Annotated in this window: 38 protein-coding genes and 1 rRNA gene (1 of these 39 cut by a window edge); 4 read left to right on the top strand and 35 right to left on the bottom strand. The window is 42.7% G+C overall.

From position 1 onward, the window contains the following. Window positions 1–115: 115 nt before the first annotated feature. Window positions 116–231 (top strand): 5S ribosomal RNA (rrf, locus tag OO184_RS06305). A 1,218-nt stretch (window positions 232–1,449) separates the two neighbouring features. Here the strand turns inward: rrf and pssA are convergent. Both pssA and OO184_RS06295 read right to left on the bottom strand, forming a co-directional pair. Continuing rightward, window positions 1,450–2,805, bottom strand: coding sequence for a CDP-diacylglycerol--serine O-phosphatidyltransferase (gene pssA, locus OO184_RS06300; protein WP_265378439.1), 1,356 nt, complete (start codon window positions 2,803–2,805; stop codon window positions 1,450–1,452). Between the two features lie 163 nt (window positions 2,806–2,968). After that, window positions 2,969–5,611 carry a bifunctional acetate--CoA ligase family protein/GNAT family N-acetyltransferase gene (locus tag OO184_RS06295; protein WP_265378431.1) on the bottom strand — a complete coding sequence of 881 codons (2,643 nt, stop codon included), beginning with the start codon at window positions 5,609–5,611 and terminating at the stop codon, window positions 2,969–2,971. A gap of 320 nt (window positions 5,612–5,931) precedes the next feature. On the opposite strand from OO184_RS06295, the gene OO184_RS06290 reads away from it, so the two are divergent. Continuing rightward, complete coding sequence (locus OO184_RS06290) at window positions 5,932–6,948, top strand: tRNA/rRNA methyltransferase (RefSeq protein WP_265378430.1); 1,017 nt, start codon at window positions 5,932–5,934, stop codon at window positions 6,946–6,948. Between the two features lie 46 nt (window positions 6,949–6,994). On the opposite strand, the gene emrB is transcribed toward OO184_RS06290, so the two are convergent. From emrB to nrdH, 13 genes are all read right to left on the bottom strand, one after another. Continuing rightward, window positions 6,995–8,536, bottom strand: a complete 1,542-nt coding sequence (emrB, locus tag OO184_RS06285; protein WP_265378429.1) for a multidrug efflux MFS transporter permease subunit EmrB — start codon at window positions 8,534–8,536, stop codon at window positions 6,995–6,997. A gap of 14 nt (window positions 8,537–8,550) precedes the next feature. Next, complete coding sequence (gene emrA, locus OO184_RS06280; RefSeq protein WP_265378428.1) at window positions 8,551–9,741, bottom strand: multidrug efflux MFS transporter periplasmic adaptor subunit EmrA; 1,191 nt, start codon at window positions 9,739–9,741, stop codon at window positions 8,551–8,553. A gap of 236 nt (window positions 9,742–9,977) precedes the next feature. After that, the gene (mprA, locus tag OO184_RS06275) at window positions 9,978–10,505 is read right to left on the bottom strand and encodes a transcriptional repressor MprA (RefSeq protein ID WP_011145601.1); all 528 of its coding nucleotides are present in this window, start codon (window positions 10,503–10,505) and stop codon (window positions 9,978–9,980) included. Between the two features lie 129 nt (window positions 10,506–10,634). After that, complete coding sequence (ygaH, locus tag OO184_RS06270) at window positions 10,635–10,973, bottom strand: L-valine transporter subunit YgaH (RefSeq protein WP_283256233.1); 339 nt, start codon at window positions 10,971–10,973, stop codon at window positions 10,635–10,637. Further along, a complete protein-coding gene (locus OO184_RS06265) occupies window positions 10,970–11,728 on the bottom strand; it encodes an AzlC family ABC transporter permease (RefSeq protein WP_265378427.1) in 759 nt (252 codons plus the stop codon). The genes ygaH and OO184_RS06265 overlap by 4 nt, the downstream gene beginning before the upstream one ends. An 80-nt stretch (window positions 11,729–11,808) precedes the next feature. Further along, a complete protein-coding gene (locus OO184_RS06260) occupies window positions 11,809–13,044 on the bottom strand; it encodes an MFS transporter (RefSeq protein WP_265378426.1) in 1,236 nt (411 codons plus the stop codon). A 500-nt stretch (window positions 13,045–13,544) separates the two neighbouring features. Continuing rightward, the gene (proX, locus tag OO184_RS06255; RefSeq protein ID WP_265378425.1) at window positions 13,545–14,543 is read right to left on the bottom strand and encodes a glycine betaine/L-proline ABC transporter substrate-binding protein ProX; all 999 of its coding nucleotides are present in this window, start codon (window positions 14,541–14,543) and stop codon (window positions 13,545–13,547) included. Window positions 14,544–14,613: 70 nt separating this feature from the next. Beyond that, window positions 14,614–15,699 carry a glycine betaine/L-proline ABC transporter permease ProW gene (gene proW / locus OO184_RS06250; protein WP_265378424.1) on the bottom strand — a complete coding sequence of 362 codons (1,086 nt, stop codon included), beginning with the start codon at window positions 15,697–15,699 and terminating at the stop codon, window positions 14,614–14,616. Beyond that, window positions 15,692–16,891 (bottom strand): glycine betaine/L-proline ABC transporter ATP-binding protein ProV, encoded by a 1,200-nt coding sequence (proV, locus tag OO184_RS06245; RefSeq protein WP_265378423.1) that lies wholly within the window; start codon window positions 16,889–16,891, stop codon window positions 15,692–15,694. Before proV ends, proW begins: the two co-directional genes overlap by 8 nt. A gap of 564 nt (window positions 16,892–17,455) precedes the next feature. Beyond that, window positions 17,456–18,415 (bottom strand): class 1b ribonucleoside-diphosphate reductase subunit beta, encoded by a 960-nt coding sequence (nrdF, locus tag OO184_RS06240; protein ID WP_265378422.1) that lies wholly within the window; start codon window positions 18,413–18,415, stop codon window positions 17,456–17,458. A gap of 20 nt (window positions 18,416–18,435) precedes the next feature. Next, window positions 18,436–20,565, bottom strand: a complete 2,130-nt coding sequence (nrdE, locus tag OO184_RS06235; protein WP_265378421.1) for a class 1b ribonucleoside-diphosphate reductase subunit alpha — start codon at window positions 20,563–20,565, stop codon at window positions 18,436–18,438. A gap of 2 nt (window positions 20,566–20,567) precedes the next feature. Next, complete coding sequence (gene nrdI / locus OO184_RS06230) at window positions 20,568–20,984, bottom strand: class Ib ribonucleoside-diphosphate reductase assembly flavoprotein NrdI (protein ID WP_265378437.1); 417 nt, start codon at window positions 20,982–20,984, stop codon at window positions 20,568–20,570. 13 nt (window positions 20,985–20,997) lie between these two features. Beyond that, on the bottom strand, window positions 20,998–21,228 hold the full coding sequence (gene nrdH, locus OO184_RS06225) for a glutaredoxin-like protein NrdH (RefSeq protein ID WP_265378420.1): 231 nt from the start codon (window positions 21,226–21,228) through the stop codon (window positions 20,998–21,000). A 331-nt stretch (window positions 21,229–21,559) separates the two neighbouring features. On the opposite strand from nrdH, the gene OO184_RS06220 reads away from it, so the two are divergent. Beyond that, the gene (locus OO184_RS06220) at window positions 21,560–22,021 is read left to right on the top strand and encodes a methylated-DNA--[protein]-cysteine S-methyltransferase (RefSeq protein WP_265378419.1); all 462 of its coding nucleotides are present in this window, start codon (window positions 21,560–21,562) and stop codon (window positions 22,019–22,021) included. 219 nt (window positions 22,022–22,240) lie between these two features. After that, on the top strand, window positions 22,241–22,450 hold the full coding sequence (gene cspE, locus OO184_RS06215) for a transcription antiterminator/RNA stability regulator CspE (protein ID WP_021323071.1): 210 nt from the start codon (window positions 22,241–22,243) through the stop codon (window positions 22,448–22,450). A 76-nt stretch (window positions 22,451–22,526) separates the two neighbouring features. On the opposite strand, the gene crcB is transcribed toward cspE, so the two are convergent. The 20 genes from crcB to lnt form a co-directional block, all read right to left on the bottom strand. Beyond that, on the bottom strand, window positions 22,527–22,901 hold the full coding sequence (crcB, locus tag OO184_RS06210; RefSeq protein ID WP_265378436.1) for a fluoride efflux transporter CrcB: 375 nt from the start codon (window positions 22,899–22,901) through the stop codon (window positions 22,527–22,529). A gap of 139 nt (window positions 22,902–23,040) precedes the next feature. After that, on the bottom strand, window positions 23,041–24,006 hold the full coding sequence (lipA, locus tag OO184_RS06205) for a lipoyl synthase (RefSeq protein ID WP_265378418.1): 966 nt from the start codon (window positions 24,004–24,006) through the stop codon (window positions 23,041–23,043). Between the two features lie 110 nt (window positions 24,007–24,116). Beyond that, complete coding sequence (lipB, locus tag OO184_RS06200) at window positions 24,117–24,758, bottom strand: lipoyl(octanoyl) transferase LipB (RefSeq protein WP_049583639.1); 642 nt, start codon at window positions 24,756–24,758, stop codon at window positions 24,117–24,119. 131 nt (window positions 24,759–24,889) lie between these two features. Then, window positions 24,890–25,153, bottom strand: a complete 264-nt coding sequence (gene ybeD / locus OO184_RS06195; protein ID WP_011145617.1) for a DUF493 family protein YbeD — start codon at window positions 25,151–25,153, stop codon at window positions 24,890–24,892. A gap of 157 nt (window positions 25,154–25,310) precedes the next feature. Beyond that, entirely contained in the window at window positions 25,311–26,522 is a 1,212-nt protein-coding gene (gene dacA, locus OO184_RS06190; protein ID WP_265378417.1) for a D-alanyl-D-alanine carboxypeptidase DacA, read from the bottom strand. Window positions 26,523–26,683: 161 nt separating this feature from the next. Then, window positions 26,684–27,694, bottom strand: a complete 1,011-nt coding sequence (rlpA, locus tag OO184_RS06185; RefSeq protein WP_265378416.1) for an endolytic peptidoglycan transglycosylase RlpA — start codon at window positions 27,692–27,694, stop codon at window positions 26,684–26,686. Between the two features lie 13 nt (window positions 27,695–27,707). Then, the gene (gene mrdB / locus OO184_RS06180) at window positions 27,708–28,820 is read right to left on the bottom strand and encodes a peptidoglycan glycosyltransferase MrdB (RefSeq protein WP_049583638.1); all 1,113 of its coding nucleotides are present in this window, start codon (window positions 28,818–28,820) and stop codon (window positions 27,708–27,710) included. Window positions 28,821–28,828: 8 nt separating this feature from the next. Continuing rightward, entirely contained in the window at window positions 28,829–30,724 is a 1,896-nt protein-coding gene (gene mrdA, locus OO184_RS06175) for a peptidoglycan DD-transpeptidase MrdA (protein WP_265378415.1), read from the bottom strand. Window positions 30,725–30,763: 39 nt separating this feature from the next. Further along, window positions 30,764–31,234 carry a 23S rRNA (pseudouridine(1915)-N(3))-methyltransferase RlmH gene (rlmH, locus tag OO184_RS06170; RefSeq protein ID WP_265378414.1) on the bottom strand — a complete coding sequence of 157 codons (471 nt, stop codon included), beginning with the start codon at window positions 31,232–31,234 and terminating at the stop codon, window positions 30,764–30,766. A gap of 2 nt (window positions 31,235–31,236) precedes the next feature. Beyond that, on the bottom strand, window positions 31,237–31,563 hold the full coding sequence (gene rsfS, locus OO184_RS06165) for a ribosome silencing factor (RefSeq protein WP_265378413.1): 327 nt from the start codon (window positions 31,561–31,563) through the stop codon (window positions 31,237–31,239). Between the two features lie 98 nt (window positions 31,564–31,661). After that, a complete protein-coding gene (nadD, locus tag OO184_RS06160) occupies window positions 31,662–32,339 on the bottom strand; it encodes a nicotinate-nucleotide adenylyltransferase (protein ID WP_265378412.1) in 678 nt (225 codons plus the stop codon). Then, the gene (holA, locus tag OO184_RS06155; protein WP_265378411.1) at window positions 32,323–33,363 is read right to left on the bottom strand and encodes a DNA polymerase III subunit delta; all 1,041 of its coding nucleotides are present in this window, start codon (window positions 33,361–33,363) and stop codon (window positions 32,323–32,325) included. The genes nadD and holA overlap by 17 nt, the downstream gene beginning before the upstream one ends. Beyond that, a complete protein-coding gene (gene lptE, locus OO184_RS06150) occupies window positions 33,360–33,908 on the bottom strand; it encodes an LPS assembly lipoprotein LptE (protein ID WP_132346589.1) in 549 nt (182 codons plus the stop codon). Before lptE ends, holA begins: the two co-directional genes overlap by 4 nt. Before the next feature lie 13 nt (window positions 33,909–33,921). After that, window positions 33,922–36,504, bottom strand: a complete 2,583-nt coding sequence (gene leuS / locus OO184_RS06145) for a leucine--tRNA ligase (RefSeq protein WP_265378410.1) — start codon at window positions 36,502–36,504, stop codon at window positions 33,922–33,924. A gap of 162 nt (window positions 36,505–36,666) precedes the next feature. Then, window positions 36,667–37,392 carry an amino acid ABC transporter ATP-binding protein gene (locus OO184_RS06140; protein WP_049583630.1) on the bottom strand — a complete coding sequence of 242 codons (726 nt, stop codon included), beginning with the start codon at window positions 37,390–37,392 and terminating at the stop codon, window positions 36,667–36,669. Next, a complete protein-coding gene (gltK, locus tag OO184_RS06135; RefSeq protein WP_139656181.1) occupies window positions 37,392–38,066 on the bottom strand; it encodes a glutamate/aspartate ABC transporter permease GltK in 675 nt (224 codons plus the stop codon). Before gltK ends, OO184_RS06140 begins: the two co-directional genes overlap by 1 nt. Further along, window positions 38,067–38,807: an amino acid ABC transporter permease gene (locus OO184_RS06130; protein ID WP_049583628.1), complete on the bottom strand. Its 741-nt coding sequence runs from the start codon at window positions 38,805–38,807 to the stop codon at window positions 38,067–38,069. 133 nt (window positions 38,808–38,940) lie between these two features. Then, window positions 38,941–39,834: an amino acid ABC transporter substrate-binding protein gene (locus tag OO184_RS06125; RefSeq protein WP_265378409.1), complete on the bottom strand. Its 894-nt coding sequence runs from the start codon at window positions 39,832–39,834 to the stop codon at window positions 38,941–38,943. 444 nt (window positions 39,835–40,278) lie between these two features. Further along, window positions 40,279–40,740 (bottom strand): carboxymuconolactone decarboxylase family protein, encoded by a 462-nt coding sequence (locus tag OO184_RS06120; protein ID WP_265378408.1) that lies wholly within the window; start codon window positions 40,738–40,740, stop codon window positions 40,279–40,281. A gap of 117 nt (window positions 40,741–40,857) precedes the next feature. Further along, on the bottom strand, window positions 40,858–42,105 hold the 3' portion of the coding sequence (gene lnt, locus OO184_RS06115) for an apolipoprotein N-acyltransferase (RefSeq protein ID WP_265378407.1). It continues 282 nt past the right edge of the window; the window shows 1,248 of its 1,530 coding nt (coding positions 283–1,530); its start codon lies off the right edge, out of view; its stop codon occupies window positions 40,858–40,860.

Raw genomic sequence — 42,105 nt, 5'->3', positions numbered from 1 at the left:
AGTCGGAAGACAGTGAACGGTTGTCAGAAGACGGAAGAGAGAGATTTTTCGCTTGTTCAGAGATTGATGCGGCGGTTGCGGAAGAGACGCAACGGCCGGAGTAAAACCGAATATGCCTGGCGGCGATAGCGCGGCGGTCCCACCTGACCCCATGCCGAACTCAGCAGTGAAACGCCGTAGCGCCGATGGTAGTGTGGGGTCTCCCCATGTGAGAGTAGGGAACTGCCAGGCTTTAATTTAGCGTTGTGTGGCGTTGAAAGCAGCACAAGGCAAAAAAGCAGTAAGTAGGACAACTCCGTCGGGAATGGAGTTGAACGTCGCGAGTCGCGACGGCCCGAAGGGCAAACGGCACGAAAGCTGTTTGTAAACTGCCAGGCTTTAAATACAGTGGAAACCCTCAGCGAGAGCTGGGGGTTTTTGCGTTTTACATATACTTACTTTGTAATTTCATATGGTAAGTGCAATATGATCATGCTGTGATTAGATAAATTTTCATTCCTTTAAATAATTTATTAAGTGTTTTATCATTCCCCATTTTTCGCTGGGGTTTATGGCTAAATTTATTTTCTGGTTAGAGATTCTATTAAATTTATTCCTTTTAGGAAGTTCTGATTAGTTCATTTATATTCTCATTTGTCCTTTTCTTTTATGATGTATGAGAATTAGCAGCTTCGATTTTTTCTCTAATTTTTCACTGATAATTGCATGGTATGTAAACTCTAAACGGTTATCAAAAGTCATTTTTTAATCTTTTGTTTTATCATCATTAAATAGCGTTTTACGTTCATTTCAATATTAATAATGTATTCTTTATCTTTTCCAATTTTTCGTATCATTTTTCTAGTTACTAATTCTTCATTTGTTATTTCTGAATACTTATTAATATCTTCCCTATTTTTAATTGATAAAGCACTTGAAACTGAAACAGTTTTGGGTGCTATTTGCTTAATCTATTCTGGGATTTTATCTGATGTTTATTCCCGTTAGAATTGTAGAAATGAGTGGAGATGTTTTAAGTTTAACAAGTTATTATGTTTTTTGAGGAATAAATACCATCTTTAAATGGTATTACGCTGATGTTTTTTTGATTAATCTTATAAATATATTTTACTCCACTGGTTTTGTGATTTTATAAGTGAAACTTAGAGAAGGAGTTATCTACGAAACTTTAAATAAGATATTCCGGCCAGAAAAATAATATTTTTAAATAGAACATTCTAGGATTGCAATTCAATCAATTTTTTGCTGAAAAATAGTATATTAACAGGATTAGTTGTTTTATTTTTTATCTCCAGAAGCTGAATCTGAATTTACGTACTTTTGAATATTACTATTGTTTAAATAAAGTTGAGATTTATTACAACAAAATTCAATGATAAAAAAATCTCCCGAAATTATTCAATATCAGGAGATTTGATTTAGAAAAGATAATTCGCTTTATCGATTCAATTACAGAATACGACTAATTAATTTGTCTACCCGGATACGGCGTAAGCGTCGGATAAGTTTACGTACTTTGACTGGGTAAAACTGGATGCTGTCCAATTCCTGATAACTACTGACAACCGTAGTATAAGTGCGAATACAGTGTAGTTCTTTTGTACGTTGCTCCTGCATTTCTTTATGAGGATCGTGGATAAGAATGGCGTTTTCTAAGTCTAGTCCCCAGGCTCGAGGATTAAGATTATTTCCTGTAATTAATTGCCATTGATTGTCCACCCACACACCTTTCAGGTGGTAGCTATTATCACCATCTTTCCACAACCTGATAGTCAGTTGATTGTTGTCAATATAACGCTGTAGTCTGCTGATAAAACGGCGTAGATTGATTTCATACAAATAGGGTAATGCACCGATAATTTTAAATGGTTCTTCCGGTGGAATGTAAAAATCGTTAGCAGTTTTATCGCCAACAATAATTTCTACATGTTTACCTTGACGAAGTAGATGAACAATACGCCGGACAATGATGGCTGGCAGATTAAAATACGGAGTACAAATAATCAATTTTTGTTCTGTGCTAGCAATCAGATGGCTAATGGTTTTATTTAGTAGATTTTTCTTTCCCAGACCGGCAAGTGGCGTAACAGATAGCTCATCATTTGTTGCCTGGTTATTTATTTTATAGGTAGTATGCCGCAGAGAAAAACGTAATTGACGGATCAGGTTTTTGATTTCAGGAATACGAAGACGGTTCTTACAATCCAGTTTCTGTACGGCTCCTGTAGCGATAATGTAATTATCAACAAAGTGTTTCATTGCTTCTGCAAGTTTTGCATTGTGAAGCAAGTGGTAGCGATCATAACGATATTTATCATGTTGGTGGAGATAAACATCATTAATGCTTGCTCCGCTATAAACTACAGTGTCATCGAAGATAAAACCTTTTAAATGTAAAACACCCAGTGCTTCACGGGTATTTACAGGTACACCTAGCACTGGAATTTTCACATCGGGATAAGTTTCTGCCATAGAACAATACCAATCGGCATTTGTTGCCATTGCAGCGGCGCCAATTCGTCCACGTTGCGCTCGATGCCAGTCAACGAGCACTTTAATGTCCAAGCTCGGCCGTTGTTGTTTAGCTGTATAAAGTGCATTCAGGATATCTCTCCCTGCATCATCATTTTCCAGATAGAGGGAGATGATATAAATATGTTTTTCAGCGTTAGCAATTTTTTCCAGCAGGGTGCTGCGGAACACTTCAGGTTGATAAAGTGTTTTAACATCAGCAACTGACTGAGGTAGCTTAGGCAGTTGTGCAAGGTGTTGTTGATGTTTAGCATGTTTGAATTTAGACAACATCACAGTGCGCTTTTTCTCTTATGTTGGATGGCTAAAAGACTACTATGTAAAGCAATGAATCAAATGATCTGGCGATAATACCATTAGTCTGGCTAATTGTGAGCATGATTTAACGCTCTAATGCCTAATGATTCAAGTCTGTGCGATTCATCACGAAGTTGATTTAAAGTTCGAGGGATAAGTTTACAATGCTATCCTCAAATTGAACATCTATGGTAAATCCCAGTTTTTTAGCGAGTTTTATCATAGTGCGATTTTCTGGCATGGTGATAGCATTAAGGCGGTTTATGCCATGTTCTCGTGTATAGTTAATCAGTTTTATCATAAGCTGATATCCAAGGGTAATCCCTTTTAAGTCAGAACGCACTAGCACAGCAAATTCTGCTTCGACATTATCAGGATCAGCTATGGCACGAGTAACCCCGATAATTTCCGGAGTCGTTTTAGGATGTCGTATGGCAACAAATGCCATTTCGCGGTCATAATCAATTTGGGTCATATTGGCCAGATCATCGTGTGTAAATTCGCTGATTTCACTAAAGTAGCGGTAATAGAGATCTTCTTTAGTAACCTGGCTGATAAAATCTTTCAGCAACGGTTCATCTTCTGGCAGAATCGGACGTAGCAGGCATTCTGCATCCCCTTTGAGTTTTATCGTTTCTTCTAGTTCGCTTGGGTATGGACGGATAGCTAATCTGGTTCGTGGATCACCTTCTATCGAAGATAATTCCATTGAAACATCTAATAATGTGAGTTCGTCTCCAGAAGCCAGTAATGGATGAATATCTAGTCGTACAATTTGCGGGCAATCAAGTAACAGATTAGATACCTGAACTAACAGTCGGCTGAGTGCTAGTACGTCTAATGATTGAGGAGCTCCCCTGAGCTTAATTTTTCTACTTTTAATCGCCTGAATAACCAGATATCGCGCTAACGCCATATTGAGAGGCGGCAATGCTACGGCTGCTTGTGTCTCTTGTGACCACTCAATACCTCCTTCACCTAGCATAATCAGTGGGCCAAATACCTCATCTTGTTCTACTGCGATACGTAGCTCTTGTGCGCCGGCACGGTTTGCCATGCTTTGAACTAACAGTCCTTGAATTCTTGCGTGTGGGAAATTCTGATTGACACGTTCAATAATCGCTTGAGCAGAAGCCTTGACTTCGTTTGCATTTCGCAAATAGAGCATAACCCCCTGAACTTCTGATTTATGCGGGATATCTGGCGAGTGTAATTTCAGAGCGACAGGATAACCGATCTGTTGGGCAATATTGACAGCTTCATCGCTGTTATGAGCAATCCATGTTGGCAACGTATTGAGGCCATAGGCTGCCAGAATAGGTTGAACTTCATGAGTATCTAGACGTGAGTTTCCTTGTTCCAACGCCTGTTGTATGCACTGATGGGCACGTGCTGTATTAGCTGTGATGTTTACTGGTAGGGCGGGTGTTTCTGTTAATTGTTTTTGATTGCGGCGATATTCCACCATGTGCATGAAAGCAGTAATTGCTCCTTCAGGGGTGCGATAAGTTGGAATACTTGCTTCACTGAATAGGCGGCGGGCTTCTTGAGAAGAGTATTCACCGCACCAATTAGTAAAAATAGTTAGCCATTTTCCCCTCGGGTGTGTACGGATTGTTTCAATGACTTTTGTGGCGGTTTGAATACCGGGAGCAATTGCGCTAGGAGAATGAATAAGTAACAGAGCATCATGATCATGGCTGTCTAGTAATGGTTTTAACGCAGCGATATAACGTTCTACCGTGGAGTCATCTCTTAAATCCAGTGGATTATGTAGGGAGATAGTTTCTGGTAGTTGTGTTTTTAGCGCCTTTGTTGTCTCTTCGCCTAATATTGCGAGCTTACCGTTACGGAGGAATAACTCATCCAGCGCCATTGAGGTTGGAGCAGCACCATTGCTGACGATAAATAGTCGTTCCCCCCGTAAAGGTGACATATGGCTTAAGGTTTCTACAGCAGAAAACATTTCATGCATATCTTGTACGCGTAATAACCCTGCTCGCTGAATTGCTGCATCATAGGCTGCATCCAGATTTTGTTGTTCACCAAGTAATTTCTGTGCTCGTCTGGTACGGCCGCTTTTGACCACTAAAATAGGTTTATTGCGGGAAGCGCTTCTAGATGCTGAAAGAAAGCGACGGGCGTGATGGATATGCTCTAAATGGAGCAAGATGGCGCTGGTTTTACTGTCACGAGCCAGAAAATCGAGTAGATGATCAATATCAATATCTACACTGTCACCTAACGCGATAAAGTAGGAAAATCCGACTCCCCGATGTTGTGCCCAGTCAAGAATCGTATTTGAGACTGCCGCAGATTGAGAAATAAAGGCTAATTTCCCTTTGAGAATTGGAATCGGGGAAAAGCTGGCATTCAGCCCTTGCCAGGGAGCTAATAGTCCCAAACTGTTTGGTCCAAGTAGCCGGATACTATAGTGCTGGCAGTACTGTTTTAATTCAGTAAATTGGGGTTTTGGCGAGGAAAGAATAATCACTGTTTTGCAACCCAATTGCCCTAGTTGTTCCAGGCATGGCAAATTACGGTGATGATGAGTACAGATAATAGCCAAATCTGGTGTGATTGGTAATTTATCTATTGAAGGGTAAGCCAGAACTCCTTGAACAGAATGGCTATTGGGAGTTACCGGTAGTATTGGCCCGGCAAAACCGCCTGCAAGCAGGTTGCGCATCATAACTGAACCCGCTCGTTCTGGTTTTTCTGAGGCGCCAATTACAGCAATGGATTTAGGGCGTAATAAAGCTTCAAGTCCGCGCTGGCTCATCAGGAGGCTCCTTATTTGTGGTTAGTTGATAACTGTAGCTGATTTCGCAAGTCATTGCTGTGACTTACGTTATCGGATGCAGTTGCTGAGAAGCAATTAAATTGCCAGCTTGTTCTAAAATGGTACCGGGTTGTAGCTTGAATATCTTTGGTGGGGGGCTGTTTCAACAGGTAGCCTGACTGTGCTCTCCATAGCAAGTACGGCATGTCTCGCAGAAAGCAGGAAATTAAGAGCGCATTTTGGTGGATTATGGTTGTCAGAGGTAGCTTAAGATGCGCACATCAGGTAATCTTCGCGCCATAAAGCAGTTGGAGAAACGAATGAACGATTCATACAGTGGTAAAAATGGCAAAGTCAAAGTGATGTATGTCCGCAGTGAGGGCGATAATGACAGCCGCAGCAATAACAAACGTCCGTCTGGCAAAGGACGCGATCAAGGTCAGCGTCGTCGGGACAATGAGCGAACATCCCGTTCTCCGCGAGCCAATGAGCGTGAAAGATCGCCCTGGAAAACAGTGTCACGCCCTGAGAGTGATTCTTTAACGCCAGTGCATGGTGGTATCAGTGGGAAAAGCCAGATTGATCCTGAACAGCTCCGTCGTCAGCGAATGGAAGAAACTCGGATTTATGGTGAAAATGCTTGTCAGGCGATGTTTAAAAATCGTTCTGAAGCGATAGTTCGTGCTTGGTTCGTTGAGTCAGTGACACCACGTTTCCGCAATGCTCTGAAATGGATGGCCGCTAACCGTAAAGCCTATCATGTTGTGGATGAGGCTGAACTGGCGAAAGTGTCGGGTACTGAACATCATGGTGGTGTTTGTTTTCTGATTAAGAAACGCAACGGCCTAGATGCAGAGACCTACCTGCAAGATGCTCCAGTAAAAGATTGTGTTTTGGCTCTTGAAGATGTGGGTAATCCTCACAACCTTGGCGCTATTATGCGAAGTTGTGCGCATTTCGGTGTGCAAGGAGTGATTTTGCACGATGTGGCCTTGTTGGAATCGGGTGCGGCTATCCGTACAGCAGAGGGTGGCGCTGAGCATATTAAAGGTATTGATGCTGATCGCTTGATCACTACACTGGATAAATTTCGTCAAGCGGGTTACACCATTGTAACGACATCCAGCCATAAAGGTAGCACCGCTTTAGCTAGAGCTGAATTACCGGAAAAAATGGTTCTGGTACTGGGTCAGGAACGTGATGGCTTGAGTGACAGTGCTTTTGAACATGGTGATATGAGCTTGTTCGTTGGTGGCGCGGGGTTGGTTGAAAGCCTGAATGTTTCTGTTGCAACTGGCATTATGCTAGCTGAATGGTGGCGACAGAATAAAGCTTGATAGGAAAAGCGGGGAGTGTAATGTTCCCCGCTTTGCTATTTAAGATTTAGTGGGCTCCGCCAATATTCTCTTTACTTCCTTGTGTGAATGGTGGTTTTGCGAACCAGACCAGTACGATTAATATCAGGAATACACCGGCGGAGAGCCAGAAAATTTCATTCGCTGAAATTATGAGTCCTTGATGGGTAATCTCTTTTGCCAGATACGCGGGAATTTGTTGGTTATTCATTCCCGATTCCGATAATTGTCGGTAAATCTGTTGAGTGTCGGGGCTATAAGGGTTGATGTGTTCGGTAAAATGGGAATGATGCATTGATTCGCGTTGGGTCCACATGGTTGTTGTTAGTGATGTTCCTATTGAACCAGCCAATGTCCGGATGAAATTCGATAGACTGGATGCAGATGCCACTCGTTCTGGCGGCAAGCCGGAAAGAGTAATGGTTGTGAGTGGCATGAAGAAACAGGCAATAGCAAATCCTTGGATAAATTGAGGCCATGCGACTGCGGCAAAATCCATGCCGGGTTCGAATGTATATGCACGCCAGTAATAACAGATGGCATAAACAACAAAGCTGAATGTCACTATGTAGCGCATATCTGCTTTATTGCTGAATTTACCAATCAGTGGAGAAATGATTAGTGGTAACAATCCTACCGGTGCTGATGCAAGACCTGACCAAGTTGCGGTATAACCGAACACTTCTTGTAATAACTGCGGTAATAACACGATTGTGCCAAAATAGAGCATATAAGCTAAGCTCAAACAGAAGCAGCCAATGGTAAAATTACGTTCTTTGAACAGTGATAAGTCAATAATCGGGTTATCGTCGGTCAATTCCCATACCACCAGAAATGCTAATGAGATGATTGCGATAACTGCTAAAATGATAATTTCTGTAGAGTTAAACCAGTCTAGCTCTTTACCCTGATCTAGCATGATCTGTAAACAACCAACGCCGACAACTAATAACATCAGCCCTATTGTGTCGATAGGCTTGATCTCTGTTTGAGTTTCACGCCCTTTCAGCGTTTGCATAGCAATCAGAATAATCGCTATACCAACAGGCACGTTGATAAAGAAAATCCACCCCCAATGATAGTTATCACTGATGTAACCACCCAGAATAGGGCCAAAAATCGGTGCGACAATAATCGTGATTGACCATAGCGCCAATGCCATATTTCCTTTGGCTGGTGGATAATTGTTCAGAAGTAGGCTTTGTGAAAGGGGGATAAGAGGACCTGCAACTAATCCCTGAATAACCCGAAAGAAGATTAGCATGTTAAGACTGTTGGAAATACCGCATAGCCAAGAAGCGATGGCGAACAGTGCGGTTGACCAGATGAATAATTTAACTTCGCCGATGCGTTTTGCCAGCCATCCAGTAATTGGGATGGAAATCGCATTGGCAACGCCGAAAGAGGTAATTACCCAGATTCCTTGAGAATTTGATGAGCCCAGATTACCTGAAATTGTGGGTATTGCTACGTTAGCAATGGTGGAGTCCAACACTTGCATGAACGTTGCCAGAGATAACGCAATGGTCATCCATGCAAGTTTGGCACCTGTAAGCGGCTGTCTTGTCACCTTGGCCTCCGGTATTATTTTCCGGCATTACTATTAATAATGTCGTTAACTATTTTGCTGGCAGGAGACATATCTATTGCCAGTGCCGTGGTGTGATAAGCCGATTTAGTACGTGTTCTGTCAGATAAAACGGGGCCATCAGGACTTGCGGTATCCACTCTGACTTTAGTCGATAGGCCGATGCGTAGTGGGTATTTTTCCAATTGTCCAGGATCAAGCTCAATGCGGACGGGTAAACGTTGTACAACCTTAATCCAATTGCCACTGGCGTTCTGAGCGGGTAATAAAGAGAAGGCGCTGCCGGTACCCATATCAAGGCCGGTAATTTTGCCGCTAAATACCTTGCTTCCACCATAGAAATCGCTGGTGATTTCCACCGGTTGACCAATGCGCATACCCGAAATTTGCGTCTCCTTGAAGTTAGCTTCGATCCACATATCGTTTGCCGAAACTATCGCCATTAGTGGAGTATTTTTATTAATTTGAGCACCAACTTGTACACTACGGCGTGAGACATAGCCATCGATTGGGCTGACTATTTTCGTGCGTTGTAATGCCAGCCAAGCATTACGGACTTCCGTTGCAGCTTGTTCAACGGCAGGCTGTTTCTCTAGAGGCGTATTCAGGATAATTGCTTGATTAGCGTTATATTGTTCGATAGCCACATCCAGCGCGGCTCGGGCACTGGCGACGGCTTCCTGTGCATGTTGCAACTCTTCTTTGCCAATGACTCTTTGAGCGCTAAGTATTTCTCGGCGGCTAAGATCATTTTGAACTTTGGTTAATTCGGATCTGCGTAGGGCGATGTTAGCCTGATACTGTTTGCTATTAACTATCTGTTGATGAGTTTGGCGAACACTATTGGCTAATGCTGTTTTTGCTTTTTCTAATGCTAATTCTGCATCACGGGGATCGAGTTGTACCAGTACATTACCGCTTTTCACAAAGTCAGTATTGTCAAAGTTAACTGTGATTACACTGCCAGCAACTTGCGACATGATTTGAACTTGATTACCTGTAACGTAGGCGTTATCTGTTTCCTGATGATGGCGTAAAATGAGAAACCAATAGAAAAAGTAGGCAACACCGAGCAGAGTGAAGACAAGGGTTAGTAACATTAAGGCACGACTACGTTGCCTTTTTTTGCTACTGTTTGGGTTTGGATCTTGTGTCGCTTGTACTTCTGTTTCCTCATTTGCACTCATAGTAAATCCCCATGCTTGTTATTTATCTTTTAGTAATACTATTTTTTTCAGATCACTTTCCAGTAGTGGGTATATCATCACTACTGGAAAGATGAATGACACAGGGTCCAATGTTATCGAAGAATAATAGTTAGCTTTTTGCAGAAAATATCATCTTAGCTAACAGGAAAATTTTTTCGAACAATTTAACCAGGGAAGTGTTGTTTTGGATAAAAATTGTTCGATTAAATAACAAGCTATTTTTTGATACAATCGCCCATTGTATCAAGTCTGACCAGTAATTTTCTCATTAACTTTTCTAACTGTTTTTGTTCCTCCTGGTCAAGGCATGACCAAAGTCTTCTCAGGCACTCATGTTGAGGTGGAAGCAAACTATTTAAAAATTTTGTACCTTGTTCTGTCAGATGAAGATGAAGGCAACGGCGGTCGTTATGACTTTCCTTTCTTTCAATCCACTCCTGCTTTTCTAATTCATCAGCAATACGAGTGGCGTTAGTACGGGAAGAACCCAATGCGGCACTTAATTCTGATGGCTGAATGCTGTGGCTTTCCTTAGTATCAAGGATCATCAAGGCCATGAACAAAGTTTCATTGATGCCTTGAGCTTTCAGCATATTATTACGGTTTTCAAGCAATTTACTTTGGACGTGCATTGATAACCTAGTCAACAGGATCTCTTGATAAGGGATATCTTTATTTAATTTGGCTTGCTGTGCTGCACGAATATTCAGTAATTCTTCGGTAGGCGTAAACGAACTTTCCATTATTTAGATACCTTATTAGTTTCAACTGGTAAGATAACTTTTGTTATCAAACATCCAAATGGTATATTAAAAGATAAATTTAGCAATTGTAGTTATTTGTTATCATCATATTTCTTTTGATATTGATACCTAATTCATAAATATTTTGAATGTTAGTCCAAAAAGCAGTGCGCCAAATAACGTTGCGAGTATAATTTTCCTTGTTTTGTAAAAGATTAAGCAGATGGTTAGACAACCTATGAGGGTAGGAAATAGTTTTTGACTCTCTTTCATTACATCAGGTACACCCGATACGATGAGTAAAGAACAAATGGATGCAATGCCAATACTGTCAAGAATAATGCTTGTTTTTCCACCTTTTTTGCCGGCAGATTGGCGTGCTTTCCCAAATCGCAGCGGCAGATAGCGAAACGAAAAGTTAGCTAACCCAACAAATAGCCCAATGAGCAAAATCTTACTGTCAATCATGGTATTTCCTTTTGTTCAGAAGAGTCATTGCAACTGTTTTGCGGTTGTAACAGTGCTGCGATACAACCACCGACAATACCTGCCAGAATAGCAACTGGAATTGAGAAAAATGTAATCCCCAAAAGCGCTCCGGTTAGCGCGGTTGCAACACAATAACTATTTTGCTTTCTGCAAGAAGCAAGAAGAAAACTGAGAAACAGTGCTGGTAACATGAAAATCATGGCAGCTTCTACGGCAGGATAGGATTCCAAATAACCGTTGCCAAGAAATGCCCCGGCTGTGGTACCTGCGACCCAGGCCAGCCAGGAACAGATTGCAATAGCAACCATCCAGTTTTCACTCCAGCTCCGTTGGTTCTTAATGAGTTTTGCGGTAGCGGCGGCAAAAACCTCATCTGTCAGACCAAAAGCCCAGATAACGGTTTTTTTCTCTGTTAACTTATCTTTGATACGGTACCTTAAAGATGGGCCATAAAGAACATGGCGAACATCCATTGCCATGATCGTTAGGGCAGAAATCCACAGTGATGTGCCTGCGCTCAGTAAAGCTGTGATGACGAACTGACTTGCGCCGGCGTAGATGATGCATGAGAAGAAAATGGCTTCTATTGGGTTGAAGCCAAGTTTGACGGCATTAAGGCCAAAAGCAAAGGCTACGGGAATGTAGCCGATGACAATGGGTAAACTGTCTATTATTCCTTCAGTAAAAGAAGATTTTTTACTGGTTAAGGGCGGTGGTGCATCAGAAACAGGCATAAAATCTATCTGGTTATATAATTGTTATGTAACATTAACAAAAGGAAACCAAATAGAAAATATCATCCTTAACAAATGTTTCATAAATGTTTTTCTTTAAACATTCTTGTATTGTGACTTGTTTCTTGCTGCGTCTTTGGTTCGTGCTTTTTGCCCAAAAACCACACGATTAGACTGATTATGCAGATAGCAATGCCAGAGGCGGCAACACCATACCAACCTGAGTGTTTGTAAGCATAACCTGAAACCAGAGAGCCAACGGCGCCGCCAATGAAATAGCTGGTCATGTAAGCGGCAGTGAGCCGGTTTCTGGCTTCTGGCATGATGCGGTATATCGTGCTTTGATTTGTAACGTGAACACCTTGAATCGCAATATCAAGGAGAAAAATACCAATTATAAAGCCAATTAGTGATTCTTTGGCTAAACCGATTGGTATCCATGAAAAAAGTAATAGCGCCAGGGAAATGCTGGTGGTCAGAGGACCTTTGCCTTTATCAACGAGTTGTCCGGTTTTGGTTGCCATTAGTGCTCCGGCGGCGCCGACTAATCCAAATAAACCGATGATTCCTTCAGAATAGTTAAAAGGAGGTGCTGAGAGCAGGAATGCCATTGACGTCCATAGCAGGCTGAAGTTGGCAAATGTCAGCGCACCCAGTATGGCGCGTACTCTTAGCAGCGGACTGGTAGTGACAAGGTTTACAATAGAGCCAAGTAATTGGAAATAATTGAGATTAGTGACTTGTTTATAACGGGGCAGATAGCGCCACAGTGTCAGAGAAAGAATCACCAATAAAACACTGGCAACCCAAAAAACAGTTCTCCAGCCGCCAAAAGTCGCCATTGTTCCTGAGATGGTTCTTGCCAGTAATATTCCAAGCAGTAAACCGCTCATAATCGTACCGACAGCTTTTCCACGTTGATGAGGAAGGGCAAGTGTTGCGGCCAGCGGGACCAGTATTTGAGCAACCACCGAAAATAAGCCCGTCATTGCCGTTCCCAGTAACATTTGCCAGATGTTCTGCGACGTGGCGGTAATCAGTAATCCAACAGTGGCTAATATTGTCATTGAGACAATTAAACTGCGTCGTTCGAACATATCACCTAATGGCACAAGGAATGTTAGGCCAACGGCATAGCTCAATTGAGCTGTGGTTACAATAAACCCCGCTTCATTGACGGTCAGATTAAATTGTAACGCAATAGTATCGAGTAGCGGCTGTGCATAGTAGTTGCTGGCGACAACCAGACCTGTGGCGATTGCGATCAGTGCAATCAACGCTGGACTTAATGGTGTACGGGAAATATTTTCTTCCATAAATGTATTTTCTTATATTTAAACGGCAGGTTAGGAGTGAGTGGACAGCTCGTTAAAGTCTATAGTCACGAGCTAAACTTTTCGCATTGTAATGAGTTTTTATTCAGGTTCAACGGTAAAGCTGCGAGAGTGGTCGCTAAAGAGACTCTGTTGAATATTCATTGTTTTAGGTAGTTTTAACCTTGTGATTTAATATCAAATCGAACTGAGAATGGAAATGTGAAAACGCTATTAATTCTTACTATTTGCTGTAGTATGGCGAGAATGACTATACCCGTCATCTTTCAAGTTGCCTCTTTGTTGGCTGTGCTCGTTCACCCCAGTCACATCGTTATCTATGCTCCCTGGGATTCTCTCCCTTGCCGTCGCGATGCATCTTGAAATCCATTGGGTATATAAAATTGGTGAAATATAAATCTTAATAAGAATTTTGCGTCAGAAAAAATAGCAGTAAAAAACAGTGAATTGTTTAGTGCCAATTCACTGTGATGCTTTAAATATTAATTTTTTCCGGCGGCTTCAATGGCAGTTTTAACCCAATCATCAAACAATTTTTGATGAGCCTTAATCCAACCATTGGCGTGGCGTTCAATCTCCGCTTGTGATGCTTCACCATTATGCATCCGCAGGTTTTGGGCATTGATATCCGCAAGGGGCATTTTCATGATAGAAAATAGTTTGGCGGCGGACGGGTTGCCTTCTGCCCACTTTTTATTGGCGGCAATGTGCATAATACTTGGTGGGAAACCATAGTTAGCGCCATTTGGCAGTTTCGTATCTATTTTTTCATCGTTAGGCATAGCGGAGAAAGGAACTTGCAGCCAGACAACATCTTTACCCGGTTTCAGCACATCACTAACCCAATAAGGTGTCCATGTGTAATATAAGATGGGTTTGCCTTCTTTATAGCGGGTAATGGTATCTGCCATCATGGCTGCATAGTTCCCTTGATTATGTTCAACGCTATTGTTTAAACCATAAGCTTTAAGATGATGGTTAATGGCGATTTCACAGCCCCAACCGGGATTACAGCCAGTCAAATCGGCTTTGCCATTACCGTTGGTATCGAATAATTTGGCTATTTTCGGATCTTTCAATTGGGCGATATTCGTGATGTTGTATTTTTCCGCTGTTTTTTTGTCGATTAAGTATCCCTGAGCGGCATTTTCTACATAGTTGCCAACCCGGTAGAATTTTGCATTACCGCCGGTTGCTTGATATTGGGTGTTGTGCAGTGGTTCCCAACTGACAGCCATAAAGGTTGCGTCACCGGAAGCGATAGAGGAATAGGCGACGTTATAGTCTACTTCTTTGATAGGTTTGACATCATAACCAAGCTTTTCCAATGCTTTACTGACGATCAGCGTCTGGAATGTTTCTTCGCTAAGGGTGCTTTGTACGGGTTGTACGCTGATACCTTTACCGGGTAATTCGACAGCGAATAATTGAGAACTTATCAGTGATGACAGGGATATCGCCCAGATAACTATTTTGCGCATGGTTTTTCCTCCTGTTGCAGTCATCATGTGTTTACCAAACTCTTGTGGTTTGGATAGGTGTTTTTGAAGGTTATGCTTTTTGGCTGAATAAACGGGTAATTAATCCAATTGGTCCAGTGACATACCAGCGATTTACCCCTTTAGTCCGGTTACCGCGGCCAAGAGACTGTGTTAGGCGGTCAAGGAGAATCGCCAGAATAACAATTCCAACTCCACCTACGGTGGCAAGTCCCATATCAAGACGGCCAATACCTCGCAAAACCATTTGGCCTAAACCACCAACGGCAATCATTGATGCAATAACAACCATTGATAGGGCCAGCATCAGGGTTTGGTTGACTCCGGCCATAATGGTTGGCATAGCCAGTGGTAATTGAACTTTAAACAACATTTGGCGAGGGCTGGCGCCAAAAGATTCAGCTGCTTCTACCAGATCTGTCGGAACTTGTTTGATGCCTAAAATTGTCAGACGGACAATCGGAGGTAGAGCAAAGATAATAGTGACGATAACCCCAGGCACGTTACCGATGCCAAATAGCATGACAATCGGGACCAGATAGACGAATGCTGGTGTGGTTTGCATGGCATCAAGCAGAGGTTGGATAATTTTTGCAGCTCTCTTGCTGTGTGCCAGCCAGATACCAAGCGGTAAGCCAACGATAATGCAGAACAACAGAGATGTCAGAGCTAATGACAGAGTGACCATTGCTTCAGACCATGCGCCTATTGCACCAATAATTACCAGAGAAATCAGAGCGGTAATACCCATACCAATGCCTGATAACTGCCAGGCAATCAAGGCAAAAAATAGAATAGCAATAGGGGCCGGTATTGAAGTTAGACATTGTTCGAAACTACTGAGAACGAAATCAATGGGAACGCGTATTCCTTGAAATGCGGGACGAAAATTTAACACAACCCAATCAATAGCATGGGTTACCCATGAATCTAAGGGAATAAGTGGGTGCTGGAATGGGTCCATGATATTGAAATGTTCAGGCTGTACCGTAGTTGCGGGCGCATCAAGCCAGTCAGAACCCGTTGAATTGTCAGCACTGGTTCCGTTGCTCCAGGGGTCTGTATTATCAGCAGCGGTGGAAGGAGTATCCCATGTATTCTGTTCAGGCTGAGTTTGATGCTCGTTTTGATTACTCATTTGGTGTCTCCTTATCTAATGCCTGCAACAGCATCCCTTTGGAAATAACGCCGATATATTTGTCGTTATTTCCAACAACCGGAATCGCACAAGGTGATTGTGCGACAACAGCAATCAGCTCGTTGAGGGGCATATCTGCGGCAACTGCGGTTGGTTCCGCTAATATGGCGTGTTCGATAGATTTTTTTTCCCGTAATGTGTTTTCCAATGAATTTACGGAAACTATACCGGCGAATTTTTGTCCATGTTCGATCAGGTAACCATAATTTCTGTTTTCGTCATCGAGAACTTTCAATGCAGAAAGAGGGCCAAAGCCGGGTGCAATATGAAGCAGAGAGTCTGGACGGCGACGGGCAATGTCTTTAGCACTAAATACATGGCTGATATCTACGCCACGAAAGAAAGTTTTCACATAATCATTTGCTGGATTATTCAGGATTTCATCAGGTGTCCCGACCTGTACAACAACACCATCTTGCATAATGGCGATCCGATCGCCGATACGCATTGCTTCATCCAAATCATGAGAGATAAAGACGATAGTCCGTGGTTGATTGCCTTGCAGGCTTAACAGTTCATCTTGCATTTCTGTACGAATTAATGGATCAAGGGCAGAAAATGCTTCGTCCATTAGCAAAATATCTGGGTTATTAGCCAGTGCTCTGGCAAGCCCGACACGCTGGCGCATTCCGCCTGAGAGCTCATCTGGATAGGATTGAGCATAATTTTCCAGGTTTACCTGTTTCAGTGCGTCCAACGCTTTTTTATTGCGTTCTTGTTTGGTGATGCCGGCAAGTTCCATACCAAAAGCGCTGTTTTCCAGTATGTTTAAATGTGGCATCAGTGCAAATGATTGGAAAACCATACTGATTTTGTTGCGGCGAATTTCTCTTAACGCTGTTTCTGAAATCTCAGAAATATCTTCACCATCAATTAATACCTGGCCGCGAGTCGGTTTTATCAGGCGATTGAGAAGGCGTACCATTGTGGATTTGCCGGAGCCAGACAATCCCATGATGACAAATATTTCGCCTTCTTCAATAGTCAGATTGGCATTTTGTATACCAACAGTCATACCTGTCTTTTCAAATATCTGATCTTTGCTCAAACCCGAATTCAGTAATTTGAAAGCATATTCAGGACGATCGCCAAATATCTTATAGAGGTTTTTAACTTCAAGTTTAATTGCCATGAAATAGTTATCTTCCTTTCAATGGTTATGTAATGGCGTTATGCATTATTCATCTCTGCATGATTCTTTGAATATATATACCCTAACATACTGAGAGAGCCTGACAACCCTATGTTAATAACAATTAATGTAAAAATTGGTAATATTGAATGGCTTAAATTAAATGTATTTGTCGTAATTTTATTGTTATTAGCGATTTGTTTTGCCTAAATTTATGCTGTTATTGAAAGGGTGGGTTTTCTCTATATTGCTGTTATTAATATATTTTTGTGTTTAGTTGGCAAATAAATTATTCACCATGTCGTAAATAGAATATGTTATTAGTTTATCATGTTTATTATATCTGATTAATATGAAATTTAATTTGAAATTAATTAGCTATGTTAATGTTTTTTGTCGTTTGACATGATATGAATGGCTGTTTCTGGCAAAAAATATCCATAGGAATGGCGATAATCATAAAAAAACACCATAAAAATATAAGGATTTTATGGCATTTTCTCGTTTGAAAAATAGGCTGAATAATATATGGCCTTTAAAATATTCTATATAGAATCATTATCTTTAAAAACTCCAATCTTCATCTTCGGTATTAACCGCTTTACCAATAACATATGATGAACCAGCACCAGAAAAGAAATCGTGGTTCTCATTGGCATTTGGTGATAATGCAGATAGGATTGCAGGGCTGACATTTGTCATTTCTGAGGGAAATAAAGTTTCATAGCCAAGATTCATTAACGCTTTATTGGCATTATAATGCAAGAATTTCTTAACATCTTCAGTCCAGCCAACAATATCATAAAGTTCTTCTGTATATTTAATTTCATTTTCGTATAGTTCTAATAATAATGAAAAAGTGAATTCTTTAATTTCTTTTTGCTCTAAAATTGAATATTTATTTAATGATTGTTGAAATTTATATCCAATATAATAACCGTGAATAGCTTCGTCTCGGATAATAAGTCGGATTAAATCCGCTGTATTTGTTAATATACCTCGACTTGACCAATACATAGGTAAATAGAAACCTGAATAGAATAAAAATGATTCTAGAAAAACACTGGCAACTTTTTTCTTTAAGGGATGATGATGACTATAATAATTTAGTATAATTTTGGCTTTATTCTGTAATGAAAAATTCTTTTCACTCCAGCAATAGGCATTGTCCACATCAGTTGTTAGGCATAATGTTGAAAAAATAGAACTGTAAGAACGTGCATGAACAGCTTCCATGAAACTAATGTTAGACATAACTGCTTCTTCGTGGGGTGTCAGGGCATCTTCCATTAACGCCGGAGCACCAACAGTGTTCTGAATTGTGTCCAGTAGTGTCAGTCCGGTAAATACCCGGATAGTCAGCTCTTTTTCTTCTGTCGTCAAGGTATTCCATGAAGGAATGTCATTGGATAATGGAATTTTTTCCGGTAACCAGAAATTGGTTGTCAGCCGATTCCAAACTTCTAGATCTTTGTCATCTTCAATTCGGTTCCAGTTAATTGCACATATAGGATTACTAATCATAATAAATTTCCAGAATCATTTTACAGTGAGCATGAAACACAATCTTGTACTTCCGTACCTTCCAGAGCAGTTTGTTTCAGACGGATGTAATAAAGCGTTTTAATTCCTTTACGCCAGGCATAAATTTGCGCTTTGTTAATATCACGGGTAGTGGCATTGTCTTTGAAGAAGAGTGTCAGTGATAATCCTTGGTCGACGTGTTGAGTGGCTGTAGCATAGGTATCAATAATCTTTTCCGGTCCTATTTCGTAAGCATCTTGGTAATATTCAAGATTATTATTGGTCATAAATGGTGCCGGATAATATACCCGCCCTGTTTTACCATCTTTACGGATCTCAATACGGGATACAATCGGGTGAATGCTTGAGGTTGAATGGTTGATATATGAAATAGAACCTGTAGGAGCAATAGCTTGGAGATTTTGATTGTAAATACCATGAGCCATAATTGAGGTTTTTAATTCAAGCCAGTCTTGTTGATTAGGGATGATTATTCCTGCTTGTTCAAACAATTGAGAGACTTTTTTTGTCTGAGGTTGCCAGGCTCTTTCTGTATATTTATTAAAAAACTCACCACTGGCATAACGAGAATCTTTAAAACCTTTAAAGTAACTATTGCGTTCAATGGCGATCTGATTGGAAGTACGCAGAGCATGATAAGTGACGGTGTAGAAATAGATATTGGTGAAATCTATTCCTTCTTCAGAACCGTAATGAATTTTTTCCTTTGCCAGGTAGCCGTGAAGATTCATTTGCCCCAAACCAATGGCATGAGAATCCTGATTTCCTTTTTCGATAGAAGGAACTGAACGGATATAGCTCATATCTGATACTGCGGTTAAAGCACGGACAGCGGTTTCAATAGAGAGGGCAAAATCTGGTGAATCCATTGTATGAGCAATATTCATTGATCCCAGATTACAACTAATGTCTTTCCCAATATGACGGTAACTTAAATCATCTTCATATTCGCTGGCACTGTTAACCTGTAAAATTTCGGAACATAAATTACTCATATTGATCCGGCCTTTAATTGGGTTAGCATTATTCACTGTGTCTTCATACATAATATAGGGATAACCAGATTCGAATTGGATCTCAGCTAACGTCATGAAAAATTCACGGGCATTGATTTTTGATTTCCGAATTTGTTGGTTATTCACCATTTCAGCATATTTTTCTGTCATGCTAATTTCGGACATTGGCACACCATAAACCCGTTGAATATCATAAGGTGAGAATAGATACATATCTTCATTATGCTTAGCCAGCTTAAAGGTGATATCAGGAATCACGACGCCAATAGAGAGTGTTTTTATACGGATTTTTTCGTCGGCATTTTCCCGTTTTGTATCTAGAAAACGAAGAATATCGGGGTGATGAGCATGGAGATAAACCGCTCCTGCACCTTGGCGTGCACCGAGTTGATTGGCGTATGAAAATGCATCTTCCAGCATTTTCATTACTGGGATAACGCCTGATGATTGATTTTCAATCATTTTTATCGGCGCACCTGTTTCTCGTAGGTTACTGAGTAAGCATGCGACACCACCGCCACGTTTTGAAAGCTGTAATGCTGAATTAACTGAACGTCCGATGGACTCCATATTGTCTTCAATGCGCAGCAGGAAACAGGAAACTAATTCTCCTCGCTGTTTCTTACCGCAATTAAGAAAGGTTGGCGTTGCTGGTTGAAAACGGCCATTGATCATCTCATCCACCAGACGACAAGCCAGCATCTGATCGCCTTGGGCTAGGGTCAGTGCTACCATGCATACACGATCTTCATAGCGTTCCAGATAACGCTTATTATCGAAGGTTTTCAGAGTATAGCTGGTGTAATATTTGAATGCGCCCAGAAAGGTTTGAAAGCGGAATTTTTTGCTATAGGCTTGCTGAAAGAGCTTTTTAATAAAAGCAAAATTGTATTGTTCCAGCACGTTTGTTTCGTAATATCCCTGTTGTTGGAGGAAATCCAGCTTCTCTTTTAGGCTGTGGAAAAATAGTGTGTTTGGTTTTACATGCTGGTTAAAATAGTAATGAATAGCCTGTTTGTCTTTATCAAATTGAATCTTTCCTTCGCTATCGTACAGATTGAGCAGAGCATTTAAAGCATGATAATCCTGTTGTGCATTAATTTGAAAAGTCATAATTACGTATTCTCTAATGAATCATATTGCCAGAATCTTTGAATACCTTGGCGTACCCGTTGTACATCTTCTTCAGTACCCAGCAGTTCAAAACGGTATAGAAGGGGGATACGACATTTCTCTGAGATTATCCGTCCAGCAATGCCGTAAGCTTCGCCAAAGTTTGTATTCCCGGCGGCGATGATTCCCCGGATTAATGCTCGGTTTTTGGCGATATTTAGAAACCGAATCACTTGTGGTGGAACCGCGCCTTTAGCATTGCCGCCACCATAACTGGGGGTCAGTAAAATGTAAGGAGAGGTTACATTTAATGGGCTACCTGATTGATTTATCGGAATACGAAGGGCTGGTATCTCTAGTTTCTGAACAAATCTATGGCTATTACAGGACGAACTGGAGAAATAGATCAGCGGATTTATGTTCATAATAAACCTACAAATTCTCGGTTAATGCGTTGATTTTATCAGGACGAAATCCTGACCAATGCTGTGTGCCGGCGACAACCACAGGAACTTGCTGGTAGCCCATAGCACGGATAGTCGCTAAAGCCTGCGGGTTTTCGGTCAAATCGACAATCTGGTAAGGAATGTTTCTTCGGCTTAGCGCCTGATAGGTTGCGCTGCATTGTACGCAGTCCGGTTTGCTATAAATGGTAATGCTCATTAACGACTCCTTTGTCAGTTTGTGGGCATGCAATGGCAAAATTTGGTTCATGAGTAATAATTTTACTAAAGGCCATAACTTGAACTATACTATATATAGTGAAATTTTATTTCAATCATACTATATATGGTGTTAATTTTACACCAAGTGACTATCATTAAAATTACAATGTTAGTTATTCTCTGTTTGTTGGTAGGTTTTTCGCCTTTAGACAAGTTTAAGTTTTCTAGTCGGTGGTAAGGGAGCAACTGAATTCATCATTGCAATTTGTCGAAAAGACGATTTACTCTAATCCCTATAATGATTGATATTTTTTTCAATGGAGGTGGTTATGTATCATCAGTATTTTGATACACCCAAAGGATTTCCTAAACCGTATATTCATATCACTGCGGATGATAAGGGGGTGACCAGTCTATATTTTGTTGATGAAAAAACAGCGCCTGAAGTAAAAAATGATATTACTAAGCAGTGCGTGAAAGAGTTACGGGGATATTTTTTGGGTAAGCGTACTGAGTTTTCTGTTCCACTTAACCCAGCAGGAACTGAATTCCAGCAGCGTGTATGGTTACAGCTATGTGAGATCCCATTTGGAGAAGTGTGGAGTTATAAGCAACTTTCATTAGCATTAGGTTCAGTTAATTATTGTCGCGCGGTAGGAATGGCTAATTCTCGGAATCCGATCTCATTAATTGTGCCTTGTCATCGTGTTATTGGACATGATGGTAAATTGGTGGGATATACCGGAGGCTTGAATATTAAAAGCTGGCTATTGGAACATGAAAAAACCTAGTCATTTGTTTATTGGGTAAATTGTGTGATAAAAAACCAGGGAGGGTTATAGATATTTATATATGTGTATTATTTAGTGGTAAAACTAAATTAAAGATAACATCTATCGTATTTTATTATGCTTTTCGTGATCTTGGTTGTAGACAATGAACCAACTTATTTGCTGTACTGTATGCGACACAGATTTTGTGTCTTAATTTTCACGTTGAAGGTAAGTTTGATGTCAAAAATTAAAGGTAACGTTAAGTGGTTCAATGAATCTAAAGGATTCGGGTTTATCACTCCAGAAGATGGTAGCAAAGACGTATTCGTGCATTTCTCTGCTATTCAGAGTAACGGATTTAAAACTTTGGCAGAAGGTCAAAAAGTAGAGTTTGAAATCACTGACGGCGCTAAAGGTCCATCTGCTGTAAACGTTGTCGCTATCTGATTTTAACTCCGTATTTCGAAAACCCGTTATTTCAACGGGTTTTTTTTGGCTTGTGTGATATGTAGATAATTTTAATCTAAAGTTTATGCATTAATACAAAAGCTAACGTGGTCATTAATAATGATCCAAAAAGATTAAGCAAAACTGTTCCCAGTGCCCATCCTAGTTTTCCGTCCTGTAATAAATAAACAATTTCAACAGAAAATGTGGAAAAGGTTGTTAACCCTCCGCAAAAACCGGTGGTTAACATCAATTTCCAAGCCGGATCGAGATGTGTAGATTTATTGAAGTAGGCCAATCCCAGTCCGATAATTAATGCACCGATACAGTTAACGGTAAGGGTGCCAATCGCGATATTAGCAGAAATATTATTAAGGCGAAGGCTGATAAACCAGCGTAATACGCTGCCTAAGCCACCTCCGATAAATACAACCAGAATAATATTAATCATAATATACCCGTCATCTTTCAAGCTGCCTCTTTGTTGGCTGCACTCGCTCACCCCGGTCACATAGTTTGCTATGCTCCCGGGGATTCGCTCCCTTGCCGTCGCGATGCAGCTTGAAATCCATAGGGTATAAGAAACTGGGTTATTTAACCTCTTCACCTTTGGCTTGCAAGTCAGCATGGTAAGAAGAACGGACAAATGGACCACAGGCGGCATGGGTGAACCCCATAGCTAACGCTTCTTCTTTCATTTCATCAAATTCCTGTGGGCTGACGTAGCGTTGTACCGGTAAATGATGACGACTAGGCTGTAGATATTGTCCCAGGGTCAGCATGGTAACACCGTGGCGGCGCAGATCACGCATAACGTCAATAATTTCTTCGTTGGTTTCACCGAGACCGACCATCAGACCCGATTTGGTTGGAATGTCAGGGTGGGCTTCTTTAAACTTCTCAAGTAGTTTTAGTGACCATTCATAGTTTGCGCCAGGGCGCACTTGACGGTAAACCCGAGGTACGTTTTCCAGGTTATGGTTAAAGACATCGGGCGGTGTCGCTGTCAGTATTTCAAGTGCACGATCCATACGTCCACGGAAGTCAGGCACTAAAGTTTCAATTTTGATGAATGGATTTTTGTCACGAATAGCAGAGATGCAATCAGCAAAGTGTTGAGCGCCGCCGTCACGTAGATCATCACGGTCAACGGAGGTGATGACAACGTAGCGCAGAGCCATATCTTTAATGGTTTGCGCCAGTTTTACCGGTTCGTTGGTGTCAGGCGCCATTGGGCGGCCGTGTGCAACATCACAGAAAGGGCAACGGCGGGTGCAAATTGCGCCAAGGATCATAAAGGTGGCTGTACCGTGATTGAAACATTCCGCCAGGTTAGGACAAGACGCTTCTTCACAAACGGAATGCAGACCATTTTTGCGCATGGCAGATTTGATGCCTTGAATGCGGCTGGAATCCGCAGGAAGTTTGATTTTCATCCACTCAGGTTTACGCAAGATTTCTGTACGTTCGGTCATCACTGTTTTGACAGGGATCAGCGCCATTTTGTCTGCGTCGCGGTACTTAATGCCGCGTTCCATCTGAATTGGTTTACTCATAATCGTGCTGGTTCCAGTGTTAAATTCATCAGGTTGAGATTTATCATTCGATCTACTGTATGATAAGCCATTAAAAAATTTTTGAAGAATGTTAAAAAATTATAGCATCTTTAATTGTTCAGTTTAAATCCTAACTGCTGGCAAAATTTCTCCACCAAAATAGGTTGTACTTGCTCAACAGTAATTCCAGGAACTAAATCACTGAGTTGAATCATTTTCATGCCAGCATAGCCACAAGGGTTAATACGCAAAAAAGGTTCTAAATCCATTGCGATATTGAAGGCTAACCCGTGGAAAGAACAACCTTTGCGTATCCGTAATCCAAGGGAACAAATTTTGGCTTCATTGACATAGACACCAGGAGCATCCGGGCGGGCATGGGCTTTCACACCAAAGTGAGCAAGAGTTTTAATGACAGTATCCTCTATCGCCGTAACCAGTTGCCGTACACCAATTTTGGCACGTTTAATGTCAATCATGACATACATAACCTGCTGACCAGGGCCATGATAAGTGACTTGTCCACCACGATCGGATTGAATAATCGGAATATCGCCAAGGGATAGCAAATGTTCGGCTTTACCTGCTTGTCCTTGAGTAAAGACTTTGGGATGTTGTACCAGCCAGATTTCATCAGATGTATTAGTATCTCGTTGCTCAGTAAACAAGTGCATTGCATCAGAAATCGGCTCGTAGGGTTGTATTCCTAATTGACGTAAGAAAATCGTTTTATGTTGCAATTGAAACTTCATTTGATAGCTATAAGATTTGGTCAGTATAACCCTCAGAAGAGGTTCTCACCAGTTTAGTACGTCCGAAACGGTGGTATTTCTGATAGATAAAGAATCCCCTGTGGAATTATAGGGGATTTTTTTGGATTCTATTACAACACGACTCGTACCAGTTCAAGGTTACCTAACTCTTCATACAGCGTTTCTACCTGTTCAATATGAGTCGCATTGATGGTAATCGATACTGAGTGGTAGTTGCCTTTGCTGCTCGGTTTCACTTGTGGAGAGTAATCGCCCGGCGCATGGCGTTGAACTACCTCAACGACCTGATTGACTAGCTCAGGCTCCGCCAAGCCCATCACTTTGTAAGTGAATGAACAAGGGAACTCAAGTAGTTCATTTAATTTCGTTTTCATGGGGCGCTCCTGTTTTTGCTTTCCGCGATATATACGGTCAGTTTCTTCTGTAAAATTTGATACTTTCCCCCGCTTTAAAACGCGGGGGCTTATTGCGATCGGGCGGTAGCCCGATTTGCTTTGGTGGGTTCTGTTTATCGATTAATTATCTCAAGAATCAGCCAAACCAATGATGAAATAGTAGCTTGATGTAATCGATAAAGCGGCTGAAGATACCGCCTTCTTTTACTTCATTCATGACGACTAAAGGCCGCTGTTCAATAGTTTTGCCATCAAGCTGAAAGTTGATAGTACCTACGACTTGATTTTTCGCTAGTGGTGCATGTAACTCACTATTATTCATGACATAGCTGGCTTTCAGATCTTTCAGACGACCACGGGGAATAGTCAGGTAAACATCTTTATTAACACCTAACTGAACTCTATCGTTATCGCCAAACCAGACTGGTTCAGAAGCGAACTCTTTGTTTGCTTGCAGAGGAGCAACAGTTTCAAAGAAACGGAAACCCCAGGTCAGTAATTTCTTACTTTCTGTTTCTCGGCCTTTATAAGTGTGGCCGCCTAATACCGCAGAGATCAGACGCATATCGCCTTCCGTTGCAGAAGCGACCAGGTTATAGCCCGCTGCGCTAGTGTGGCCGGTTTTGATACCATCGACGTTCAGGCTCTTATCCCACAATAAGCCGTTACGGTTTGTCTGGCGGATATTATTGTAGGTAAACTCTTTCTCTTTATAGATGGAGTACTCTTCAGGGACATCACGGATCAACGCTTGGCCAATCAGCGCCATATCACGGGCAGAGCTGTATTGGCCTTCTGCATCTAGGCCATGAACGGTTTTGAAATTCGTATTCTTTAATCCAAGAGATGTCACATAACCATTCATTAAATTAACGAAAGACTCTTGGCTACCAGCAACGTAATCTGCCATTGCAACACAGGCATCGTTACCGGATTGTAAGTTTATACCGCGGGATAACATAGAAACCGAGACCTGATCGCCTGGCTTGAGGAACATCAGGGAAGAGCCTTTAAATACTGGGTTACCTGTCGCCCATGCGTCAGTGCCAACGGTGACCATATCATTTGGATGGATTTTGCCTGATTTAATTGCTTGACCAATAACATAACTGGTCATCATTTTTGTCAGACTGGCAGGATCACGGTGTGCATCTGCATTCATTTCGGCCAGCACTTTGCCTGAATTGTAGTCGATAAGGATATAAGCTTCCGCATCGATCTGAGGCACGCCTGGGATCATCGTTTTCAGGTTGACATCATTTCCATCGGCAAACGCAGAAGCACTTATTGCCAGCGCAATACTCAAGGTAGCGCTTTTTATAAAACGAGAAGTGGTTGTATATTTCATGGTCGGTTGGACAGCATCCGTGAGAAAAGGTTGATATCGAGCCACATCATAGCAAATGAAAAAAATACTGACATTGCCAAATTTTGACAAGACTCAGGTTTACATTTTTTTACTCCTCTTACTGATATCTGAATCAAAGTGAGATATCAGTAAGAGAATGATTAAGGACTGACGATAAAAGAAGATTGCTGTATCTGGTCAGCCAGTTTTTGTTGTAAATCGGCAGCTTGCTGGCGATTGTTGAATGGCCCTAACTGTACACGATAAACGTTACTATATTGAGTTACGCGTCCTTGAACATTAAAGCGTTGCTCCAGCGTTTGTTGCCACTCTTTTGCTCGTTGCTCACTGCTAACCGCGCCAACCTGCACCATAAAACCGTTTGCTAAGGCGTCTGTTGGCGCTGTTACTGTCGAAGTACTGTTTGTAACAGGTGTAGGGGGTTGCAGTTTCATTGCGGGTAATTGCTCAGTAGTTTCCGGTTGTGCCATCCATGATTGAGTCTGTTTCACCGGCTGATTTGTTAAAGGCTGGCTGCCAGTTTGATCAGGGACGTTCTCCATTGTTGGTGTTCCTAGTGGGCTGGTTGTCAGCGTTGGTCTACCCGGTAGAGCGTAACTCTGTTTAACTATCTGGCTGCCAATGGTACCGGGACCAGATATAGAACCGTCTTGGGCCACCTCAATAAAATCAACCTTAACTTTGGTACTTTGAGTCAGGTTTAAGCGTTCAGCAGAAGCCTTCGAGAGATCGATAATTCGCCCTGGTTTATAAGGACCACGGTCATTGACTCTAACAATCATCATGCGGCCATTGCTCAAGTTGGTCACACGGACGTAACTTGGAATTGGCAGGGTAGGATGGGCGGCTGTCAGCGCATAAGGATTAAAACGCTCGCCAATTGCGGTCATTTTGCCGCTAGATTCTTCACTGTACCAACTCGCGTAACCTGTTTCACTGAACTGAGACGGATTTTGCACAATATGATAAGTATGTCCGTTCATCTGATAATCATTATTGGCGCTAGGGTGATAAGGCTCGTAGCGAGGCTCTGCTCCCAGAACATCCTGTGTTGGTACTGCTGGTAATGGGACGGGTTTTTGTTTGTCAGGAGTAGTACAGCCGGATAGCAGGGCTGCAATCATGCCAAGTATAAGCCAGTGTTGACGCATTGAAACCTCTTCTCTATAAACTTTTAGACAACAATTTTCGGTGTGTGTGAATCGACATGATAATGCCGAAACCAGCCATTAAGACGATTAATGCTGAGCCGCCATAACTGACAAATGGCAAAGGAACGCCTACTACAGGCAGGATACCACTCACCATGCCGATATTGACGAAGATATAAACAAACAAGATTAACACTAGACCGCCGACGATAACCCGGCCAAAAGTGTTTTGTGCCCTGGTTGCGATGACCAGTCCACGCATAATTAATAACATATATAATGCTAATAACAGTAATACGCCAATTAAACCAAGTTCTTCCGACAGTACGGCAAATATGAAATCTGTATGACGTTCTGGCAGGAATTCTAATTGAGATTGTGTTCCTAATAGCCAGCCTTTACCTGATAAGCCACCGGAGCCAATCGCGATTTTTGATTGAATAATATGGTAACCCTTACCTAGTGGATCGCTTTCTGGATCAAGTAGCATCATGACGCGATCGCGCTGATAACCATGCATCAGGAAAAACCACAAAATGGGGATGAAACAGGCTAACAATAGAGCTGCGATACCGATCAACCGCCAACTCATGCCTGAAAGGAACAGGACGAATAGGCCGGAAGCCGCGATCAGAATTGAAGTCCCCAGGTCTGGTTGAGCGGCGACCAGTAGAGTAGGCAGAAAAATGAGCATCAAAGCGATGGTGGTATTTTTCAGCGATGGGGGGCATAAATCGCGGTTCATAAAGCGTGCGATCATCAGTGGTACTGCGATCTTGGCAATCTCAGAAGGTTGGAAGCGGATGATGCCTAAATCCAGCCAGCGTTGCGCACCTTTACTTATTTGCCCGAAAGCATCGACAAAAATCAGTAAAATGACACAAACAATATAGAGATGGGGCGCCCAGCTTTCATAAACTCTTGGTGGAATTTGCGCCATGATGAGCATGACAACCAGTCCGGCGCCAATTTGACCAATTTTGCGCTCCATCATACCCATATCTTGACCGCTGGCGCTCCACATCACAAAAGCGCTGTATATCAGCAATGCCAAAATGCACAGTAGTAACGGTAGGTCGATATGTAATCTGGTCCAGAGAGGAACCCTTTTTTGGTTTTCTGTCATGGTGTTAATCAGTCACTTTCTGTTCCGGAAGGTGTAGGGACAGCATTTGGCAATGTTGTGTTGTTATCCCCTAATAGTACATGGTCGAGGATTTGGCGAACAAGAGTTCCCACTGTTGGACCTGCTCCACCATTCTCTAAAATAATGGAAAGGGCTACTGTCGGATTTTCATAAGGCGCGAAAGCAATCATCAGTTTGTGATCCCGTAAATGTTCAGCAATTTTACTGGCATTGTAGGTTTCATAACTGTAGACCTGTGCTGTTCCCGATTTGGCCGCTGCTTTGTAAGGTGCGCCGATAAAACTCTTGTGGCCGGTACCGTTTGGCAGGTTAGCAACACCGTACATACCGCTTTTTGCCAATTCCCAGTATCCTGAATGGATATCGCCAATCTGAATATTTTCTGTTTGTTGATAAGGGAGCATCTCACCTTTCAGCTTCTTACTTAGCAGCAAATGTGGCGTTTTTACATTACCATCGTTAATTAAGGTTATCAGCGCTTTCACCATTTGAATGGGAGTTGCTGTCCAATATCCTTGGCCGATGCCGACAGGAATGGTATCTCCTTGATACCAAGGTTTTTTATATTTTCTTTGTTTCCATTCACGAGTAGGCATGATACCAGTGCGTTCTTCGGCTAAGTCGATGCCAGTGTATTCACCATAGCCGAACTTGGTCATCCATTCAGATAGACGATCAATTCCCATATCATAGGCAACTTGATAGAAGAAAGTATCCGCCGATTCTACGATGGCTCTATGCGCATTGAGGCTACCGTGCCCCCAACGTTTCCAGTCACGGTAGCGTTTTTCTGAACCCGGTAATTGCCACCAACCTGGATCAAAAATGGTGGTATTTTTATTGATAACGCCTGTGCTTAGTGCCGCAACGGTAATAAAAGGTTTTACGGTCGAAGCTGGAGGATAGATCCCTTGAGTAGCACGATTAATTAGCGGCCTATCAGGGTTATTTAATAGTTCCTGATAGTTCTTATTGGAGATACCGTTTACGAATAAGTTTGGATCATAGCTTGGGTTAGATACCAGCGCCAGAATTTCCCCATTACGTGGATCACTGACAACGACCGCAGCACGGCTGGTTGTGAGGAGTTTCTCAATGTAGATCTGCAATTCAAGATCGATAGTGAGGTAAATATCTTGCCCGGCCTGTGGTGGTTGTTCATGTAATTGGCGTATCACCCGGCCTCGGTTATTCACTTCGACTTCTTCATAACCTGTTTTGCCATGTAAAACAGCTTCATAGTAGCGTTCAATGCCCAGTTTGCCGATGTCATGGGTAGCTGCGTAGTTAGGTAAAATACCTTCCTTATCTAGTCGTTCTACATCTTTATCATTAATTTTAGCAACATAGCCGATGATATGCGTCAGCGCTGAACCATAAGGATAGAAGCGGCGTTGATAGCCTTTTATTTCAAAACCAGGGAAACGATATTGGTTAACGGCAAAGCGTGCGACTTGAATATGATCAAGTGAAGTTTTCAATGGAATAGAGGTAAAGCGACGTGAGCGTTTACGCTCTTTTTCGAAGTTGGCAATGTCTTCGTCAGTCAGATCGATAACGTTACGTAAATCATTCAGCGTTTGCTCAAGGTTTTCTACCTTTTCAGGGATGATTTCCAACTGGTAGATGGTTCGATTAAGCGCCAATGGTGTGCCGTTTCGGTCATAGATGATACCGCGGCTTGGCGCAATTGGAACCAGTTTAATACGATTCTCGTTTGAACGAGTTTGGTAGTCTTCGTGGCGAGTGATTTGTAAATGGTAAAGATTGGCAATTAGGATACCAGTCAGTATCAGGATGATAATAAACGCCACCAATGCGCGGCGAGCAAATAGGGCTGATTCAGCCGTATAATCACGAAAAGGGGTACGTTTATTTTTCATCCCATTGCCAGAATTCGCTTTTATCCGTTAATAACCAAATTATTCCCGATGATAGGGATGATTGGTAGTAATGCTCCATGCCCGGTACAGGCTTTCCGCAACCAAAACCCGAACCAGAGGGTGAGGTAAAGTCAGCGGTGACAGTGACCAGCTTTGTTCTGCGGCAGTTTTGCATGCTGGAGCAAGGCCTTCTGGCCCGCCTATTAATAAACTGACATCTCTACCATCTCGTTTCCAATGTTCAAGCTGTTGCGCCAGTTGAGGTGTTTCCCAACGGGAACCCGGAATATCTAGGGTAACAATACGGTTGCCTTTGCCAATAGCGGCCAGCATCTGTTCGCCTTCTTTTTCCAGAATGCGCTTAATGTCCGCATTCTTGCCTCGTTTGCCAGCCGGAATTTCTACCAGCTCAAATGGCATGTCTTTGGGGAAACGGCGCAAATAATCTGTAAAGCCGGCCTGTATCCAGTCCGGCATTTTTGTACCTACAGCAATTAATTGCAGCTTCAAACTCAGCTCCAGAGCTTTTCAAGTTCATACATGCGGCGACTCTCTTCCTGCATGACATGTACGATAACTTCACCGAGGTCTACGACAATCCAGTCAGATATGCCTTGTCCTTCAACGCCAAGTGGGATCAGGCCGCTTGAACGACAGTCATCAACCAGATTATCTGCGACAGACATCAGGTGGCGGTTGGAGGTCCCGGTGCAGATAATCATGCAATCGGTAATACTGGATTTCCCTTGGACATCCAGGGAAACGATATCCTGTGCTTTGGAATTTTCAAGCTTATCAATAACAAACTGTTGGAGTTCTTTACCTTGCAAAAGGCTCATCCTTATTTTTTATCACAATTGATTAAATAGTGCGGAATAATAGCATGTCAGGTCACTTAAGGGTAAGCCAACTAAGCGACTAATCGAGGCAGATTTCGCTATTGGCGATATAACCCCTGTGAGTCTATATACTTTTGTACTGAAAGGGGGAGTAAATCGTCGCAACTTAACCCTTGCTGGTGGCGTTGACGGATATCTGTCGCTGAAATAGGCAGCAGAGGTGTATCTGCCAGATAGATATAACCGTTAGGTTGACTGCTAAGCTGGTTTGGATCGCAGACTCGATGTTCTGTAAGCCATTGTTGCATTTCAGTTGTGGAAAACTGGGTTTGATAACCGGGACGAGCACAAACCAGCAAGTGGCTGAGACTCAGCAGTTCTTGCCAACGATGCCAAGTGTGCAGTGATAACAAAGCATCTTGGCCGATTATAAATGCCAGTGGTTGCTTATTACCAAGTTCTTGACGGAATGACTCTAGCGTATCGATTGTGTAAGAGGGGGTAGTGCGCTCCAGTTCACGCTTATCGACGGTAAACAGAGGGTTGTCCTGTACTGCCAGTTGTACCATTTTAAGCCGCTGTTGTGCAGTGGCTTCTGGCTGTGGGCGGTGTGGGGGAACGTGATTTGGTAGTAAAATCACCTGTTTCAGGCCAGTTTGATATGCCAGAGTTTCAACTGGTTGCAAGTGCCCGTAATGGATGGGATCGAATGTTCCACCAAATAATGCTTGAATAACGGGTTGTTTCAGGCAAGTAGAGTTAGTGGTATGAGGCATTAAGAAAGCTCTCAGGTAAGGTTTTTCCACATAACAGCATGGAAAGCGTTTCTAAATCTGACCAAATGGACTGGCCGTAATCCTGTTTGATCTGGCGTTCCATCTGTACAAGTAAATGAATTGCTTGCTGCAAATCATGTTGAGTGAGACGTTGCAGTGCGCTTGTCAGTAATGGGCGACGGTTTTGCCATACTCGATGTTGATCTAACAGTATTTTCATCGGGGTTGTGGTACTTTGACGTTTCAGTGTGAGTAGTAGTAGCAGTTCACGCTGTACGGTGCGTAATAGAATAACAGCTTCGCAATCTTCCTGTTTTAACTGTTTCAGAATATGCCAGGCTCGTTTTGCTTTACCCGATAATAGCGAATCTACCCAGTGATAAGGTGTAAAGTGAGCTGCATCATTCACCGCATTTTCGACACGATGTAAGGTCAGTTTACCATCTGGGTATAGCAGCGAGAGTCGCTCAAGTGCCTGAGCCAACGCGAGTAAATTTCCTTCATAACAGTAACACAGTAGTTGATTGGCCTGTTCTTCCAGCGTCAATTTCATGGCTTTGGCTCGTTGTGCAACCCATTGCGGCAGACGGTTCTGTTCGGGTGTCTGACAACTGACATAAACGCCGTTTTTTCCTAACTCTTTGAACCAGTTACTGTTCTCTTGAGCCTTGGTCAATTTCAGACCACGCAGTATTAGCAGTATATCTGGGTGAAGAAGCCCTGCCAGTTTTACCAATTGTTCAGCCATTGCTGCGTTAGGGCCGTTTTCCGGCAGGAACAAAGTGAGTGTTTGGCGGCTAGCAAACAGACTTAATGACTGACAAACACTGAATATCTCATCCCATTCGGTATGATTATCTAGTGTATAGGTAAAATGTTCAGTGAAAGCGTGCTTTTCAGCAGCCCTGCGGATATGATCCTGGCTTTCCTGTAGTAGTAGGGGTTCATTACCCCATATCAGATAACAGTTTCGCAGCCCTTCATTGAGCTGCGAAATCAGTTGTTCGGGATAGAGTTTGATCATTGTGCTTGCGCAGCTTGCTGTTCTGCCTGTTTTTCTCTGGCTTTCTGCTTTTCTGCGCTATGAACGGTCAATAGCTGGCGAACTAACTGGCGAGCAGCTTGTTCACGCATTTCCTGATTGATAATCTCGTTTTCAGCATCTTTCGCTAGGGCTTCTAACGGGTTGTCGAAAAAAGAGCGATCAATCCTGGATCGTAGCGGATATACGCTACCGTCTGGCATAATGACCTGCGCATCGACATACAGTGTCAATTGGCGTTCAGCAGCTTTACCATCTTGGAAAACAGAGACAGTATCTTTATTTTCAGAAGAGCCGATTAACTTCAAAATCGGAATATCAGCGCTACCATCCTCAAGGATAGTGACGTTATTCAGACGAAGCTGTTGACGAACAGAACGGGCCAGTGGCCCATATGGGTCACCGCTTGTTAATTGCAGCTTTTTGAGTTCCGGGGGCACCTGAGTGGTGCCGCGCAGATGAAAACCGCAGCCAGCGGTGACCAGCACCGCTAACCCCAGCAACAACGTTAATATACGATGTCGCACATTGCCTCCTTTATCAGCCGACGACCAGATTCAGCAGTTTGCCTGGTACATAAATGACTTTGCGAACAGTGACGCCTTCAAGGTATTTCGCCACACCATACTCTTTTGCTGCCATATCATGAACATATTCTTTAGTCGCATCGGCTGGCACAGTAACACGACCACGCACTTTACCGTTAACTTGGATGACGACTAACTTAGTATCGTCAACCATTGCCTGTTCATCAGCTTGTGGCCAATCAGCCGTATCAATGTCACCCTTACCGCCCAGAGCTTGCCACATAGTAAAACAAGCATGAGGAGTTATTGGCGACAGCATACGGACAACCGCCAACAGCGCTTCTTGCATCAGAGCACGATCCTGCTCAGTTTCTTGTGGTACGCGGGTCAGTTTATTCATCAATTCCATTACGGCAGCGATAGCAGTATTGAATGCTTGGCGGCGACCAACATCATCTGTGACTTTAGCGATGGTTTTATGTAGATCACGGAATAGATCTTTTTGTTCTACTGTCAGGTTTGCGACGTCCAGTGGTTGGGTTGCACCTTTGCTGCTGTGTTCATAAACCAAGCGCCACACACGTTTCAGGAAGCGGTTTGCCCCTTCAACACTGGATTCTTGCCATTCTAGCGTCAGTTCTGGCGGCGCAGCGAACATCATGAACAGGCGAACGGTATCAGCACCATATTTTTCTACCATCAATTGTGGGTCAATACCGTTATTTTTGGATTTAGACATTTTGCTCATGCCGGTATAAACCAGCTCATGACCTTCTTTATCCGTCGCTTTAACGATACGGCCTTTATCATCGCGCTCAACGATAGTATCAGATGGGGAAACCCAGATTTTTTCACCATTTTTGCCGATGTAATAAAAAGCATCGGCTAGAACCATGCCCTGACATAACAGGCGTTTAGCGGGTTCATTGGAGTTGACCAGGCCCGCATCACGCATCAGTTTGTGGAAGAAACGGAAATACATCAGATGCATGATGGCATGTTCGATACCACCGATGTATTGGTCAACTGGCAACCAATAGTTAGCCGCTGCTGGATCGAGCAGACCTTTGTCATAATCTGGACAAGTATAGCGAGCGTAGTACCAGGAAGATTCCATAAAGGTATCGAAGGTATCTGTTTCACGCAGTGCTGGTTGGCCGTTGATAGTGGTTTTCGCCCACTCAGGATCAGCTTTAATTGGGCTGGTGATGCCATCCATTTTGACATCCTCCGGCAGAATAACAGGCAGTTGATCTGCTGGAACAGGAACAACTGTGCCATCTTCCAGTGTTGCCATTGGAATAGGGGCGCCCCAGTAACGTTGACGGGAAACCCCCCAGTCACGCAGACGATAATTGACTTTACGTTTACCTACGCCCATTTCCACCAGTTTATCTGCAATGGCATTAAAACCAGCTTCGTGATTCAGGCCGCTAAATTCACCGGAATTAAACAGAACATTCTTATCCGTTACCGGGGCTTCATGAACATTTGGTTCATTACCTTCACTGTCCAGAATAACGGCTTTCATTGGCAGGTTATATTTTGTCGCAAATTCCCAATCGCGTTGATCGTGGCCGGGAACTGCCATGACAGCACCGGTGCCGTATTCCATCAGAACGAAGTTTGCAACCCAGATTGCCACTTTCTCTTGAGTCAATGGATGAATAGCAAATATACCGGTTGCCATGCCTTTCTTTTCCATTGTTGCCATATCTGCTTCTGCAACTTTGGTATTACGGCACTCATCAATGAAAGCAACCAGTTCAGGGTTATTTTCTGCTGCTTGTTTTGCCAGAGGATGGCCTGCGGCAACCGCAACATAAGTGGCGCCGAGGAACGTATCAGGACGAGTAGTATAAACGGTCAGCTTCTCCTGACTATCAACCACATCAAAAGTGATTTCTACTCCCTCGGAACGGCCAATCCAGTTGCGTTGCATGGTTTTGACCTGTTCAGGCCACTCTTCCAGAGTATCCAGATCGTTTAGCAACTCTTCGGCATAATCAGTGATCTTGATAAACCATTGCGGAATTTCTTTACGTTCAACTTTAGTGTCACAACGCCAACAACAGCCATCGACCACTTGTTCATTAGCCAGAACGGTCAGATCGTGAGGGCACCAGTTAACTGCGGAGGTTTTTTTATAAACCAAGCCTTTTTCATACAATTTGGTGAAGAACCACTGTTCCCAACGGTAATATTCTGGGGTACAGGTTGTGACTTCACGATCCCAATCGTAACCGAAGCCCAGTGTTTTCAATTGGCCTTTCATATATTCGATGTTGGCATAGGTCCACGGAGCAGGCGCGGTATTGTTTTTGACCGCAGCCCCTTCCGCAGGCAGACCAAACGCATCCCAACCGATAGGTTGCAGGACGTTTTTACCAAGCATACGTTGATAGCGGGAGATAACATCGCCGATAGTGTAGTTGCGTACATGGCCCATGTGTAGTCGACCAGAAGGGTAAGGTAGCATGGACAGGCAGTAATATTTTTCTTTGCTGTTATCTTCTGTCACTTTAAAAGTTTGCTTCTCTTGCCAGTGAAGCTGAACTTGCGGCTCTATATCTTCTGGACGGTATTGTTCTTGCATGGCACCGATAATCCTATGGTGAGTAAAAAGCTACGCTTGTAGCAATCATTTAGTTGGTAAAATATGAGATCGGCATAGCATATCTGATTTGATATATAAGAAACAGTGGTTCTGAGGGAAAATCCGGTGGCGACGGGTGTCACCACCGGTGATGAAATGAGGCTAATGAAGAATTTTAGCTAGAAATTCTTTGGCGCGATCTGATTTTGGATTCGCAAAGAAATCTTCTTTCTTGCTATCTTCAACAATTTTGCCTTCGTCCATAAAGATAACTCGGTTGGCTACTTTACGGGCGAAGCCCATTTCGTGAGTAACAACCATCATGGTCATCCCTTCGTCTGCCAGTTTAACCATGACATCAAGCACTTCATTGATCATTTCAGGGTCGAGTGCGGAAGTGGGTTCATCAAATAGCATGGCAATTGGGTCCATACAAAGGGCTCGGGCGATTGCTACACGTTGTTGCTGACCACCGGAAAGTTGAGACGGGAATTTATTCGCTTGACTGGCAAGCCCAACGCGTTCAAGTAATTTTAATCCTTTTTCTTCTGCCGCTTTTTTATCACGATTAAGCACTTTAATCTGCGCTAGAGTTAAATTCTCAATGATGGATAGATGGGGGAACAGTTCAAAATGCTGGAACACCATGCCGACTTTTGAACGTAGTTGCGCCAGATTGGTGTTTTTGTCATTAACTTTAATGTCATTAACCAGAATTTCACCCTGTTGGATGGATTCCAGACCATTAACCGTTTTTATCAGGGTGGATTTGCCTGAGCCAGATGGGCCACAGACTACAACGACTTCACCTTTTTTAACTTCAGTTGAGCAGTCGGAGAGAACCTGAAATTGGCCATACCACTTGGATACATTTTTCAGGGAGATCATCAAACAGTCCTTTTCTTCAAATAGTTAACCAGCATAGATGCGGCAATACTAATAATAAAATAAACCAAACCAGCAAATAGGATCATTTCGACCTGAGTGCCATCACGCTCACCGATATTTGCCGCAGTACGGAAAAAGTCCGCCAGACTGAGCACATACACCAATGAGGTGTCTTGAAACAGTACGATCCCCTGTGTCAGTAACAGCGGAGTCATCGCACGGAATGCTTGAGGCAGAATAACCAGTCTCATACTTTGCATTGGCGTCATACCCAATGCCAGTGCTGCCGAAGATTGCCCACGGGAGATACTCTGAATTCCCGCCCGGATAATTTCTGAATAGTAAGCTGCTTCGAAAAAGGCGAATGCAACCATAGCTGAAATTAAACGAATATCTGTTTTCGGAGAAATCCCCAGAACATTCTGCACCAGACTAGGCACAATCAGGTAGAACCATAACAGTACCATAACCAGTGGCACAGAACGGAATAGATTGACATATAAAGTGGCAAACCAGCTCAGTACTTTTACCGAAGAGAGCCGCATAACGGCCAGTACAGTTCCCCAGAGAATACCGACAACAACAGCAATAATCGTGATTTTTGCTGTAATGACTAAGCCTTGTAGCAGAAATGGGATACTGGGGACAATCGAACTCCAGTCAAACTCGTACATTTATTGACCTCCAATATTACCCGGTAAACGTACTTTTTTCTCAAGCAAGTGCATGGCAAGCATAATCACCAGATTGATTGCGATATAGGCCAGTGTAATGGCCGTAAATGTTTCATAAGCATGTGCCGAGTAATCAAGTAGCTTACCTGCCTGTGCTGCCATATCTACCAAGCCAATAGTGGAGGCGATGGCGGAGTTTTTTACCAGATTCATCATTTCTGACGTCATGGGTGGAATGATCACTCGATAGGCATTGGGTAATAGGACATAGCGATAGGTTTGTGGCAAGGTTAGCCCCATTGCCAGCCCTGCCGATTTCTGGCCGCGCGGTAGTGATTGTATGGCGGCACGAACCTGCTCGCACACGCGTGCAGCGGTGAAAAGACCTAAGCAGACCGTGGATGAGAGAAAAAATTGGATATTAGGGTCCAGTTCAGTTTTAAACCACTGACTGGTTTTTTCTGGCAGTAATTCAGGTACAACCAGATACCAGATAAAAAATTGAACTATCAGCGGTATGTTACGAAAGAGCTCAACATAACAGGTACCTATCCCGGATAATATTTTATTGGGAACAGTGCGTAAAATGCCGAACAGCGAGCCGACAATAAAAGCGATAATCCAGGCGCAGATAGACAAGGCAATCGTCACCTGAAATCCAGCTATCAACCAGCCTAGATAAGTTGTATTGCCGAAGGGGGCAGCTTGCAAAAAGATGCCCCAATTCCAATCGATTGACATAATAATACTCCCTGTGAGGGGGTAGCTTGATCCCCTGAAAACGACTGATTGGCTGAGAAAAAAAAGCGAGGTAGGGAACGACCACCTCGCACCCTGTGATGCCAATCAAATAGTCATTTTTTTAATTATATTTCTAGTCAAGCGCCTTATCATTTGGCGATTTAAATAGTGCTTTCATTTCATCAGACAAAGAGAAGTTCAGGTTTAGATTCTTAGGCGGAATCGGGTGTTTGAACCAGTGCTCAAATGATTTCTCCGCCTCTCCAGAGGTCTGCGCCTGAACGATGGTTTCATCGATCAGTTTCTTGAATTGAAGATCGTCTTTGCGTGAGATACAACCATAGGCTTCTCTAGACTGAGGCGTGCCAACAATTTCCCACTGATCAGGTTTTTTCGCTTTGGCGCGTTCACCTGCTAGCAGAGCATCGTCCACCATAAAGGCGATGGCACGGCCAGATTCCAGAGTACGGAATGAGTCACCATGATCTTTTGCACTGATGATGCGCATTTTCATGTTTTTTTCATCGTTGAGTTTATTCAGCAATATTTCAGAAGTGGTACCTGCTGAGACAACGACATTTTTACCTGCTAAATCAGGGAAATCTTTTATACCGGAACTTTTTTTAGTCAGCAAACGTGTATTAACAATAAAGATAGAGTTTGAGAAAGTGACTTGTTTTTGGCGTTCAAGGTTGTTGGTAGTGGAACCGCATTCGAAATCATAAGTCCCATTTTGCAACAGTGGGATACGATTTTGAGAAGTCACGGGTATCAATTTTACTTGCAGATTTGGCATGTCCAGTTTCTTCTTCACTGCTTCAACAATCAGATTAGAGTAATCCTGAGAGTAGCCGACGACTTTTTGATGATTATCGTAGTAAGCAAAAGGTACGGAAGATTCACGGTGCCCCACAATGATCACGCCATCATCTTTAATCTTTTTCAGTGTTCCCGTTAATTCTTCGGCCTGAACAGCCCCCGCCATGCCAAGTAACATCATGGTTAATACTAGGTTACGCATACGCATATACAACTCCTTTAATGTGGCTATCGTTTGCGATGTTGTGTTTGCAAAAGTCTCTCTGTGATTTGTTTTTAATCGAGGATCATTTGCTGTTATATGTATATATAGTGTTAAAAAATAGTACAAAAGGGTTAGGTAATGAAAATGAATTGTTTCTATTTCGGGAGCTGTCTCGCACTATAAATGAACAATGTTGTTTATCTTGCACAACAAAGGTGCGTGATTATCATTTTTTTAGTGCGTTTTCCCATTTTTGGTTAGTGAAACAGCTATTTTCCTTTTCATTCATAGATATAGCAGCAATTAGCATGCCAAAATAATAAAGGAGGGTAAAATTTAGTACCCATTAAGTTGTTTAAGTAAGTTATTTGCATAACATAAGAGTGATATCAGTTATTGAGGATTAGCAAGGTTAATTATCGTTAGTAATTAACCTTGCTGAATTTCTTAGGTTAGGTCAGTGGTAGAATTTGGCAGAGTATATTTCATACCAATTGCCAGACGATTCCATAGGTTAATAAGCCCGATTAACAGTGTTAAATCGACAATCTCTTTTTCATCAAATTCTGCTAATAACGGGGTGTAATATTCATCTTCTGCCCCAGTTTCGGCAATTCGAGATAAAACTTCTGTCCAGCCTAACGCCGCACGTTCCCGTGATGTAAAAATAGTTGCTTCTTTCCAGGCACTCAGGAGGTAGAGTTTTTGTTCGCTATTTCCGGCTTTGCGGGCAGCTTTGGCATGCATATTAAGGCAAAAGGCACAGCCATTGATTTGGGAAACTCTGACTTTGACGAGTTCGATGAGTGCTTTACCGAGGGTGGATTGGTAAGTTAATTCATCGACTTTTACGACAGCGTTATAAAGCTCTGGTGAAATTTCCGATGGTTGCAGACGTTTTGCTTGCATAACTTGTTACTCCTTTGTTTTTCTATCAATGGGATGGAAAATGGATTAAAAGTTAATCTGTTTCTGCGTAGTGCAAGGGAGCCGTTTCGCTCCCTTTTGACTATATAGATATCTGGTTCAAGATTTACGGCGGTTATATGTTAAGGCAAACAGGGCAAATAATACGGTAATTATCCATACCGGCCAGTTACCCCAGCGAGCATAGGGTGTTATCCCGGTTGCGGGGGTCACTTTAGCTGCCAAAACATTACGGGTAAATTGAGGGAGTGCTGCTTGCACTTCTCCGTCCGGGCTGATAACGGCTGTAATACCGTTATTGGTACTACGTAATAATGGGCGTCCTAATTCGAGGGAACGCATGCGTGCCATTTGGAAATGTTGCCAGGGGCCAATTGAACCACCAAACCAAGCATCATTGGAAACAGTGAGTAAGAATTCAGTATCCGGTTTGAAATTCGCACGAACCTGTTCACCCAGTATAATTTCATAACAAATAGCGGTGGTCAGGTTATATCCTGCAACAGAAAGCTGTGGTTGAATGTAGTTGCCACGGCTGAATGAAGACATAGGTAAGTTGAAGAATGGCGCCAGAGGACGGAGTAGAGATTCCAGCGGAACAAATTCACCAAATGGTACCAGATGATATTTATCGTAGCGAATAGCTGCCGGATATTGATAAGGTTTTTTATCGCCAAGGACAATCACACTGTTATAGATCTTATCACTGTCGCCAACGGCTCTTTCATCGACAATACCGGTAATAAGGCTGGTATGTTGATTACGTAACAGCTCATCCAATTTTGTTAGAAAGTGGCGTTGATAATTTTCCAATGAAGGAATGGCGGACTCAGGCCAGATGATTATCGGTATTTTGCCGATGTATGGCAGGCTGTTGCCCATGTAGATGTCCATAGTTTTGCTAAGCATGTTAGGGTCCCATTTCAGGGATTGTGGAATATTTCCCTGAACTAGCGCGACATCAACTGTTTTTTCAGGCAGTAGGTTGTACCACTGATAATGGCGTATTGACCACGGTAATAGCAGAATGGCGACAGCAATAATACCCGCGACTATTTTCCGATGTATGACAGCCAAAACGAATAACCCGCTAAGAGCCATTAACAGGAAAGTGATGGCCTCAACACCCAAAATTGGCGCAACGGCTTTCATTGGACCGTCTAATTGGCTATAGCCGAATTGTAGCCAAGGAAAACCGGTCAGAATCCAGCCGCGCAGGAATTCGGTGAGTTGCCATAATGCAGGTGCTGCTACAGCCAGCCTCACCCCGTTCGTTTTTGCGAAGAAACGATTGAGTAAGCCAGCGAATAAAGCAGGATAGAACGAGAGATAGGCGGCAAGCAATAT

Origin of the sequence: Photorhabdus aballayi, from assembly GCF_026153155.1 — a bacterium.
GTDB lineage: Bacteria > Pseudomonadota > Gammaproteobacteria > Enterobacterales > Enterobacteriaceae > Photorhabdus > Photorhabdus luminescens.
Note: the sequence above shows the minus strand (reverse complement) of the source record. Positions and strands in the feature narration are given on the sequence as shown.

What these genes read in the sequence shown, in the direction of transcription:
- ybeD (WP_011145617.1), bottom strand. Translation starts at nt 25,153, where the DNA reads ATGAAAACGAAATTAAATGAACTACTTGAGTTCCCTTGTTCATTCACT.
- gltK (WP_139656181.1), bottom strand. Translation starts at nt 38,066, where the DNA reads ATGTACGAGTTTGACTGGAGTTCGATTGTCCCCAGTATCCCATTTCTG.
- proW (WP_265378424.1), bottom strand. Translation starts at nt 15,699, where the DNA reads ATGAGTAATCAAAACGAGCATCAAACTCAGCCTGAACAGAATACATGG.
- proX (WP_265378425.1), bottom strand. Translation starts at nt 14,543, where the DNA reads ATGCGCAAAATAGTTATCTGGGCGATATCCCTGTCATCACTGATAAGT.
- mrdB (WP_049583638.1), bottom strand. Translation starts at nt 28,820, where the DNA reads ATGACAGAAAACCAAAAAAGGGTTCCTCTCTGGACCAGATTACATATC.
- OO184_RS06290 (WP_265378430.1), top strand. Translation starts at nt 5,932, where the DNA reads ATGAACGATTCATACAGTGGTAAAAATGGCAAAGTCAAAGTGATGTAT.
- crcB (WP_265378436.1), bottom strand. Translation starts at nt 22,901, where the DNA reads ATGATTAATATTATTCTGGTTGTATTTATCGGAGGTGGCTTAGGCAGC.
- OO184_RS06140 (WP_049583630.1), bottom strand. Translation starts at nt 37,392, where the DNA reads ATGATCTCCCTGAAAAATGTATCCAAGTGGTATGGCCAATTTCAGGTT.
- mrdA (WP_265378415.1), bottom strand. Translation starts at nt 30,724, where the DNA reads ATGAAAAATAAACGTACCCCTTTTCGTGATTATACGGCTGAATCAGCC.
- OO184_RS06295 (WP_265378431.1), bottom strand. Translation starts at nt 5,611, where the DNA reads ATGAGCCAGCGCGGACTTGAAGCTTTATTACGCCCTAAATCCATTGCT.
- nrdH (WP_265378420.1), bottom strand. Translation starts at nt 21,228, where the DNA reads ATGAGCATTACCATTTATAGCAAACCGGACTGCGTACAATGCAGCGCA.
- lipA (WP_265378418.1), bottom strand. Translation starts at nt 24,006, where the DNA reads ATGAGTAAACCAATTCAGATGGAACGCGGCATTAAGTACCGCGACGCA.
- OO184_RS06120 (WP_265378408.1), bottom strand. Translation starts at nt 40,740, where the DNA reads ATGCAAGCAAAACGTCTGCAACCATCGGAAATTTCACCAGAGCTTTAT.
- cspE (WP_021323071.1), top strand. Translation starts at nt 22,241, where the DNA reads ATGTCAAAAATTAAAGGTAACGTTAAGTGGTTCAATGAATCTAAAGGA.
- nrdE (WP_265378421.1), bottom strand. Translation starts at nt 20,565, where the DNA reads ATGACTTTTCAAATTAATGCACAACAGGATTATCATGCTTTAAATGCT.
- emrA (WP_265378428.1), bottom strand. Translation starts at nt 9,741, where the DNA reads ATGAGTGCAAATGAGGAAACAGAAGTACAAGCGACACAAGATCCAAAC.
- OO184_RS06130 (WP_049583628.1), bottom strand. Translation starts at nt 38,807, where the DNA reads ATGTCAATCGATTGGAATTGGGGCATCTTTTTGCAAGCTGCCCCCTTC.
- ygaH (WP_283256233.1), bottom strand. Translation starts at nt 10,973, where the DNA reads ATGATTGACAGTAAGATTTTGCTCATTGGGCTATTTGTTGGGTTAGCT.
- mprA (WP_011145601.1), bottom strand. Translation starts at nt 10,505, where the DNA reads ATGGAAAGTTCGTTTACGCCTACCGAAGAATTACTGAATATTCGTGCA.
- nrdF (WP_265378422.1), bottom strand. Translation starts at nt 18,415, where the DNA reads ATGATTAGTAATCCTATATGTGCAATTAACTGGAACCGAATTGAAGAT.
- lipB (WP_049583639.1), bottom strand. Translation starts at nt 24,758, where the DNA reads ATGAAGTTTCAATTGCAACATAAAACGATTTTCTTACGTCAATTAGGA.
- proV (WP_265378423.1), bottom strand. Translation starts at nt 16,891, where the DNA reads ATGGCAATTAAACTTGAAGTTAAAAACCTCTATAAGATATTTGGCGAT.
- OO184_RS06125 (WP_265378409.1), bottom strand. Translation starts at nt 39,834, where the DNA reads ATGCGTATGCGTAACCTAGTATTAACCATGATGTTACTTGGCATGGCG.
- rsfS (WP_265378413.1), bottom strand. Translation starts at nt 31,563, where the DNA reads ATGAGCCTTTTGCAAGGTAAAGAACTCCAACAGTTTGTTATTGATAAG.
- OO184_RS06260 (WP_265378426.1), bottom strand. Translation starts at nt 13,044, where the DNA reads ATGGAAGAAAATATTTCCCGTACACCATTAAGTCCAGCGTTGATTGCA.
- leuS (WP_265378410.1), bottom strand. Translation starts at nt 36,504, where the DNA reads ATGCAAGAACAATACCGTCCAGAAGATATAGAGCCGCAAGTTCAGCTT.
- dacA (WP_265378417.1), bottom strand. Translation starts at nt 26,522, where the DNA reads ATGAAATATACAACCACTTCTCGTTTTATAAAAAGCGCTACCTTGAGT.
- rlpA (WP_265378416.1), bottom strand. Translation starts at nt 27,694, where the DNA reads ATGCGTCAACACTGGCTTATACTTGGCATGATTGCAGCCCTGCTATCC.
- pssA (WP_265378439.1), bottom strand. Translation starts at nt 2,805, where the DNA reads ATGTTGTCTAAATTCAAACATGCTAAACATCAACAACACCTTGCACAA.
- OO184_RS06265 (WP_265378427.1), bottom strand. Translation starts at nt 11,728, where the DNA reads ATGCCTGTTTCTGATGCACCACCGCCCTTAACCAGTAAAAAATCTTCT.
- holA (WP_265378411.1), bottom strand. Translation starts at nt 33,363, where the DNA reads ATGATCAAACTCTATCCCGAACAACTGATTTCGCAGCTCAATGAAGGG.
- nadD (WP_265378412.1), bottom strand. Translation starts at nt 32,339, where the DNA reads ATGCCTCATACCACTAACTCTACTTGCCTGAAACAACCCGTTATTCAA.
- OO184_RS06220 (WP_265378419.1), top strand. Translation starts at nt 21,560, where the DNA reads ATGTATCATCAGTATTTTGATACACCCAAAGGATTTCCTAAACCGTAT.